General features: G+C 65.6%; 44 protein-coding genes and 3 tRNA genes. 17 read left to right on the top strand and 30 right to left on the bottom strand.

Translation table 11 applies throughout. The features are described from left to right. Positions 1-164: 164 nt before the first annotated feature. A complete protein-coding gene (locus HK108_RS07635; protein WP_181271033.1) occupies positions 165-1,061 on the bottom strand; it encodes a LysR family transcriptional regulator in 897 nt (298 codons plus the stop codon). A 122-nt stretch (positions 1,062-1,183) separates the two neighbouring features. Here HK108_RS07635 and HK108_RS07630 point away from each other — a divergent pair, with 122 nt between their 5' ends. Then, entirely contained in the window at positions 1,184-2,389 is a 1,206-nt protein-coding gene (locus tag HK108_RS07630) for an acyl-CoA dehydrogenase family protein (RefSeq protein ID WP_181271032.1), read from the top strand. Here the strand turns inward: HK108_RS07630 and HK108_RS07625 are convergent. Together HK108_RS07625 and HK108_RS07620 are read right to left on the bottom strand one after the other, a co-directional pair. Beyond that, positions 2,364-3,452 carry an amidohydrolase family protein gene (locus HK108_RS07625; RefSeq protein ID WP_139469174.1) on the bottom strand — a complete coding sequence of 363 codons (1,089 nt, stop codon included), beginning with the start codon at positions 3,450-3,452 and terminating at the stop codon, positions 2,364-2,366. The two genes, HK108_RS07630 and HK108_RS07625, sit on opposite strands and share 26 nt — an antisense overlap. Positions 3,453-3,487: 35 nt before the next feature. Further along, positions 3,488-4,372, bottom strand: coding sequence for an oxidoreductase (locus HK108_RS07620; protein WP_218973656.1), 885 nt, complete (start codon positions 4,370-4,372; stop codon positions 3,488-3,490). An 83-nt stretch (positions 4,373-4,455) separates the two neighbouring features. Here HK108_RS07620 and HK108_RS07615 point away from each other — a divergent pair, with 83 nt between their 5' ends. Beyond that, positions 4,456-6,210, top strand: a complete 1,755-nt coding sequence (locus HK108_RS07615; protein WP_229664265.1) for an ABC transporter transmembrane domain-containing protein — start codon at positions 4,456-4,458, stop codon at positions 6,208-6,210. Next, positions 6,207-7,988: an ABC transporter ATP-binding protein gene (locus HK108_RS07610; protein ID WP_181271031.1), complete on the top strand. Its 1,782-nt coding sequence runs from the start codon at positions 6,207-6,209 to the stop codon at positions 7,986-7,988. Before HK108_RS07615 ends, HK108_RS07610 begins: the two co-directional genes overlap by 4 nt. Before the next feature lie 19 nt (positions 7,989-8,007). Here the strand turns inward: HK108_RS07610 and mgtE are convergent, their stop codons facing one another. After that, positions 8,008-9,375, bottom strand: coding sequence for a magnesium transporter (gene mgtE, locus HK108_RS07605; protein ID WP_139469178.1), 1,368 nt, complete (start codon positions 9,373-9,375; stop codon positions 8,008-8,010). A 136-nt stretch (positions 9,376-9,511) separates the two neighbouring features. On the opposite strand from mgtE, the gene HK108_RS07600 reads away from it, so the two are divergent. Further along, complete coding sequence (locus HK108_RS07600) at positions 9,512-10,222, top strand: ArsR/SmtB family transcription factor (RefSeq protein WP_139469180.1); 711 nt, start codon at positions 9,512-9,514, stop codon at positions 10,220-10,222. A gap of 56 nt (positions 10,223-10,278) precedes the next feature. Continuing rightward, positions 10,279-11,094: an isocitrate lyase/PEP mutase family protein gene (locus tag HK108_RS07595; protein ID WP_180345641.1), complete on the top strand. Its 816-nt coding sequence runs from the start codon at positions 10,279-10,281 to the stop codon at positions 11,092-11,094. Between the two features lie 7 nt (positions 11,095-11,101). Here HK108_RS07595 and HK108_RS07590 read toward each other — a convergent pair whose 3' ends face one another. The 9 genes from HK108_RS07590 to HK108_RS07550 all read right to left on the bottom strand — a co-directional run bounded on the left by HK108_RS07590 (position 11,102) and on the right by HK108_RS07550 (position 18,052). Next, positions 11,102-11,464: a universal stress protein gene (locus tag HK108_RS07590; protein WP_139469183.1), complete on the bottom strand. Its 363-nt coding sequence runs from the start codon at positions 11,462-11,464 to the stop codon at positions 11,102-11,104. A 9-nt stretch (positions 11,465-11,473) separates the two neighbouring features. Then, positions 11,474-12,919 (bottom strand): sugar porter family MFS transporter, encoded by a 1,446-nt coding sequence (locus HK108_RS07585; protein WP_139469184.1) that lies wholly within the window; start codon positions 12,917-12,919, stop codon positions 11,474-11,476. Between the two features lie 64 nt (positions 12,920-12,983). After that, positions 12,984-13,481, bottom strand: a complete 498-nt coding sequence (locus HK108_RS07580) for a hypothetical protein (RefSeq protein ID WP_139469186.1) — start codon at positions 13,479-13,481, stop codon at positions 12,984-12,986. A 77-nt stretch (positions 13,482-13,558) separates the two neighbouring features. Continuing rightward, positions 13,559-14,542: a patatin-like phospholipase family protein gene (locus tag HK108_RS07575; RefSeq protein ID WP_181271030.1), complete on the bottom strand. Its 984-nt coding sequence runs from the start codon at positions 14,540-14,542 to the stop codon at positions 13,559-13,561. Between the two features lie 59 nt (positions 14,543-14,601). Further along, entirely contained in the window at positions 14,602-15,471 is an 870-nt protein-coding gene (locus tag HK108_RS07570; protein WP_139907048.1) for an SDR family oxidoreductase, read from the bottom strand. A gap of 149 nt (positions 15,472-15,620) precedes the next feature. After that, entirely contained in the window at positions 15,621-17,570 is a 1,950-nt protein-coding gene (gene acs, locus HK108_RS07565; protein WP_181271029.1) for an acetate--CoA ligase, read from the bottom strand. A gap of 154 nt (positions 17,571-17,724) precedes the next feature. Further along, positions 17,725-17,797 (bottom strand) — tRNA-Phe (locus HK108_RS07560). 71 nt (positions 17,798-17,868) lie between these two features. After that, a tRNA-Asp gene (locus HK108_RS07555) sits at positions 17,869-17,942 on the bottom strand. 37 nt (positions 17,943-17,979) lie between these two features. After that, positions 17,980-18,052, bottom strand: a tRNA-Glu gene (locus HK108_RS07550). A 168-nt stretch (positions 18,053-18,220) separates the two neighbouring features. Here HK108_RS07550 and HK108_RS07545 point away from each other — a divergent pair. Continuing rightward, entirely contained in the window at positions 18,221-18,568 is a 348-nt protein-coding gene (locus tag HK108_RS07545) for a metallopeptidase family protein (RefSeq protein WP_181271028.1), read from the top strand. A gap of 207 nt (positions 18,569-18,775) precedes the next feature. Further along, a complete protein-coding gene (gene ybaK, locus HK108_RS07540; RefSeq protein WP_101546357.1) occupies positions 18,776-19,276 on the top strand; it encodes a Cys-tRNA(Pro) deacylase in 501 nt (166 codons plus the stop codon). A 35-nt stretch (positions 19,277-19,311) separates the two neighbouring features. Here the strand turns inward: ybaK and HK108_RS07535 are convergent, their stop codons facing one another. Further along, positions 19,312-19,923 (bottom strand): YigZ family protein, encoded by a 612-nt coding sequence (locus HK108_RS07535; RefSeq protein ID WP_139907055.1) that lies wholly within the window; start codon positions 19,921-19,923, stop codon positions 19,312-19,314. Between the two features lie 88 nt (positions 19,924-20,011). Between HK108_RS07535 and HK108_RS07530 the strand changes: the two genes are divergently transcribed. Then, positions 20,012-21,376 carry an aspartate aminotransferase family protein gene (locus tag HK108_RS07530; protein ID WP_181271027.1) on the top strand — a complete coding sequence of 455 codons (1,365 nt, stop codon included), beginning with the start codon at positions 20,012-20,014 and terminating at the stop codon, positions 21,374-21,376. Positions 21,377-21,438: 62 nt separating this feature from the next. On the opposite strand, the gene HK108_RS07525 is transcribed toward HK108_RS07530, so the two are convergent. Together HK108_RS07525 and HK108_RS07520 are read right to left on the bottom strand one after the other, a co-directional pair. Further along, entirely contained in the window at positions 21,439-23,070 is a 1,632-nt protein-coding gene (locus HK108_RS07525) for an amidohydrolase (RefSeq protein ID WP_181271026.1), read from the bottom strand. 64 nt (positions 23,071-23,134) lie between these two features. Then, positions 23,135-24,856: a thiamine pyrophosphate-dependent enzyme gene (locus HK108_RS07520; RefSeq protein ID WP_181271025.1), complete on the bottom strand. Its 1,722-nt coding sequence runs from the start codon at positions 24,854-24,856 to the stop codon at positions 23,135-23,137. Between the two features lie 188 nt (positions 24,857-25,044). Here HK108_RS07520 and HK108_RS07515 point away from each other — a divergent pair, with 188 nt between their 5' ends. Continuing rightward, the gene (locus HK108_RS07515; RefSeq protein WP_181271024.1) at positions 25,045-27,867 is read left to right on the top strand and encodes an aminotransferase class I/II-fold pyridoxal phosphate-dependent enzyme; all 2,823 of its coding nucleotides are present in this window, start codon (positions 25,045-25,047) and stop codon (positions 27,865-27,867) included. A gap of 12 nt (positions 27,868-27,879) precedes the next feature. Beyond that, positions 27,880-28,896: a proline racemase family protein gene (locus tag HK108_RS07510; protein WP_181271023.1), complete on the top strand. Its 1,017-nt coding sequence runs from the start codon at positions 27,880-27,882 to the stop codon at positions 28,894-28,896. A 15-nt stretch (positions 28,897-28,911) separates the two neighbouring features. Here HK108_RS07510 and HK108_RS07505 read toward each other — a convergent pair whose 3' ends face one another. The 11 genes from HK108_RS07505 to HK108_RS07455 form a co-directional block, all read right to left on the bottom strand. Continuing rightward, positions 28,912-29,691, bottom strand: a complete 780-nt coding sequence (locus HK108_RS07505) for an amino acid ABC transporter ATP-binding protein (protein WP_301539230.1) — start codon at positions 29,689-29,691, stop codon at positions 28,912-28,914. After that, entirely contained in the window at positions 29,688-30,482 is a 795-nt protein-coding gene (locus HK108_RS07500; RefSeq protein ID WP_139469379.1) for an amino acid ABC transporter permease, read from the bottom strand. The genes HK108_RS07505 and HK108_RS07500 overlap by 4 nt, the downstream gene beginning before the upstream one ends. A 228-nt stretch (positions 30,483-30,710) precedes the next feature. Next, positions 30,711-31,508 carry a transporter substrate-binding domain-containing protein gene (locus HK108_RS07495; protein WP_180987813.1) on the bottom strand — a complete coding sequence of 266 codons (798 nt, stop codon included), beginning with the start codon at positions 31,506-31,508 and terminating at the stop codon, positions 30,711-30,713. Positions 31,509-31,779: 271 nt separating this feature from the next. Continuing rightward, positions 31,780-33,216, bottom strand: a complete 1,437-nt coding sequence (locus HK108_RS07490) for an MFS transporter (protein ID WP_139469205.1) — start codon at positions 33,214-33,216, stop codon at positions 31,780-31,782. Between the two features lie 200 nt (positions 33,217-33,416). Beyond that, complete coding sequence (locus tag HK108_RS07485) at positions 33,417-34,172, bottom strand: peptidylprolyl isomerase (RefSeq protein ID WP_181271022.1); 756 nt, start codon at positions 34,170-34,172, stop codon at positions 33,417-33,419. A gap of 100 nt (positions 34,173-34,272) precedes the next feature. Beyond that, on the bottom strand, positions 34,273-35,484 hold the full coding sequence (locus tag HK108_RS07480; protein WP_181271021.1) for an MFS transporter: 1,212 nt from the start codon (positions 35,482-35,484) through the stop codon (positions 34,273-34,275). A gap of 108 nt (positions 35,485-35,592) precedes the next feature. Next, positions 35,593-36,897: a bifunctional 3-oxoadipate enol-lactonase/4-carboxymuconolactone decarboxylase PcaDC gene (gene pcaDC / locus HK108_RS19225; RefSeq protein ID WP_181271020.1), complete on the bottom strand. Its 1,305-nt coding sequence runs from the start codon at positions 36,895-36,897 to the stop codon at positions 35,593-35,595. Positions 36,898-36,941: 44 nt separating this feature from the next. Then, the gene (locus tag HK108_RS07470) at positions 36,942-38,312 is read right to left on the bottom strand and encodes a lyase family protein (protein WP_181271019.1); all 1,371 of its coding nucleotides are present in this window, start codon (positions 38,310-38,312) and stop codon (positions 36,942-36,944) included. Positions 38,313-38,318: 6 nt separating this feature from the next. Further along, positions 38,319-38,903 carry a protocatechuate 3,4-dioxygenase subunit alpha gene (gene pcaG, locus HK108_RS07465; RefSeq protein ID WP_139907066.1) on the bottom strand — a complete coding sequence of 195 codons (585 nt, stop codon included), beginning with the start codon at positions 38,901-38,903 and terminating at the stop codon, positions 38,319-38,321. After that, complete coding sequence (gene pcaH, locus HK108_RS07460) at positions 38,896-39,720, bottom strand: protocatechuate 3,4-dioxygenase subunit beta (RefSeq protein ID WP_181271018.1); 825 nt, start codon at positions 39,718-39,720, stop codon at positions 38,896-38,898. The genes pcaG and pcaH overlap by 8 nt, the downstream gene beginning before the upstream one ends. Positions 39,721-39,782: 62 nt before the next feature. Next, on the bottom strand, positions 39,783-40,967 hold the full coding sequence (locus tag HK108_RS07455; RefSeq protein ID WP_181271017.1) for a 4-hydroxybenzoate 3-monooxygenase: 1,185 nt from the start codon (positions 40,965-40,967) through the stop codon (positions 39,783-39,785). Between the two features lie 287 nt (positions 40,968-41,254). Between HK108_RS07455 and HK108_RS07450 the strand changes: the two genes are divergently transcribed. The 3 genes from HK108_RS07450 to HK108_RS07440 are packed head-to-tail and all read left to right on the top strand — an operon-like array spanning position 41,255 to position 43,931. Then, positions 41,255-41,860 carry a SipW-dependent-type signal peptide-containing protein gene (locus HK108_RS07450; protein ID WP_139469219.1) on the top strand — a complete coding sequence of 202 codons (606 nt, stop codon included), beginning with the start codon at positions 41,255-41,257 and terminating at the stop codon, positions 41,858-41,860. Between the two features lie 17 nt (positions 41,861-41,877). Then, positions 41,878-42,576, top strand: a complete 699-nt coding sequence (locus tag HK108_RS07445; protein WP_181271016.1) for a SipW-dependent-type signal peptide-containing protein — start codon at positions 41,878-41,880, stop codon at positions 42,574-42,576. A 32-nt stretch (positions 42,577-42,608) separates the two neighbouring features. Then, a complete protein-coding gene (locus HK108_RS07440; RefSeq protein ID WP_181271015.1) occupies positions 42,609-43,931 on the top strand; it encodes a signal peptidase I in 1,323 nt (440 codons plus the stop codon). A 626-nt stretch (positions 43,932-44,557) separates the two neighbouring features. Here the strand turns inward: HK108_RS07440 and HK108_RS07435 are convergent. Both HK108_RS07435 and HK108_RS07430 read right to left on the bottom strand, forming a co-directional pair. Further along, complete coding sequence (locus tag HK108_RS07435) at positions 44,558-45,394, bottom strand: phosphosulfolactate synthase (RefSeq protein WP_139469225.1); 837 nt, start codon at positions 45,392-45,394, stop codon at positions 44,558-44,560. 69 nt (positions 45,395-45,463) lie between these two features. Continuing rightward, the gene (locus tag HK108_RS07430) at positions 45,464-46,864 is read right to left on the bottom strand and encodes an MmgE/PrpD family protein (protein ID WP_229664015.1); all 1,401 of its coding nucleotides are present in this window, start codon (positions 46,862-46,864) and stop codon (positions 45,464-45,466) included. A 206-nt stretch (positions 46,865-47,070) separates the two neighbouring features. On the opposite strand from HK108_RS07430, the gene HK108_RS07425 reads away from it, so the two are divergent. The 4 genes from HK108_RS07425 to HK108_RS07410 all read left to right on the top strand — a co-directional run bounded on the left by HK108_RS07425 (position 47,071) and on the right by HK108_RS07410 (position 49,330). After that, entirely contained in the window at positions 47,071-48,126 is a 1,056-nt protein-coding gene (locus HK108_RS07425) for a YeeE/YedE family protein (protein WP_139469227.1), read from the top strand. Then, entirely contained in the window at positions 48,123-48,347 is a 225-nt protein-coding gene (locus HK108_RS07420) for a sulfurtransferase TusA family protein (RefSeq protein WP_039207979.1), read from the top strand. The genes HK108_RS07425 and HK108_RS07420 overlap by 4 nt, the downstream gene beginning before the upstream one ends. Positions 48,348-48,438: 91 nt before the next feature. After that, positions 48,439-48,972 carry an O-acetyl-ADP-ribose deacetylase gene (locus HK108_RS07415; protein ID WP_139469229.1) on the top strand — a complete coding sequence of 178 codons (534 nt, stop codon included), beginning with the start codon at positions 48,439-48,441 and terminating at the stop codon, positions 48,970-48,972. A gap of 4 nt (positions 48,973-48,976) precedes the next feature. After that, positions 48,977-49,330, top strand: a complete 354-nt coding sequence (locus tag HK108_RS07410; RefSeq protein ID WP_139469231.1) for a VOC family protein — start codon at positions 48,977-48,979, stop codon at positions 49,328-49,330. A gap of 18 nt (positions 49,331-49,348) precedes the next feature. On the opposite strand, the gene HK108_RS07405 is transcribed toward HK108_RS07410, so the two are convergent. Then, positions 49,349-49,600, bottom strand: coding sequence for a hypothetical protein (locus HK108_RS07405; RefSeq protein ID WP_139469233.1), 252 nt, complete (start codon positions 49,598-49,600; stop codon positions 49,349-49,351). Positions 49,601-49,661: the final 61 nt, after the last annotated feature.

The following is a 49,661-nucleotide window of genomic DNA, read 5'->3' as shown; positions in this document are numbered from 1 at the left end:
AAGGGAAGTCGAAGAAGGACGTTATCCGGTGCATCAAGCGGTATGTGGCCCGAGAGGTGTATCGGATTCTCGAAGCGACGAACGTGAGGTGCGAGGCCGCTTGACAAGCATAGAAGGATCCTGACGGGGGCCCAGCAACCTCGCGCCAGGTTGCTGGGCCGCCGTCAGGTAGTAATAGGGGAGGGGAAGAGGGTGCGGACGATGTCGAGGACCCGGGCCAGTGCTTCGGACGGGTTGTTCCGGCGCCAGCCGAGGGCGAGCGTGAACGAATCCCCGCCCTCGGCGAGGCGGACATAGCGCACTCCGTCGATGCGGATGTGATCCGAGGACTCGACGACGACGGCCATGCCGACCTGCGCGCCGACGAGCGCCAGAAGACTGTAAGGATCCGGTGCTTCTTGGACGACCTGCGGAAGGAAACCGGCGTCGTCGGCCAGCCGCATCATCACCTCTCTGACCTGCGACCCGTGCGACGGGGCATAGGAGATGAACGGCTGATCGGCGAGTTCACCCATGCTCACCGACTCACGCTCGGCCAGCTCATGCCCCGAGGGCATGGCGATCATCACGCTCTCCTGTCGGATGACGTGGACCTCGACACCGGCCGGCACCGGCGGGCTGATGATCGCGAGATCGGTCTCCCCGTCGCGCAGCGCGATCGCGGCCTCCCCGCAGTACATCTGCGGCTGCAGGTCGAGGCTGATGCCCGGGTGCCACTCGCCGACCTCGCGGGCCAATTTGGAGAGGATGGAGTAGCCGCTCGTGCCTCCGAATCCGATGCGCACCCGCCCCGCCAGACCCTGCTGAGCGGCCCGGGCGATGCGCCGGGCACCGTCCACCTGAGTCCCGATCGCCGCAGCTGGTTCGAGCAGCGCCTCACCCGCCGGCGTCAGTCGGACCCGCCGGGTCGTCCGCTCGAACAGATCGACGTCGAGGTCGCGTTCGAGCGCGCGGATCATCTGGCTGAGCGCGGGCTGCGCGATGTGCAGGCGCTCCGCGGCCCGCCCGAAATGCAGCTCCTCGGCGACGGCGAGAAACGCAGTGACCTGCCTGAACTCCATGTCATGTCCCCGCTGCCCAGATTGATAAGAATTTACGCTTAATCACCTTGATATTACCTCTTGGACTCTGAGTAATTCCGATGGCACTGTTGAAGACGAACTCAATGCCCAAGGAGACGCCCATGACTGCCGAAACCCCAGCCACCCCAGCCACCCCAGCCACCCCCGCCGACCCCTCCGACCTGCTCGACCTCGCCGGACTCCTCACCGACGACGAGCTGGCGCTGCGCGAAAAGGTCCGCAGCTTCGTCGACGAGCGGATCCGCCCGAACATCGCCGAATGGTACGAAGGCGCGATCTTTCCGACCGAGATCGTGCGTGAGATGGGCGAGCTCGGCCTCCTCGGCATGCATCTGCAGGGGTACGGCTGCCCGGGGCGTTCCGCCGTCGAATACGGTCTCGCCGCCCTCGAACTCGAAGCCGGCGACTCCGGACTGCGCACCTTCGTCTCCGTCCAGGGATCGCTGGCGATGTCGGCCATCCACAAGTTCGGCTCCGAGGCGCAGAAGAACCGCTACCTTCCTGGAATGGCCGCCGGAGAGATCATCGGCTGCTTCGGACTGACCGAACCCACCGCCGGATCCGACCCCGCCTCGATGGCCACCACCGCCGCTCGCAACGCCGACGGATCTTGGACGCTCAACGGTGCCAAACGCTGGATCGGTCTGGCCTCGATCGCCGATATCGCCGTCATCTGGGCCGCCACCGACGACGGCATCCGCGGCTTCCTCGTGCCCACCGACACCCCCGGATTCACCGCCACCCCGATCACGCAGAAGCTGTCGATGCGGGCCTCTATCCAGTGCGATATCGACCTTGAGGACGTGAAATTGCCCGCCGAGGCGGTCCTGCCCGAGGTCACGGGACTGAAGGGGCCGTTCTCCTGCCTCAATGAGGCCCGGTACGGAATCATGTGGGGCGCCATGGGGGCCGCCCGCGACTCCTTCGAAGTCGCCCTCGAGTACGCACAGAATCGCCTCCAGTTCGACAAGCCGCTCACTGCCTACCAGATCACTCAGGAAAAGCTGGTGAACATGGCCCTCGAGATCCAGAAGGGCACCCTCCTGGCCATCCAGACAGGACGACTCAAAGACGCCGGGACCCTCGACCCCGTGCAGATCTCCGTCGGCAAGCTGAACAACTGCCGCGAAGCCATCGCCATCTGCAGGGAAGCCCGGACTATGCTCGGCGGCAACGGCATCACCCTCGAATACTCACCGCTGCGGCACGCGAACAACCTCGAATCCGTGCGCACCTACGAAGGCACCGACGAGGTCCACACCCTCATCCTCGGTCGCCACATCACCGGCCAGCAGGCCTTCCGCTGATCTGCACCCCGCCGACCCACACCTCGGCGGGCGTGCGCAGATCCTCCAGATCAGCCAGCGGATCGGTCCCGAGGACCAGCAGATCCGCACGACCGCCTTCGACGATCCGCCCCCGGTCACTCAGCCCGAGCGCATCGGCTGCGCCCGAGGTGGCCGACCGGATCGCCTCGGCGGCAGTCATCCCGGCGTCGATCAGGTAGCCGAGCTCACCGTGCAGCGACGCCCCGTGGGGCACGGGCGCGAACGGCGTCTCGTTCGCATCGGTGCCCGCAATGATCCGCACTCCCGCAGCGTGCAGGGCGCGCACATTCGACAGGGCGAGAGCGAACGCGGAATCGGCGTTCTCGCCGAGGCGGGCGTCGGCAATCGCACGCATCATCACCAAGGTGGGGGAGACGATGGTGCCCGTCTCGACGATCCGAGAGATCGTCGCCTCGCTCAGCCGTGCCCCGAAAGGGACATGGGTGAGCACATCGACACCGGCCTCGAGGCCGCGATCGAACGCCCCCGGAGTGACCGCATGGGCGACGGTGAGCAGGCCCCGGCCGCGGGCTCCGTCGACGAGCGCCCGCAGCGTCGGAATATCGAGCGCGGGCACCTCGGTGGCGTCCGGATCCTCGATGATGATCTTGATGAGATCGGCTCCGCCGGCCTCCCGCCAGTCAAGGAAACGGTCAGCATCGTCGGGTCCGGTGACACCGGATCCGACGGGGAATCCCATCACCTCGATCTGTGAGCTCCCCGGCGCCGAGGCGGCCGATCCGGCGCTGACGATCCCCGGGATTCCGCGGTCGGACCGGAAATCGTCGACAAGCGAGTCCGGATGCGTCCCGAGATCGACGAGCGTCGTCAGCCCCGAGCGAAGAGCACCGACGAGCGGCTCCCGCGATTTCAGGTGCACATGGGTGTCGATGAGTCCCGGCAGAACGAATCCGTTCGACTCCGCAGACGGGTCCTCGGCAGGGCGGATTGTCGTGATCGTGTCGGCGAAGTCGATGTCGACGGCATCGCCGATGACAGCGGAGTCGACATTGCTGATGTGCACACTGCGCAGAGTCGTCATGAACCCACCTTAGTCACCACAGGCATCTGCAATCCTCACAGTTCCGGGAATCCGACCCCGGTCAGCTCTTCGGACACCGCCCACAGTCGGCGAGCCACCTCGGTGTCGGTGGACTTCGCCGAACGGGATGCGAACCCCGGCTTTCCGCGGATCTCGAACGGACCGGTCGGCCCGATGTAGCTGCCACCGGGCAGATCGGCGACAGCGGCACAGAGGATCGGCCGTGCCCCGTTCTGCTCGCTCTGAGCGACCACTCGGGTGAACGCACGGCTGACTCGCGCGTCCAATGAGTTGTCGTCGCTGGAGCCGAAGAGATTCGTCGCCGCCATCCCCGGATGGGCGGCCGTCGCAATCACCGAGGATGACCGTTCGGACAGCCGGCGTTGGAGTTCCGAGGTGAAGAGCAGGTTCGCCAGCTTCGACTGACCATAGGCGGCCATCGGACGATACGATCGGCCGGTCCACTCGAGATCGTCGAACTCGATCGTGCCGAACCGGTGGGCGATGGAGGCGACGGTGACTATGCGTTCGCGCACCTGCGGGAGCAGCAGGTTCGTCAGGGCGAAATGGCCGAGGTGGTTCGTCCCGAACTGCGATTCGAATCCGTCGACGGTCCGGTACAGGGGCGGGATCATGATCCCCGCATTGTTGATGAGGAGATCGACCGGATCGGTGAAGTCCGCAGCGAAGTCGCGCACCGAGGACAGATCGGCGAGGTCGAGGTCGCGCACCTCCGTGCTCCCGGACATCGTCTTCGCGGCGGCTTCACCCTTCGCGCGGTTGCGGACGGCCAAGATGACATGGGCACCGCGGCCCGCGAGAACCCGGGCAGTCACCCGGCCGAGTCCGCTGTTCGCGCCGGTGATGAGGGCCGTGCGCCCTGTGAGATCGGGAATGCCGAAGTCCATCGGAGAAGTCATGAAGCCATCCTAGATTTCCGCCCTGGCAGTCAGCTGTCCACCCGAGCCGCCACCGCACCACCGAATTTGTTAGGGTAGCCTTCGTGCCGAAGACCCCTGAAACCGGTGCGCAGATGCTGCGCCGAGCCGCCCGTCGGCGCATCCGTCCCCTGTTCGGTGGAGCAGGGGCCTTGTCGATCTGGCAGGTCTGCGAAGCGCTCGTGCCGGTGGCGATCGGCATCATCGTCGACCGGGCGATCATCCCGCTGTCGATCCCAGCCCTCATCATCTCCATCATGGGCCTCGGCCTCCTCTTCACAGTGCTCAGCCTCGGCTACCGTTTCGGTGCACGTCTGTGCAACTCCGCCCGCGAGCACGAAGCCCACGCCCTGCGTGTCGAGATCACACACGCGGCGCTGACCGCCCCGAGCCTTCCAGCCGACCGCACCTCGGGCGAGGTTCTGTCGATCGCGTCTGCGGATGCCGACACCGCGGCCACCGCATTTCAACAGGCCGGACGCGGCATCGCCTCGGTGCTGGGCATGATCACCGCCGCGGTCTTCCTCCTCATCGCCGACCCCGTGACCGGACTCGTTGTCCTCATCGCCGTACCCGTCGGCCTGATCATCGTCGCCCTGCCCGGCCGGTCCGTCTCCGCGCGCGCGACCGCGCAGCTCGAAGCCGTCGCCTCCGCGGGACGCTCGGCGTCTGACCTCATGCACGGACTGCGCGTGATCAAAGCGATGGGAGGAGAGCCGTGGGCGGTCCGTCGCTACCGCGCCACCTCCGATGCGGCCGCCGAAGCCGGCGTCGCCACAGGTGAGAAAACCGGACGCCTGGCCGGGCTCGGGGCACTCGTCATGTCCGCGGTGCTGGCGATCGTCCTCATCGTCGCGGGCCTGCGCCTCATCGACGGCCAGATGAGCGTCGGCGCGCTCATCGGCATCCTCGGCATGACCGCCTTCCTCACCGAGCCCATGCGCGCACTCGCCGATATCGTCGGCCTCTTCGCCCAATCCCACGGCGCCGCCGAACGGATCGCCCGCCTGCTGACCAGCATCGATGCTGAAGCAGGCACCGGCGATGCGACAGACACCAGCGCCGAGGCGGCCCCCACCACCCGTGATGCCGCCGATATCCGCCCGAGCGTGACCACCACCGAATCCGGAATCACCATCGCCGGATGGCCGACGACCGCCGAGTCCCGGGCACTCACCACCGCCGGGGGAGCGCTGACCTGCATCGTCTCCGACGACGCCGAGGACGCAGCCATGCTGCTGGCTGAGCTGACCTCCCACGCCAGGAGCCTCGGCCCCGCCCGGATGCTCGTCGCACCCCACGACGTCGACCTGTTCGAAGGCACCATCGGATCGAACATCACAATGGTCGTCACCGCCGACAGTTCAGACGCCGACGACCGCACTGACGCTGTCGATCACCCGCCGATCTCGGACGAGGTGCTTACCGCCTCGGGCGTCGACGAGCTGCTCGACCTCGTCAATGGGGGACTCGGCTACCGGATCCAGGAACTCGGCGGAAACCTCTCCGGCGGCCAGCGGCAGCGCGTCGCCCTGGCTCGAGCCCTGAACGCCGACCCGCAGATCCTCGTCCTCGCCGAACCCACCACCGCCGTCGACGCGGTCACCGAAGCGAAGATCGCCCACGGGCTCAGCCGACTGCGCCGCAGGAGAGGAGACCAGGCCACGATCATTCTCACCTCATCCCCGGCCTTCCTCGCCGCCGCCGACACCGTCGTCTATCGCCCCACGTCGGGCCCGCTGCTCATCGGCCGCCATGCCGATCTCCTCGAGACGGACACCGACAGTGCCGAGGCCTACAGAGACACGGTGACCCGATGACGCCGCAGACCACCCTGACGATCGCCTCGCGGCGTCGCTCCTTCGCCCACCTGGCCCCGCTGCTGCGCCGCCGCGCCGGCTGGATCGTCCTCCTCGTCGTCGCGGGACTGGCCAATGCCGGGGCAGGCCTCGTCGGGCCGTGGGCGATCGGCCGTCTCGTCGACGAACTCCCCGCCGGAGCAGACCCCGAACTCGTGTGGGTCTGCGCCATCGCCGTCGCGATCGCCGGCATCGTCATGGCCGCCGGCACATGGATCGGCGCCTGGGCGCTCGCCCGCATCGCGATGCCCGTCGTCGCCGAACTGCGCACGGAAGTCGTCGACTCAGCCCTGACACTCGAGTCCCAGCGGATCGAACGCACCGGCACCGGCGACCTCGTCTCCCGCGTCGCCGACGACTCCCGCAAGATCGGCGAGGCCGCCGGCCAAGTGCTGCCGCTCGTCGTCGAATCCCTCCTCGTCGTCGTGGTCTCTGCCTTCGGTCTGGCCGCCATCGATTGGCGTCTCGGCCTCACCGGGCTCGTCGCCGTGCCGATGTACTGGCTCACTCTGCGCTGGTATCTGCCCAGATCAGAACCCATCTACAAAGAAGAACGCGCCGCTTTCGGCAGGCGCGCCGGCCGCCTGCTCGGCGGCCTCACAGGCAGCGCGACCCTGCGCGCCTATCGCGCAGAGGCCGGGGAGATGCGACGCATCGACTCCGCCTCCGCACATGCTCGCGACCTGTCGATCGACGTCTTCCGATTCGTCACCCGCGCCTTCGGCCGCAACAACCGCGCCGAGGCAGTCGTGCTCTCTCTGCTGCTGGCCGCCGGCTTCGTCCTCGTCTGGTTCGGGGAGTCCACCGCCGGCGCCGTGACCACGGCGGCTCTGGTCTTCCACCGCCTCTTCAACCCCATTGGCGCCCTCGTCGGACTCTTCGACCAGGTCCAATCGGCCGGCGCCTCCCTGACCCGGATGGTCGGAGTCATCGACGAAGCCAGAACCGTGCCGAAGCGCTCGGCCCAGGCCGCACCCGCTGCCCCGTGGCTCGTGCTCGAGGACCTGTGGTTCTCCTACGACACCGACCCGGATACGGACAATCACGTGCTGCGCGGGGTGAACCTGAGCATCGCGCCGGGTGAGCACATCGCGGTCGTCGGCACCACCGGTGCCGGGAAGACGACGCTGGCGAAGATTGCCGCGGGACTGTCCGCACCCGGTCACGGACGGGCACAGCTGACGGATGGCGGGGCCGCCTCGGCGAACGGGGTGGACGTGGGATCGATGGACGAATCCGCGCTGCGCCGGCATATCGCCATGGTCGCGCAGGAGGTGCACACCTTCTCCGGCAGCCTGCGCGACAACATCACCCTGCCGCGTCCGGACGCAAGCGACGACGCTGTTCGCAAGGCCGTGGACACGGTCGGCGCCGGGTGGGCGACGTCCCTGCCGAACGGCCTCGACACGCAGATCGGGGAGGGTGGGGTCCGCCTGTCCGCGGTTCAAGAGCAGATGATCGCGCTCGCCCGCCTCGTCCTCGCCGACCCGGACTTCGCGATCCTCGACGAAGCCACCGCCGAGGCGGGATCGGCCGGAGCTCATGTCCTCGAATCTTCCGCCGAGGCGGTCCTTTCCGGCCGTGGTGCGCTCATCGTCGCCCACCGGCTCAGCCAAGCGGAGAAAGCCGACCGGATCCTCGTCATGGAGCACGGACAGGTCATCGAGGAAGGCACCCACCACGACCTCGTCGCTGCAGGCGGCCGCTACGCCGAGCTGTGGGAGGCGTGGTCGGGCTGAGGCCGTCGGACAGGGGGCATCAGCTCAGGCCGAGCACCGTCGTGGCGATCGTGAAGTAGAGGATGAGGCCCGTGGCATCGCAGAACGTGGAGATGAACGGGTTGGAGAACACCGCTGGATCCGCCCCGACCTTCTTCGCGATGATCGGCATCAGCCCTCCCACCGTCGCGGCCATGATGCACACCGACAGCAGCGTCAGCCCGATGACCAGGCCGATCGCCCAACCGTAGACGAGTCCGGCGACGACGAAGCCCAATGTGCCGAGCACGGAACCGAGTACCGCGCCCACGCGCAGCTCTCTCCAGATGACTCGGCCGAGGTCGCGGACGCGTACCTCGCCGACGGCCAGGGCTCGGGTGACGGTGGTGGCCGCCTGGTTGCCTGTGTTGCCGCCGGTGCCGGTGAGCAGTGGAATGAAAAGCGCGAGGACGACGACCTGATCGAGTCGGTCCTCATAGACTTCGAGGACCTGGACGGTGAGGATCGCCGATACGGCGAGGACGAGCAGCCAGACGATGCGGCTCTTGACCAGACGAATGATCGTCGAGGACAGGTAGGAGCGATCCAGCGGTTCCGTACCGGACCCGCGGGCGAGGTCCTCCGCGTCCTCCTCGTCGACGATATCGAGGACGTCGTCCATGGTGAGGATGCCGACAAGCCGCTCTTCCTGATCGGTCACCGGCATCGCGATGAGCCGGTGGGAGAGGAACTCACGCGAGGCTTCCTCACGGTCCGTCAGCGCATGAGTGCTCAGCGAATCACGAACGATGTCCTCGATGATCGTGTCCTCATCGGCGGCAAGCAGGTTGCGCAGCGACACCACTCCCCGCAGCACCCGGCCGGGACCGACGACGGGCAGCAGGTAGACGGTCTCGGGTCCGTCGATGCGGGCGCGCACGACCTCCATGGCCTGGGCCGCCGTCCAATCCTCGTGGATGCCGAGGACCTCCGGAGACATGTACCGTCCGATCGCGGACTTCGGGTATCCGAGCACCGCGGACGTCATCTCCCGCTCGTCCGGGGTCAGCCCCTTCATCAGGCGGCTGGCCACGCCGGCGGGCAGCTCGCCGAACAGCTCGGCACGGTCATCGGGGTCGAGGCCCTCGACGATATCGGCGACCTCGGGTTCGCGGAGATTGCCGATGAGCTCGGCCTGGTACGCCGGGGGGAGGTCCTCGAAGACGTCGAGAGCCTCCTCCTTCGTCAGCACGCGGAAGAGCATCGCCGACTGCAGCGGGGTCGAGGTGTGGACGAGGCGTCCGATCTCGGCACGCGGGACCTGTTGGGCCAGACCAGCGATCTCATCGAGCGTACCGGGATCGATTCTGCCGGTGAGTGCGGATTCGAGTCGGTCGGCCGCCTCGGTGCCCTCTGTCGTATCGGCCACACATGCCCCTCACCTCGGACGGAAACTTCCGCCCTCAACCTTAGGCCATCCACGAGGCGGCGCCGGGCTCGCCTCGACAGCGCGCAGCCGCGACATTTCGGGCACCACCGAAACAACACAGCCCTACGATGGTGGCATGACGAGGAGATTCCCGGAGTCCGCCCCGAACATTGCCGCCCTGGCGTCGGCCATCGCCGACCCGAGGCGCGTGATGATCTGTGCCAGCCTCCTCGACGGCCGTGCCTGGACGCTCACCGAACTCGCCCGCGGCCTGTCGATTCCGATGTCGTCGATGTCCGAACACGCCGACGTCCTCATCGACCACGGCGTCCTCGTCGAGCGACGAGAAGGCCGGCACCGCTATGTTCAGATCTCCTCGACCGACGTGGCCGACTGGCTGGAGCACACCGGAGCTCTGGCCGGCGGATCGATGACCTCAGCACAGACGCTGGCTGCGAAGACCCGTGACCGTCAGCTCATCGAAGCCCGCACCTGCTACCGGCACATCGCAGGCCGGTTCGGCACTCAGCTCTTCTCCACACTGATGCAGCGAGAATGGATCGATCCGTCACTCACCATCACCGAATCCGGGAGGGCCGGGCTCGCAGAGGCATTCGGACTCGAGGTCGGTCAACCGTCTGCCTCGTCACGCCCCCTTGTGCGCCGGTGCCTCGATTGGACGGAACGTCGTTCCCACCTCGGCGGTCGCCTCGGCGACGACATCTGCAGCACGTTCTTCGACCGCGGGTGGATCCTGCGCCGCCCGCACTCGCGAGCTCTGACGATCACCGCGGACGGGCGCGACCGCCTCGACTGGGTGCTCAGCGCACAGAGAGATCATCTCTGACCCCCAACGCACAATCCGACAGCGCACTATCCGACAGCGAACAAAGGAAACCGACGATGACCTCACCCACCGACACCACGCGAGCCTTCCGCGAACTGCACGTTCCCGGCGACCCATTCATCCTGCCCTGCGCCTGGGACGTGGCCAGTGCCCAGTTCTTCGCCGAGGCGGGGCACCGGGCCGTGGGCACGACGAGTCTGGGCGTCGCGGCCGCCATCGGCGCCGCCGATGAGGACCGTGAGACGCTGACCGCCACCGCGGACCTCGTCGCCGCTCTGCGTCGGGCGCTGCCGGAACAGCCGCTGACCTGCGACTTCGAAGACGGGTACGGTGACAGTCCCGAATCCGTCTTCGCGAGCGTGCGCGAGGCTTTCGCTGCCGACCCCGCCGACCCCGCCGGCCGACTCATCATCGACGGCATCAACATCCAGGACTCGCGGCACGCACTGATGAGCGAACCCGTGGTCTTGGCCGCGAAGATGGCGGCCGTCAAGGAAGCGTGTCCGGATCTGTTCGTCAACGCACGGATCGACACATTCTGGCTCGGCCAGGACAGCCTCGGCGAGGTTCTCGAACGCATCGACGCCTATGCGGACGCGGGAGCCGATGGCATCTTCGTCCCCGGCGACCTCGACCTGTCGACGATCGAGACGATCACCGCCCGCAGTCGGGTTCCGGTGAACGTGCTGGCCAGTCCGCGATACTCGCGGACGACGCTCGCCGAGGCGGGGGTGGCCCGGATCAGCACCGGGTCCCTGCTCTACCGTGCGGCGATGTCGGAAGCGCTGCGCTCCCTCGCCGTCCTTGCCGACGACTCCCCGGCGGAGACTGAGAACGTGCTCTCGTACCGGGCTTTCACCGAACTGGGCTGAGTCAGCGTCAGCGCCCGTCCTGCCGGACGGTGAGCACGGGCACGGGGGAGCGGAGGATGAGCCGCTGCGCGACCGACCCGAGGATCATCTTGCCCACGCGCGATCGGGCACGGACACCGAGGACGAGGCGATCGACCTCCGCGTGATCGCTCAGTTCGTCGATGACGGCGGTGACCGGGTCGCGATCGCCGCGGCCGGACCGATTGATGACGGTGACCTCGAGCCCGGAGGGAATCTCATCCTCGGTGAAGTCATGGAGGGTGAGGTTGATGAGCAGCAGCCCGGTGCCGAGGTTCTGCGCCTCGGCGACGGCCGATTGGAGGGCAAGCCGACCCTCGGGACTGTCGGTGACGGCGACGGCGACTGACATGGAGGCTCCTTATCTGCGTCCGTACTCGGCTTTGAATTCGCGTTCGAACTCCGCGAGGTCCTTGTCCTTCGTCTCCGGCAGCATCAGTGCCAGGAAGACGAAGGCGATCACGGCGAGGCCGGCGAACATGCCGAAGGTCGCCGTCATGCCCAAAGCCTCGATGAGCGGCGGGAAGAACTGGGCGACGATGGCGTTCATGATCCACAGCACGAACACGCAGATGCCCATTGCGAAGCTGCGGATCTTCATCGGGAAGATCTCCGAGAGCATCAGCCAGGTCAGCGGGCCGACCGTTCCCTGCATGGAGAAGACGAAGAGGACGAGGAACGCGAGCACCGTCCACGCCTGTGCCGGTCCGGGAGGAACGATGACCGCGGTCAGGGCGATGAGCGTGTGGAAGACCGCGATGAGGGCGTAGCCGGTGAGGAACATGACCCGGCGCGGCAGCTTATTCAGCAGATACATGCCCAAGGAGATGCCGGCCAGGGAGAACACGCCGTTGGCGATGTTGCCGATGATGGCGACACCGGAATCCAGGCCCGCGCTCGTGAGCAGCTGAGTTCCGTAGTACATGACCGAGTTGATTCCGGTCAGCTGCTGGAAGAAGCCGAGTCCGGCACCGATGATCACCAGTCGCAGCACCCACCGGGTGCCGAGGTCGGAGAGCCCGCCCGTGGCCTCCTTCGCATCCTCGGCTGCGAGGTGGGTGACCTCGTCGATCTCGGCCTCGGCACGTTCGGGGGAGCGGACCTGCTTGAGCACGGCCAGAGCTTCCTCGGTGCGTCCCTGCGAGATCAGCCAGCGCGGGCTCTCGGGTTGGAAGATCATGCCCACGAGGAGGGCGATCGCTGGCACCAGGGCAACGAGCAGCATCCACCGCCAGATCGAGTCGACATGCCCGAAGAAGTTGAAGATCACGGCGTTGATGACGAACGCCGCAAGCTGACCGCCGACGATCATGAGCTCATTGCGGGTGACGTAGCTGCCGCGCTTCTCCGACGGGGCGATCTCACCGAGATAGACGGGCACCGTCGCCGAGGCACCGCCGACTGCGAGTCCGAGGACGAAGCGGGCGCCGATGAGGAACTCCGCCCCGGGCGCGAGCACGCAGCCGAGGGTGCCGATGATGAAGACTCCGGCCAGGAGCAGGATCGTCTTGCGACGGCCCCAGGCATCGGCGACTCGACCGCCGAAGACCGCACCGAAGGCGGCGCCGACCATGAGAGAGGCGACGACGAGGCCTTCGCTCAGCGCGGTCAGGCCGAAGTCCTCGCTTAGGGGTTCGAGGGCTCCGTTGACGACTCCGGTGTCATAGCCGAAGAGCAGCCCGCCGAAGGTGGCGACCGTGGCGATGATGCCGAGGCGGTGGACGGGGCGACCCGTGCCGACGTGGGGGAGTTCGAAGTTCGTGCTGGCGGTGGACGTCGATCGGCGACGCGGGGATCCGGGTGGCATGGGCGGCTCCTTTCCCCTTCAGTCCTAACACATGGGAGCCTGCCGCAAGCGGAGGGGGTGGAGCTCAGTCCTCCTGGTACGAGTCGTCGATGACTTCGGGCATCCCGTCGATGACCGAGACCTCTTCGGTTCCGTCGTCGGCCAGGGCATCGACATCGAGGTCGTCGCCATCCAGCTCGGCGACTTCGAATTCGTCATCATCGTCGGAGACCATCTCGTCGCCGACACGATTGCCCTGTTCCGCGGCAGGTGACTGATCGGTGTTGAACTCGTCGGAGAGACCGGGAGCCTCGTTCTCGTCGTCCCAGCCGGCGTCGTCGATGAGAGCATCGTCGGCCCCTTCGATGCCCGTGCCTTCCGGCCCTTCGGCACCGGGCTCGACGGTCGGCTCGGCGGGCTCATCGTCGATGCCGGAGTCGACGTCGACCTGGTCGGCCTCTGCTTCGGCGGCGGTGAGTTCGGGATCATCCAACTCTTCGGCCGTCGGATCGTCGAGTTCGGGATCGTCGAGGATGGGGTCGTCTTCCAGCCGGTCGGCCGCGTCCGAATCGAACTCGCTCATGATCTCTCCTTCGCTCGCAATCAGGTTCGGGCCCTCATTCTTACACGTCGATCCGTCGCAGGCCATGGGGGACAGAATCATTTCCGGTCAAAGCGGTCCTTCCACTCCTGCCAATCCCAGTGCGCCAGAAACTTCTCTCCGGCCATTCGGCCCGACGAGATGAGATCGAGTTTGTCGGCCGTCGTCAAAGCGAAGTCCGTACTGCTGTGGCCGGTCGTGTCGACGAACACCGTCCTTTCGGTCACCGAAGGGTCGTCGATGTGCCGCCGGTCGTGCGCGTTGATCATCGTTGACAACAGGGACTTCGCGTATTGGAAGGTCGTCGCGTTGGGCCGCCATTCCGCGGCCGCCGTCCGCCGGGCCGAGAGCATGACGCCGAAGGTCGGCCACCGTGCTGGCAGCGCATCCTTGCGGTCGAAGACGTCGACGGGGAAGTTCGAGAGCAGTCCGCCGTCGGCACCGAGCACGGAGTCTCCACCGGCCACATTCGGCCGGGCGGGCAGAGCCCGCGGACGGAAGAAGAACGGGCTGGCCGCCGAGGCGCACACCGCCTCGGCGACGGACTGACTGTCCGCATCGACGCCGAGGGCCTCCTCGTAGTCCCAGGGGAGACGGAGCATGCGGCCGCGGGAGACGTCGGAGACGATGACGACGAGGCGATACGACCGTTTCGGCGGAATTGCGCTATCCGGATCGTTGAGCTTGAGGTCACCCCATGTGCGCACCCCCTGATCGGCCAATGCTGTGGCGAGGAAATCGTGGAGCGCCTGCCCCGCATACATCCCCTTGTGCAGCAGCAGTCCCTGCACCCGCCCCAACCAGGGGACGAGGCGGAAGGCAGCAGAAAGGTCCTCGAACTCGGTGAAATCCTGTTCGAGGACCTTCTGCCGCAGAGTCTGCGGGCCGATGCCCGCCGCGGTGAGCGCACCGACGATGGCCCCGGCCGAGGTGCCGGCGATCCGGTGGAAGTCGAAGCCGCTGTCGGCGAGAGCTTCGACCGCGCCGACCAGGCCCGGCAGCTTTGCACCGCCGCCCTCGAGAACGAGATCGGTCGTCGTCATGGCGGCTCCTTTCCTTCGCACCCCGATTCCATTGTGGACCAGCGCCGAGGATGTGCCGCCTAGTGACGTGCGACGGTGACCGGCACGTCTCCCTCTGGTGACCGGTGCGTCCGGTTCGGACCGGTGCGACCGGTGAAGTGGTCCATCGTCTGGTTGACGCCGAGGAAGTCCATGACCTTGTCGAAAGCGCGGGTCGGCAGGAGGCGGGCACCCGGAACCAGGCGGACGAGTGAGGGCATGACCAGCTGCTCACGACCGGATTCGACGGAGTCGAGGACCCGCGTGGCCACATCGTTCTCTTCGAGGATCGGGAGCAGGCGGGGGAATTTCGTCTGCACTCCCTTGAACATGCCCGTATTGATATAGAAGGGGCACACGGCAAGCGTATTGACCCGGCTGCCGTCGGCGCGCAGCTCTCCGCGCAGTGACTCGGTGAAGCCCACCGCCGCCCATTTGCTCGCCGAGTAGTCGGTCTGTCGAGCGACTCCGGTCAGGCCGGCAGCGCTGGCGATGGTGACCACCGAACCGCGGTCGCGTTCGATCATTCCGGGTAGGAAGGCCTGGGTCGTCCAGTACAGGGCGAAGGTGTTGACGTCGTAGAGGCGACGGATCGCCGCTTCCTCCATGTCGAGAAGCTTCTTGCCGGAGACGATGCCGGCGCAGTTGACGAGGATGTCGATCTGACCGGTCTGCTCGGCCATGGCGGCAACCTGGTCGGCATCACCGACATTGAGGGTGAAGGATCGGGCCCTGGTTCCAGCGGCCTCCACCTCGGCGCGCACCGCGTCCCCGCGTTCGTCCGAGAGGTCCCAGATGATGACCTCGGCTGCGCCGCGGGCCGCCGCGTCCAGAGCCATGAGTCTGCCGATTCCGCTTCCGGCCCCTGTGATGAGGATGCGGTTGCCGGCGATCTTCGTTCCACGCGTCATGTCTGTGCGTCCTTGCAGTTAGGCGTCAGTGCTGTTCCTCGCGAGCAGAAACCGCCCAAGCGGACCTCACGAGATGTTACTCAACAGTACATCAGTGTGCCGTGGGTCACGCAAGGGCGGGTTAGCCAATCGCCCGTCGCCTGGGAAGGTCAGCTCTCCTTCATGCCTTTCTGGATGAGGTCCATCACCGAGGAGTCCGCGAGGGTCGTGACATCGCCGACCTCGCGATTCTCGGCCACGTCCTTGAGCAGCCGTCGCATGATCTTGCCCGACCGGGTCTTCGGCAGATCGGGCACGATCATGATCGAACGGGGAGTCGCGATCGGTCCGATCGAGGACCGCACATGACTTCGCAGCTCACCCACGACATTGTCCCCGCCGTCGTGCGCGCTCTCCCGGAGGATGACGAAGGCCTCGATCGCCTGCCCTGTCATCTCATCAGCGGCCCCGACCACGGCCGCCTCGGCGACTTTCGGATGAGCGACGAGGGCGGACTCGATCTCCGCGGTCGACATCCGGTGACCGGAGACGTTGAGGACGTCGTCGACGCGGCCGAGGACCCAGAAATCACCGTCGCGGTCGATCTTCGCACCGTCCCCGGCGAAGTACACCTCCGGGTACTGCGACCAGTAGGTCTTCTTGAACCGTTCCTCATCGCCCCATAGGGTGCGCAGCATCGACGGCCACGGCTCCTTGATGACGAGGTAGCCGCCGTTTCCGGGTTCGACGGAATTGCCCTCATCGTCGTAGACGTCGGCGACGATGCCGGGCAGCGGACGCATCGCCGAACCCGGCTTCGTCTCGGTCACGCCCGGCAGAGGGCTGATGAGGATGCTGCCGTTCTCCGTCTGCCACCAGGTGTCGACGACAGGGCAGCGGTTCCCGCCGATGTGCTCGCGGTACCACATCCACGCTTCGGGATTGATCGGCTCACCGACGCTGCCGAGCAGACGCAGGCTGGACAGGTCGTACTGCGCGGGGATGTCGCGGCCCCATTTCATGAACGAGCGGATCGCCGTGGGCGCGCAGTAGAGGATGGAGACCTTGTACTTCTGCACGATCTCCCACCACCGGCCCCGGTGCGGTGTGTCCGGGGTGCCCTCATAGAGCACCGAGGTGGCCCCATTGGCCAGCGGACCGTAGACGATGTACGAATGGCCGGTCACCCAGCCGATGTCTGCGGCCGTCCAGTAGACGTCCGTCTCGGGTTTGATGTCGAAGACCGCCCAATGGGTGAAGGAAGCGCCGACGAGGTAGCCGCCGGTGGTGTGCATGATGCCCTTGGGCTTTCCGGTCGTTCCCGAGGAGTACATGATGTAGAGCGGATGTTCGGAATCGAAGGCGTCTGGAGTGTGCGTCTCCGGCTGCCGATCGACGACCTCGTGCCACCACAGATCACGGTCGCCGTTCCAGTCCACGTCCTGGCCGGTACGGCGGACGACGAGGACATTGCGCACCTCGGGGCAGTCCTCCATCGCCTCATCGACGACGGATTTGAGACCCGAGGGCTTGCCCTTGCGATAGCCGCCGTCTGCGGTGATGACGAATTCGACTCCGCAGTCCTTGACGCGGTCGGCGATCGCCGAAGCGGAGAATCCGCCGAAGATGACGGTGTGCGGGGCACCGAGGCGGGCGCAGGCCAGCATGGCGAACACCGTCTCCGGGATCATCGGCATGTAGATGGCGACGCGGTCGCCGGTCTTGACCCCGAGTTCGGCGAGGGCATTCGCGGTCTTTGAGACCTCGCGCAGAAGATCGGAGTACGTGATGGTGCGGGTATCGCCGGATTCGCCTTCGAAGTAGTAGGCCACACGATCGCCGAGGCCGTTCTCGACATGGCGGTCGACGCAGTTGTAGGAGGCGTTGAGCCTGCCGCCGGTGAACCACTTCGCGAAGGGCTTCTCCGACCAGTCGAGGACCGTGTTGAAGGGAGTCTCCCAGCTGATCCGCTGTGCCTGCTCCTCCCAATAGCCGATGCGGTCGGCGGCCGCCTTCTCGTATTCGACAGCCTGGGCATTGGCTGCGGCGGCGAAGTCCGCTGGGGGTGGGAAAGCCCTGTCCTCGTGGCTGAGTTCCTGAATCGTCGGATTGTTCGTCATCGTGCTCTCCTTTCACCCCGCACCACCACGACGTGGGCGGGTCATCGAACTCACCTTCAACCTACTCCAGTTGATTCGGATTTCAAGAGGTGCCCGCAGACGCGAAGAAGCCCCGCTTCCCAGTTTTCACTGGGGAAGCGGGGCTTCCGTGTTGTGGCTCCGACCGGCGTCGATCCGGTGACCTTTCGATTTTCAGTCGAACGCTCTACCAACTGAGCTACAGAGCCGAGCCGCCGACATACTGAAGAAGTATGTCGAGAGAAACAAAGGCTCTTCCGAAGAAGAGCCTTATGCTCCGCGACCCTGACGGGACTCGAACCCGCGACCTCCGCCGTGACAGGGCGGCGCGCTAACCAACTGCGCCACAGGGCCTTGCTGTTGTGATGGAAGACCTTACGATCTTACACCGTACCCCCAACGGGATTCGAACCCGTGTCGCCGCCGTGAAAGGGCGGTGTCCTAGGCCTCTAGACGATGGGGGCCCAGGTTGTCCTCGGATTCCCCGTGGGCAACGACGTTAAGCTTATCCCACCCGATTCGAGGAATGCAAAACGAAAAGGAGTGTCCTCGGTCACACGACGGAAACGGTGTTTGTCGACGTTTCGCAGGGCCGCCTCGGCGAGGGGATCGGAGTCGCTAGAGTGGGAGGCATGGAGGCCCTGAGTGATGAGGAGTTCGACGCGATCCTCGGCGAAGCCCTGGATCTGCTGCCCGCCGGGGTGACCGAACAGCTGGACAATGTCGCCCTGTTCGTCGAGGATCGGCCGGAGAACGGTGATCGACACCTGCTCGGCCTCTATGAGGGCACACCGATCGGGGAGCGGGGAGTCGCCGGGTTCGAGATGCCCGACAATATCTTCATCTATCGTGACAACCTCATCGACTTCGCCGAGGATGTCGATCACCTGCGCGAGGAGATCGTCGTCACCATCGTTCATGAGATCGCCCATTTCTATGGGCTCGATGACGACCGACTCCACGAACTCGGGTGGGGGTGAGCGTCTCCGGCCGAAGGGGTTGACGGGCTTACCGACGAGTCACTTGACGTCACGGGAATTGGCGTCCGCAAGCCTACTTCGCCTATTGTGGGCGGGTACCTATCAGCACCGATACAACATTCCGTCCGTATCGATGCGGGGACACGGAGCCGTGAAAGCTGCGCCTCCTGGCCCCGCTGACCTGCGGGCAGGAGGCACTACCCCCTTATGACAGTTGCATCCAAGACTTCCAGCGCGGCGACCCCGGCCGTGCGAGTACTCAATCTGGCAGGCATCGACTACAGCCTGCGCAGCTTCGACCACGACCCCGCCACCCGCCGTTACGGTTCGGAGGCCGCCGACAAACTCGGCGTCAGCTCCGACCAGGTGTTCAAGACCCTGATGATCCAGGTCGACGGGCAGCCCGTGACCGCGCTCGTCCCCGTCTCTGGTCAGCTCGACCTCAAGGCCCTGGCCTCCGCGCGCGGAGCGAAGAAGGCCCAGCTGTCCGGCGTCGCCGAAACCGAACGTCGTACCGGCTACCCCGTCGGAGGAGTCTCTCCGTTCGGACAGCGCCATGCCGTGCCGGTCGTCGTCGACCGCACAGCTCTCGACCATTCGACAGTGTTCGTCTCGGCGGGCCGTCGCGGTCTCGAGATCGAGATCCGCCCCGAGGATCTCGTCATGCTCACGAACGCCCAGGTCGCGAAGATCGCCGCGCTCGACTGATCAGCTCTCGCTGATCTGAACGCCGATCCCCGGCCTCACACCCATTCGACCTCACCGACCTCGGGCTCTGCCCGACCGGCGGTGAGGTCGGCGTACATCGCCACGGCGTCGGCCACCTCGGCGAGGGGGACCAGGACATCGAGTCCGACCTCACCGCCGTAGTCGGCCCGCGTCGTCCACCCCCGGTTCCCGGCCGCCCGCTCCAGGGCGTTGGCCTGGGCATAGTCGACGTGTGCGGACACAGGGACACGCTCACGACGGGTGACGATCCTCGCCTCATCCACGGCCGCCGAGGTGGCCTGACCGTAAGCGCGCACGAGCCCGCCCGCGCCCAACAGGGTGCCCCCGAAATACCGGGTGACGACGGCGACGACGAAGGTCAGATCATGACCGGTGACGACATCGAGGATCGGAGCGCCCGCAGTGCCGGCCGGTTCCCCGTCATCGCTGAAGCGCTGAGTGCGCGAATCGGTGTCGAGGACGAACGCCGAACAATGGTGGCGGGCCTTCGGATGCTCGGCGCGCGCCTCGGCGATGACGGACCTGGCCTCGGCCTCATCCGCGGCGGGGGAGAGGCGGGCGAGGAAACGGGATCTCTTGATCTCGATCTCGGCCTCGACGGGGCTGACGATGGTCCGGTAAGACATGCTCGTCACTGTAGTCGAATGTGTTCTACGATGAGCCCACGGGCGCGGATTCCGCGCTCATCCCCGGTACTTCAGTGAAAGGGTGACAATGGTGCACCAACCAGGCGAGATCGACCTCGCAGCGCTCAAGGACGAATCCGCCCGAGCCCGTGAACTCGACCGCGCGCACGTCTTCCACTCGTGGTCGGCACAGCGACTCATCGACCCGCCGACCGTCGCCCGCGCCCACGGGTCGACAGTCATCGATGGTGAGGGTCGGGAGTTCCTCGACTTCTCCTCGCAGCTGGTGAACACGAACATCGGCCACCAGCATCCGGCCGTCGTGCAGGCGATCAAGGACCAAGCCGATGTGCTGTGCACCATCAGCCCGGCCACCGTCAACGCCGCCCGCTCCGAAGCAGCTCGCCTCATCACCGACCGCACTCCAGCCGGGCTCGATCACGTGTTCTTCACCAACGGCGGAGCGGACGCGAACGAGCACGCCATCCGCATGGCACGTCTGCACACCGGGCGGCGCAAGGTCCTCTCCCGCTACCGGTCCTACCACGGTGGAACCCAGACTGCCGTCAACGTCACCGGTGACCCGCGCCGGTGGGAGAACGAGACCGGAGAATCGGGCGTCGTCCACTTCTTCGGGCCCTTCCTCTACCGTTCGGAGTTCCACGCCACCACGGAGGCTGAAGAGACCGAACGGGCGCTGCAGCACCTGCGTCGGACCATTGAGCTGGAAGGACCGGCGACGATCGCCGCGATCATCCTCGAATCCATTCCCGGCACAGCCGGCATCATGGTACCCAGTCCGGAGTACATGCAGGGTGTGCGGGCGCTGTGCGACGAGCACGGGATCGTGCTCATCGCCGACGAGGTGATGGCAGGGTTCGGACGGTCGGGCAAGTGGTTCGCCTTCGAGCACTTCGACATCGTCCCCGATCTCATCACCTTCGCCAAGGGCGTGAACTCCGGGTACGTGCCTCTGGGCGGAGTCGTCATCAGCGAGGCGATTTTCGAGACCTTCGCCGAACGCGTCTACCCCGGCGGGCTGACCTACTCCGGGCATCCGCTGGCGTGCGCGGCGGCGGTCGCGACGATCAACGCGATGGCCGAGGAGGGCATGATCGAACACGCCGCTCATATCGGGGAGACGGTCATCGGGCCCCGTCTGCGGCAGATCGCTGAGAATTCGAAGCATGTCGGCGAGGTCCGCGGCACCGGAGCGTTCTGGGCGATCGAACTCGTCCGGGACAAGGAGTCCAAGGAACCGCTGGCCCCTTACGGCGGAGGATCACCTGAGGTCGCCTCGGTGGTGGCGGCGCTGAAGGAGCACGGCGTCATCCCGTTCAACAACTACCACCGGCTGCACGTGGTCCCGCCGATCAATATCAGCGAAGAGGACCTCGAACGCGGCCTCGGAGTCTTCGAGAAGGTCCTCACCGACTTAGACTTCCCCCACTAATTACTACCTGACGGCGGCCCAGCAACCTCGCGCGAGGTTGCTGGGCCGCCGTCAGGTAGTAACTAGGGGGTTTGGTGGGTGTAGTTGCCGCCGAGGATTGTCGCGCGGACCGGGATCTGTGCGATCTCGTCGGGGGCCACGTCCCGCGGGTGGGTTTCCAGGGCGACGAAGTCGGCGAGCTTGCCTCGGCTCAGCGTTCCCTTGTCCGCGCCCTGGCCCGAGGCCTTCGCCGCCTCGACCGTGTAAGCCGCGATCGCCTCATCGACGCTCAAGCATTCGGCCGGCGAACCCATGACGTCCCCGTCGCGGGTCTTCCGGGTGACATAGGCTTCGATCCCGCGCAGCACATTCCCGTCGGCGCACGGCCGGTCCGAGCTGCCGGCCATCGGCACACCCGCATCGACGAACGACTTCGCCCGGTAGATCAGGTGCCGGCGGTCCGGCCCGAGCGAAGCGTTCATCCCGTCCCCGATGCCGTCGGCGAACGCCGCCTGCGGGGTGACGACGATACCGTGTTCGGCCAGCGTCGCCAGGTGCTCGTCATGGACCAATGCGGCATGCTCGATCCGGTTCGGCACCGCCCTGCGGCCATAGCGCGTCTGCGCCTCGACGATGTTGGCGATCGCAGCATCCACGGCGGCATCACCGATGGCATGCACGGCCAGCGACCAGCCGGAGGCATAGGTGTCGAGGATCTGCTGACGAAGCACCTCGGCGTCGTCCTGCAGATAGCCGGGGTGGTCCTTGCCCGCGTAGTTCTCCCGCAGTGCCGCGGTCTCGCCGGACAGGGCCCCGTCCATGAAGAACTTCACAGGCCCGATCGAGATGAGATCATCGCCGAGGCCGGTGCGCAGTCCCGCATCCAGACCGATACCGAACCCGTCGGCGGAGTTCGCCGCGATCGGGTGCAGCCCGTCGGCCTGCGGCATGAGCTGCGCTCGCGCCCGCAGCTTCCCCTCCTCCCGAGCCCGCAGATAGCCGCTGATCTCAATGGGGGAGTGGCCGATCCAGCCGTAGGCGATACCGCATTCGCCGAAGGACGTGATGCCTTCCTTCGCGTAGTACGCCGTCGCCAGATCGAGGGCGTCGACGACGGTGTCGAGCGAATACGGGCGGATGAGATCCTGCACCAGAGTCTGCGCGGTCTCTTCGATCAGCCCCGTCGGATGTCCGGCCGCGTCACGCACGACCTTGCCGCCGACCGGCTCCTCGAAGCCGGGGTCCAGAATCCCCGCCCGACGCATCGCCTCGGTGTTGGCGATCGCGGCATGACCGGACGTCTGCCGCATGAACAGGGGGCGGTCCCCGGTGATCTCGTCAAGACGGTTCAGGTCCGGGTACTGCCCGTCGTAGTCACGGTGGGCATACCCCGTGGCTTCGATCCATTCCCCGGACGGAGTCGTCGCCGCGGCCTTCTCGAGTGCGGCATACACATCGGGCAGACCGCCGGGCAGCGCCGTGACATCGACCGAGGCCAGGGTGAGACCGAACCAGGTCGTGTGGCAGTGGACGTCGTTGAAGCCCGGCAGCACCGTCGCCCCGCCCAGGGACTCGACACGATCGGCATCGATGCCGTCGAGCTCCTCGTCGAAGCCGATGATCCGGTTGCCCCACACCCCGATCCTCTGCGCCCGCGGGCGCGTCGGATCAAGGGTGAATGCGTCGAGGTCGGTGAAGATCGCGTCGATTCTCATACCGCCACCTTAGTCAGGTCCGCACGACTGCCGCCCCACCGTTCACGGCAGGCCGCTGCTGAGTTCACGGCAGGCGCGCCCCGCGAACGGTCGGATCCGTGATGCAGTGGACGAGCGAGAGCCCCTTGTGTGCCAGCGCCCGCTCGAACGCGTCGCGGAAGTCCTCGGTCCGCTTGACGCGGATGCCGAGCCCGCCGAACGCCGTGGCCATGGCTGCGAAGTCCGGATTCTGCAGTGCGGTGGCCGTGGCCCGGCCCGGATATTCGCGGTCCTGATGACCGCGGATCGTGCCGTAGACCGAATTGTCGTTGAGCACGACGGTGATGTCCGCGCCGTACTGGACGGCCGTGGCCATCTCCTGCCCGTTCATGAGGAAGTCCCCGTCACCGGCGATGCAGAACACCGCCCGTTCCGGATGGACGAGCGCGGCGGCGACCGCAGCCGGCAGACCGAATCCCATCGATCCGTTGCGCGGGCCCAGCGCCGAGGGGAACCCGTGCGTGGGCAGGAACCTGGTCGCCCACCCGGAGAAGTTCCCCGCCCCGTAGGTGATGATTGCGTCGTCCGGCAGCAGGTCCTGCACATGGACGAATGCTTCGTCCATGTCGACGAACCCCGCCGAGGCTGCCGACCCCGAACCTGCCACCTGCGGTTTCCGCCACGCCTCGAGTTCGGTCCTGGCCTCGGCGACCCAACCCGGCAGCGGCACGGCGTCCCCCGCCGCTTCGGACAGGGCATCGCCGAGCGGCGGTTCGTCGATCGAGCCGTCGGAGGACACCGAATACGTGCGGGTGCCCTCCTCGGTGAACAGGGATTGGGCGAACCGGCCGACCGAGGTGACGATGTGCTGGTCGAGGCGACCGAAGTGGCCGTGCGCATCGGCGTCGGGGCCGATGACGACGGTGCGCTGGTCGACGCCGTTGCTGAACCCGTCGGTGGCCACATCGGTACGGACACAGCCCAAGAAGATGTGCAGGTCCGCCTCGGCGAGGACCCTCTTCGCGACGGGGGACGCACCGTAGCCCAAGATGCCGAGGAAGTTCGGACTGTCGTGGTCGATGCCGTCATAGGCGCGGAAGGTGCCGAGCACCCCGAGGCCGCGGTCGCGTGACCATTGGGCGATGCGCCGCGAGGTCGACGGCGACCAGTCCTCGCCGCCGATGATGAGCACGGGACGGTCGGCGGCGGTGATGCGGGCACGCAGCTCCGTGACGTCCCCGGCATACGGTGAGGCCGATCCGTGCACGCGTGGGGGCAGCACCGTTCCCGAACTCGGGCGGACGAGGACCTCTTCGGGCAGACCGACGATGACGGGACCGGGCCGCCCGGTCACGGCGGTGTGCATGGCGTCGACGACCACCTCGGCGGCCTTATCGGGATCATCGAGGGTGAGCACCTTCTTCGCGGTCGAAGAGAACCAGCCGTCCAGGTCGAACTCCTGGAAGGATTCGCGGCCGCGATGATCGGTGGGGATGAGGCCGACGAAGACGACGAGCGGGGTCGCATCCTGGTACGCGGTGTGGACGCCGACCTTGACGTTCGCCGCACCGGGACCACGCGTGACCATGGCGATTCCAGGCACTCCGGTCATCCGCCCCTCGGCGACGGCCATGTATGCGGCCCCGCCCTCTTGGCGGCAGACGATCGGGCTGATAGCCGAATCGCGGAGTCCGTCGATGACGTCGAGATACGACTCGCCGGGAACCAGATAAGTGCGAGTGACTCCGTGTGCTTCGAGTTCCTCGACGATGAGATGACCTGCAGAAAGAGACGCGGAGGTGTCCATACCCCATGCTTATCATCATTTCTCCTCCTGTGGTTGTCTCAACTGCCCACCACCCTGCCCATTCGAAACTGTGAGGTCGTATGATCGTGCAACAACGGAATCAGTACGGTCCGCCGACTGAGCCCGTGAGCAGGAATTCCACACCGGACCGGGGTGGGGACTGAGACGGACAGCCAGGAGGCTCTCGCATGACCGGAATCGACTCCGACCAGGCAACGGCGCAGGAGTTTGAGCCCACCGACCTCGGCGGCGGCCGCAGGCACGGTCGCGTCGGGGCCCCCTCGACGCCGCGCCGGGCGCAGCTCGAACGTGATCCGGGAATGCCGGCGAGCACGTGGCGGCTGCGTTCGGATGCGTGGGAGTACCTGAAGTTCGCGATCAAACGCCTGGCTGTCAGCGGCGGGGACTTCTCGATGATCGCCGAAGACGGCGAGGTGTGGCGCTCGCTGCGTTCGCTGAAGACGATCGAGCTCTATTGGGCAGGTTTCGGTCAGCGCTATGTCGAGGAGATCACCGACCTGCTCTCGAACGGCGAATTCGACCGCGCGCACGACATGATCACGCGTGCGGTCAATCGGCTGCGCGGCACCACCGTGCCCGATACCGGTGAAGACGACCTCACCGAGGATGAGCGCGCCGAACTCAAGGACCGCCAGGACACCCGTCCCCGATTCGAGGTCCTCATCGTCGATGAGACCACCGAGGGCGGCCGCGATGAGCTGCACACCGACCTGCTCAAACTCCGCAACGCCTCCGACCAGTTCATCTACGACTACGTGATCGTGCCCACCGCCGACGATGCGGTGGCCGCGGCCCTGACGAACCCGAACCTGCTCGCCTGCGTCATCCGCCCCGGATTCACCGACAACACCCGCGAGGTGCTCAGCCGTGACCTGCGCGACTCCATCGAGTTCGCGCACACCTCGACGAAGGAGTCGCCGACGGCGCCGATGAGCCCGCTCAATTCGGTGCGCCGGGTGCTGCGGCTGGCAGACACCCTGGCGAATCTGCGCCCCGAGCTCGACCTCTACCTCATGGCCGGCGCCCATATCGAAAGCCTCGCAGGTGCTCTGACCCACCGGTTCCGTCGCGTCTTCCGCCGCGAGGACCAGTTCGAACTCCACCTGTCCCTGCTGCGCCGCATCCAGCACCTCTACGACACTCCGTTCTTCGACGCGATCCGTGAGCACGCTCGCCGTCCCGCCGGTGTCTTCCACGCACTGCCCGTCTCCCGCGGCGGCTCCGTCGTCGGGTCGAAGTGGATCGGCGACTTCGTCGACTTCTACGGGCTCAACCTGCTGCTCGCCGAATCCAGCGCCACCTCCGGTGAGCTCGATTCCCTGCTCGCGCCGGTGCACACGCTGAAGAAGGCGCAGTCGCTGGCGGCCCGCGCGTACGGCGCCAAGCGCACGTACTTCGTCACGAACGGCACGTCGACGGCGAACAAGATCGTCCACCAGGCAGTCGTCTCACCCGACGAGGTCGTCATGGTCGACCGCAACTGCCACAAGTCTCACCATCATGCGCTCATGCTCACGGGCGCCCGCACCGCCTACCTCGAGGCGTACCCGCTCAACGACGTCGCCTTCTACGGGGCGGTACCGCTGAACAGGATCAAGCAGCTGCTGCTCGACTACCGGGCCGCCGGCCGCCTCGACGAGGTGCGGATGATCACCCTGACCAACTGCACCTTCGACGGAATCGTCTACGACCCCTACAAGGTCATGTCAGAATGCTTGGCGATCAAGCCCGACCTCGTCTTCCTCTGGGACGAAGCCTGGTTCGCCTTCGCCCGGTTCCACCCGGTCACCCGCAAGCGCACCGCAATGGTCGCCGCGGAGACCCTCGAGGAGAACCTCGCCACCAACGCCCATGCCGCGGCGTACCGGGATCAGCAGAAGCGCCTGTTCGATCCCGAGACCGGTGCCCCCGCCCCCGATTCGGTGTGGCTGGAGGAAGACCTGCTGCCGCCGCCGGACGCCACGATCCGCGTGTACGCGACCCAATCAACGCACAAGACGCTGACCGCGCTGCGCCAGGGGTCGATGATCCACGTCTACGATCAGGAATTCTCCACCGGCGCCGAGGAGGCCTTCCACGAGGCGTATATGACCCACACCTCGACGTCGCCGAACTACCAGATCCTCGCGTCCCTCGACCTCGGTCGCAGGCAGGTGGAGATGGAAGGGTTCGCACTCGTGCAGAAGCAGCTCGACCTGGCGATGAGCCTGTCCTCGGCGATCGCGCGTCACCCGCTGCTGAAGAAGACGTTCAAGGTGCTCACCGCCGCCGATCTCATCCCCGAGGAGTACCGGGTCACCGAACGGACGATGCCGCTGCGCGATGGGCTGTCGACGATGTGGGATGCCTGGGTCCGCGACGAATTCGTCGTCGATCCCAGCCGCATCACCGTCGAGATTTCGGGCACGGGAGTCGACGGGGACACGTTCAAGCACGAACACCTCATGGACCGCTACGGCATCCAGGTGAATAAGACGAGCCGGAATACGGTGCTGTTCATGACGAACATCGGCACCTCACGCTCGGCCGTCGCCTACCTCATCGAGGTGCTGGTCAAACTGGCCGGGAAGTTCAACGACCCGCACGAACTCCAGGAACAGGATGCGCTGACCGAACCCGCCGCGGTGATGCCCCCGCTGCCGGACTTCTCGGCCTTCGCCCCCGACTACGCGGCCGAGGTGCCCGCCGACGACCCGTCGAAGCAGCTGCCCGACGGCGACCTGCGCACCGCCTACTATGCGGGTCTGCGTCGCCAGAACATCGAACACGTGCTGCCGCATGAGCTGCGACGCCGCGTCGAGAACGGGGAACAGCCGGTCTCGGCCGGATTCGTCACTCCGTATCCGCCCGGATTCCCGGTGCTCGTGCCCGGACAGGTCATCACCGCCGAGGTGCTCGACTTCATGTCCGCGCTCGACACCCGTGAGATCCACGGCTATGACACCCGTCAGGGCTACCGCGTCATCCTCAAAGAGGTCCTGGAGAGCTGAGCGAGATCGGCCGTGCAGACCATCCGTCTCATCCAGACCGTCGAAGCCCACACCGAGGGGCTGCCTGTCCGCGTCGTCACCGGGGGAGTGGGACCATTCCCCGGTGAGTCCATGGCCGAACGCCGGGAGTGGTTCATCGAGAACTCCGACGATCTGCGGACCTTTCTCATGTGTGAACCCCGCGGCCACGGGTGGCTCTCGGGAGCGATCCTGCAGCCGCCGACTCGTGCCGACGCGGACTGGGGAGTGCTCTTCATCGAGGTCACCGGCGTGCTCCCGATGTGCGGCGCCGGCACGATCGCAGTGGCGACCATCCTCGTCGAGACGGGCATGGTGCCCGTCGTCGAACCCGTCACGACCGTGCGTCTCGACGCCCCGATCGGGCTCATCACCGCCGAGGCGGTCGTCCGGGAAGGTCGCGCCGAGTCGGTGACCATCGTCAACGTTCCCTCGTATGCGCATGTCCTCGACCAGACCGTCGAGGTGCCCGGGCGAGGGACGATCGCCTGCGACATCGGCTTCGGCGGGAACTTCTACGCCTTCGTCTCCGCCGCCGACGTCGACATCCCGTTCGAGCGCGACCGGGCTGAGGACTTCATCTCCGCTGGTCGCGAGATCATGGCTGCGGTCAACGAACAGCTCGACCCCGTGCATCCGGTGACCGGATTCCGCGGCTGCGAGCACGTCGTGTTCCTGACGCCGCCGACGGGGCCCGGGCCCGACGGCGAAATCCCGGATGCCCGCCATGTGCTCATCAATTATCCCGGCTGGCTCGATCGGTCGCCCGGCGGCACAGGCACGAGCGCGCTCATGGCCGTCCGGCATGCCCGTGGGCAGTTGGGCCTGAACACGGATTTCGTCAATCAGTGCTTCATCGGCACCTCGTTCACCGGACGGCTGATCGAGGAGACGAGAGTCGGCGAACATGTGGCTGTGGTGCCGACGATCACCGGCAGCGCCTGGCTGACCGCGACCTCGCAGTTCATGCTCGACCCCAGCGACCCATTCCCCGCCGGCTTCACGCTCTGAGCCTGCGGCCCGCGCCTAGCCCAGCTGGCCGGGGTGGAGGACGCGGGAGAGGAAGTCCTTCGTCCGCTGCTCCTGCGGATTGCCGATGACGTCCTTGGCCGGTCCAGCCTCCACGACGACTCCGCCGTCCATGAAGACCACGCGGTCAGCGACCTGCCGGGCGAACTCCATCTCGTGGGTGACGACGACCATCGTCATTCCCGCCTCGGCGAGGTTGCGCATGACCTGGAGGACGTCACCGACGGTCTCCGGGTCCAGCGCCGAAGTCGGCTCGTCGAAGAGCATGACGTCGGGGTCCATGCTCAGTGCACGGGCGATCGCCACACGCTGCTGCTGACCGCCGGAGAGCGAACCGGGCTTGGCCTCCATCTTCTCGGACAGCCCGACCTTCGCGAGGTTCGCCTCGGCGACCTTGTTGGCCTCGGCCTTCGATCGCCTGAGGACCTTCGTCTGCGCGATCGTGAGGTTCTCGCGCACGGTGAGGTGGGCGAAGAGGTTGAAGGACTGGAAGACCATGCCGATGCGGGTGCGGGCGGCATCGATGTCGAGATCGAGGTCGGTCATGTCCATGCCGTCGACGACGATCGAGCCGCCGGTTGGAGTCTCGAGCGTGTTGATGCATCGGAGCATCGTCGACTTGCCTGAGCCCGAGGGGCCGATGACGCAGACGACCTCACCTTTGACGACGTCGAGGTTGATGTCGGTGAGGACCTGGTTCGTGCCGAAGCTCTTCTGGAGGTTGCGGATCGCGATGATCGGCGTCTTTGTCGACGCGTGCGAGGTGGTGGTCATCATTTCACTCCTGAATCGGCGGAACCGTATTTGCGCTCGAGCACCCGCGACAGATACGACAGCGGGATCGTGATGATGAGGTAGCACAGCGCGATGACGATGAACGGGGTGAGGTTCGCGGTGTTGACGATCTCGGCGCGGCCGAGTGCCGCGAGCTCACGGCCGTCGACCGAGGAGCCGAGGATGTAGGCCAGGGACGAGTCCTTCGCGAGCAGGATGAGCTCGTTCGTCAGCGGCGGGAGGATGATGCGCATCGCCTGCGGCAGGACGATCGTGAACATCGCACGTGACGAGGACATGCCGAGTGACCGGGCGGCTTCGATCTGACCTTTCGGCACCGCCTGGATGCCGGCGCGGATCGTCTCGGCCATATACGCCGAGGAGACGAGGCCGAGGGCGATCATGATGATGATGAGCTGCGGCAGATTGAAACCGGGAAAGGCCACAGGCATGCCGAATCCCAAAACGAGGAAGACGACGAGGGCCGGCAGTCCGCGGAAGAACTCGATGTAGATCGTCGCCAGCCAGCGATAGACACCAACGGAGGACAGGCGCATGAGCGCGACGAACAACGCGATGACAAGGCCGAGGGCGAAGCCGAGGAACGTGTAGACCACGGTGTTCTTCAAGGCCATCGTGATGACGTCAGGGAACATGCCCGTGGCGATGTCGATGCGGCCGAAGGAATCGATGAGCGTCGGCCAGTCGGCGAAGACCGCGACGAGGACCGCGATGACGACGAGGATGGCGTATTGGATGCCACGGGAGAGCTTCGCCTTCTGGCGTTTGCTCATCTTGGCCTTCGGAGTGGCGGTGGCGGCCGGGACGGCAGGGCCGGTCTGGCGGCCGTCCTCGCTCGCTGTGGGAACTGACATGGTTGTCCTTCGAAAAGCTGTGGCGGGGGTGTCCGCCGGGGTGCGTGCCGTGAGTGTCGGTTGGGACTCAGGCAGGTTGGTAGAACTCAGCCGAACGGGCGGCCCGCTGCAATGACAGATCGCAGCCGGCCGCCCATTCGCAAGTGGTCACTTCGGTGCGTCGCCGAACCACTTCTTGTAGATCTTGTCGTACTCGCCGTTGCCCTTGATCTCTTTGATCGTGTCGTCCACGGCCTTCTTCATCTCGGTGTTGCCCTTCTTCATCGAGATGCCGTAGTGCTCGTCGGTCTTGATGTCGAAGCCGACCGCGAAGCCCTTGTTCTCGGTGTTGTAGTTGTAGAGCACCCCGTTGTCATTGATCACGGCGTCGACCTGACCGGTCTTGAGCGCTTCAAGTGAGAGCGGCAGATCCTCATAGGTGATGACCTCGGAGTCCTTGAAGTGCTCGGTCGCGTAGTCGAGGCCCGTGGTTCCGGCCTGAGCTGCGATCTTGAAGCCCTTGAGCGCCTTTTCGTCCTTCGCGGTCTTGTCGGCCTTTGTCAGGATCGCCTGGTTTGCATCGAAGTACGGTTCGGAGAAGTCCGTGGCCTCTTCGCGTTCAGGAGTGATCGTCGTTGCCGCTGCCGCGACATCGCACTTGCTTTGGTTGAACTCCGCGCCCGAAGTGATCGTCTCGAACGAGGTGTTGATGATCTCCTGCTCGACGCCGAGCTTCTTCGCCACGGCATCGACGATGTCGACGTCGAAGCCGACGACCTCGCCGTCCTTCTCGAACTGGAACGGCTGGTAGGACAGATGGGTGCAGGTGGTCAGTTTGCCTTCCTTGACCAGGGGGACTCCGCCTTCGGCGGTCGCTGCAGGTTCGGAATCGCCTCCGCCGCCGCAGGCGGACAGGGCGAGCATGGCGCCGGCTGCCACAATGGCCAGGCTCGAGCGTCGTTTCATGGTTCCTCCAGGGGATCGGTGACGGTCTCGTCACGCAAACGGATTGCCCGGACATCCGTGTCTGGGCAATGTCTGAGAGGAATCCTACCGTGAACTGGGTCACACCTATGACGCTTTGATGATCGCCGAGGCGGTTGTGACGAAATCGTAGTCTTGCCGCCTTCGCGGTTGGCTGACCTGCGATGCCGGTGAGTTGTGGTCACAGAGCCGAGGCCCGACCGCCGAAAACGGCGATCGGGCCTCGGATGAGTGACCAGGTTCGGACGGAGGCTCAGCTCAGCTGATCCTCCATATCGAGGTCAGAGGTGTCCTTGGCCAGCCACAGGGCGATGATCGTGACGATGGCTGCGGCGATGATGTAGAGACCGCAGTAGAAGATCGACCCTCCTTCGTGCTGCCACAGAGCGACCATGGCGAATGGTGCGGGACCGGCCCCGATGACGCTGGACATGTTGTAGGAGATCGCCGAACCGGTGTAGCGGACATTGGCGGGGAAGAGCTCGGGCAGGTATGCGGCCATCGGACCGAAGGTCAGCCCCATGAGGATGAAGCCGACGATGAGGCCGATGATGACTCCCGGGGTGCCGGCGTTGAACAGGGCGTTGACGACGAGTCCGTAGGCGGCGATGAGCACGGTCACACCCAGCAGCATCTTCCGGCGTCCCAGCTTCTCTGCCAGGGGGCCGGAGACGACGGTGAAGATGCCGAAGAAGACGACTCCGATGATGAGGTAGGTGAGGAATTCGTTCTTCGTGTACCCCAGCCCCGCGACGAAGCCTGCGGGATCGAAGGACTTCCCTGCCGCCTCAGCGGCGGTTTGGGCCTGCTCCGGGGTGGCCGGGGACGTGCCGTAGGTGAGGGTGAACGCGGTCATGAAGTAGAAGATCACGTAGGTCGCGAGCATGATGAACGTGCCCAGGATGAGCGGCTTCCAGCTCGTGGCGAAGACCCGCCCGAGCGGGGCTTTCGAGATCTGCTGCTTCTGGGCGACGAGCTGGAACGCCGGGGTCTCCATGAGCGACATGCGGACATAGAGGCCGACGGCGACGAGCAGGGCCGAGAGCAGGAACGGAATGCGCCAGCCCCAGGCGAGGAACGCCTCGGGGGAGGTCCAGGTGCCGAGGGCGACGAAGAGCAGGTTCGCGATGATGAAGCCGACTGGCGCGCCGAGCTGTGGGAAAGTGCCCCAGATGGCGCGTTTGCCCTTCGGGGCATTCTCGGTGGCCAGCAGTGCCGCGCCCGACCATTCGCCGCCGAGGCCGACGCCCTGGCAGAAGCGCAGAAGAACGAGGAACAGCGGGGCGAGGACGACCCAGCCCGGCGTGCTGGCTGTCGGCAGCAGGCCGATGAGGAAGGTGCCGATGCCCATGATGAGCAGAGAGGCGATGAGCGTCTTCTTCCGGCCGATGCGGTCACCGAAGTGGCCGAAGATGATCGAGCCGAGGGGGCGGGCGACGAAGGCGACGCCGAAGATCGCGAACGAGCTCAGCAGCTGAGTCGTCGACGTCTGGTTGGGGAAGAAGAGGGCCGGGAAGACCAGCGAGGAGGCCGTGGCGTAGGCGTAGAAATCGAAGAATTCGATCGTGGTGCCGACCATCGAGGCGGTCAGGACCTTGCCGCGGGTGTTGTTCTTCCGAGTCGCTGCGATTGCGTCGTCGTCGACTCCGGGTGCCGAAGAGGGATTCTCCGGCTGTGTTTCGGTGGACATGGTGGTGGTGCTCCGCTGTTTCGTGAGTGCAGGCACGGGCGGGTGGTCCGTGCCAATGGAAAAGGCCGTCGGCGCTGTGTCTGGCACAGCGTCGACGGCGACGAATCGAGATTACGCTCGTCTCACAAAACGTGATTTCCGAGTCTCACCGAATGAGATTACTAGGTGGTCGAAGTGTTCTGGACAACTCGGACGGGCGGTCAGTCCGCGGTGGTGACCTCGGTGATCGTCACCTTCTCCTTGGGTGCGCCGTCGCCGGCGCCGGAGTCTGTGCCCTTGGCAGCGAGATCCGCGACGGTCTTCGTGCTCTTCTCATCCAACTGTCCGAACACGGTGTAGTCGGGCGGCAGCGAGCTGTCGTCGTAGACGACGAAGAACTGGGAGCCGTTCGTATCCGGGCCGGAGTTCGCCATGGCCAGAGTGCCGGCCGGGTAGGTCTCGGAGCCGTCGAGCTCATCGGCGAACGAGTAGCCTGGGCCGCCCGACCCGGTGCCCGTGGGATCGCCGCACTGGAGGACGAAGATGCCCTCGGTGGTCAGGCGGTGGCATTCGGTGTCGTCGAAGTACTTCTGCGCGGCCAGCGACAGGAAGCTGTTGACGGTGCACGGGGCGCGGTCGGCATCAAGAGTCACCGCGAGGTCCCCGGCGCTCGTCGCCACGGTGGTGTCGACGCTGCCTTTTGCCTGCGGCTTCTCTTCAGGAGCGTCGACTTCCTTCGCGCCCGGCTGCGAGTCAGCAGGGTAGGAGCAGGTTCCCGCAGCGGCCGAGGAGTCCGAGCTTCCGGAGGACTCGCCGGAGTCCCCTTCGGAATCAGATGATCCGCATCCGCTCAGCAGCAGAAGGGCGAGGACGGCGAAAGCAGCGAGGGTCAGCAGAAGGGCCGATTTCGGGCGACGGTTCGATTCATCAGAGTGGCGGGTCAGGGCATGAGAGCGACTGGGCGCAGGGTGATCCATGCGTTCATCGTATCGGCACTTTCACCGAGAAACGGGCTGAGCGTCGAGACACGGGCGTGCACACCCGTTTCTCGACACGCAGCCCGTTTCTCGGCGGAACTCAGGTCTCGACGGAGGTGCGGGTGCTCGGGTCGGGGGAGCCGCCTCGGCGAAGGAAGATCGCAACGGAGATGACGATGAGCCCGGACACGCACAGGCCCACGCCCACCCACGCCGGTGCACGGTAGCCGAGGCCGGCGGTGATGACGATTCCGCCGAGCCACGCGCCGAGCGCATTGGCGAGGTTGAAGGCGGCATGGTTCATGGCCGCTGACAGGCTCGGGGCGTCATGGGATTCGCGGAACAGACGCATCTGCAGGGCCGTGGTGATCATCGAGCCGGAGATGCCGATGAGGAAGAGGGCGATGATGGCGATGGCCGCAATGTGGGTGAAGGCGCCGAAGGCGGCGAGCACGAGAGCCGAGAGGACCATGCCGCCGGTCGCCGAGCGCTCGATGGACTTGTCGACCAGGGGTCCGGCGATCAGCGATCCGGCGGTCATGCCCAGGCCGTAGACGGCGAGCACCCACGGGATCGCGACGCTGGGGACACCGGCAACGTCGGTCATCGTCGGGGTGATGTAGGTGTAGACAGCGAACATTCCGCCGAAGCCCACGGAACCGGCGACGAGGGTGAGGATGATCTGAACCCGGCCGAGTGCCTTGATCTCACCACGGGCCGAGGGCACCGCGCCGAGCTTCACGCGCGGAACGCCGACGGCGACCATGATGACGGTGAGCACGCCGAGCGCGGCGACGAGGGCGTAGGCGCTGCGCCATCCGAACATATTGCCGAGTGCCGCAGCGAAGGGAACGCCGAAGATGTTCGCGATCGTCAGGCCGAGCATCACTCGTGACATGGCTCGGCCTCGGCGGTTGGCCGGGACGAGGGAGGCGGCGACGACGGCTCCGATGCCCAGGTAGGCTCCGTGCGGCAGACCGGAGACGAAGCGCGCGATGTTGAACAGCCCGGCCGTCGGGGCGAGCATCGAGGCGAGATTGCCCAGAGCGAAGAGACCCATCATGCACAGGAGCAGCAGCTTGCGATCCATATGCGCGGCGATGGTCGTGATCAGTGGTGCGCCGACGACGACGCCGATCGCATAGAACGACACCGCATGCCCGGCCTGGGGGACCGTGATGCCCAGCTCCTCGGCGATCATCGGCAACAGGCCCATAGTCGCGAATTCGGTCACCCCGATGGCGAAGGCGCCGATCGCCAAGGCGAAGACAGCGAACTTGTAGACTCCGCGGGAGACCGGGGCATCACTCATGGGACTCCTTCAAGGAAACGCGGGATCGGGGAGGCAACCGCACCAGCCTATTGCCCGCAGCGGTTCCTCGGAACCCCTCGAGCGCCCAATGTGACGATTCGAACAGCCTCAGTCGGCGTTCGCTTCCTCAGCGTCGTATTCGGCCAGAGCCTGCGAGGCGACGGAGAAGGCGGTGTTGGCGCTCGGCACGGAGCAGTAGATGGCCGACTGGAGGAGGACCTCCTTGATCTCATCGCGGGTGAGCCCGTTGCGCAGCGCAGCCTTGACGTGCATCGCCAGTTCGGCCTCGTGGCCACCTGCGATCATTGCCGTGAGCGTGATCGCCGAGCGCATCCGCCGCTCGAGTCCCGGACGGGTCCAGATCTCTCCCCAAGCGTAGCGGGTGATGAGGTCCTGGAAGTCGCTCGTGAAGTCGTCGACCTTCGCATTTGCGCGGTCGACATGGGCGTCGGAGAGCACCTGCCGCCGCACGGTCATTCCGGCCTCGCGCACGTCGTCGCGGCTGGCCTCCCGCGGCCCCGAGGCTGTCGGCAGCTCGGGACCGGCTTCCGGGGAAGCGGTTCCGCCGGCCCCTGCGCCGGGTCCCTTGCCCTGCAGGAAGTCAGCGAGCAGACTCGCGGTCACGACCGGAGCCTCGGCTGGCACGAGATGAGCGGCGCCGTCGATGACCTCGAGCAGCGCCCCGGGAACTCCGTTTGCGATCTCGGCGAGCTTCGTCGCCGGAGTCGGCTGATCCTGTGAACCCGCGACTGCGAGCAGGGGACGCGTGATTTCGGGCAGTCGCGCGCGGACATCGAAGTCAGCCAGTGCATAGCAGAGGGAAGCATAGGAGAAGCGGTCGGCGTCCTGCAGCGAATGAAGAAGCGCGGCCGAGGCCTCCGGTTCCCGGTCCATGAACCCTTCCCCGAACCAGCGCTGTGCCGAACCGATGACCTGAGTCGGGGTGCCCGAGGTCGCCACCGTCTGGGCGCGTTCCTCCCAGGCCGAGGCCTCACCGATCTTCGCGCCCGTGCAGAACACGGCGATGCGGCCGAAGCGGTCGCCGTGATCGAGCGCCAGCTGCAGGGCCGTTGCTCCGCCGATCGAATCGCCGGCGAGGTCGACGGGAGCGCCGGGGGCGGCCACATCGGGAAGGACCCGATCGAGGGTGCCCAGGACCGCCTCGGCGAGGTCGGACATCGTCACCCGCGGAGTCATGGACGTCCCCGCGGGGACGTCGACCGGTGCCGAACGGCCGTGACCGGGCAGGTCGATGCCGATGACCGTCGTCTCCGGACTGAGTGCGGTCAGTTCGGTGGCGGCCTGCTGCCACAGAGCTGCTACGGAGGTGCCCAGCGAAGGCAGGACGACGAGCACTCGGGCATCGGTGGCGGGGGAGGCGGGTGCGGCAAGGACAGATGCGGTGAGGTCCATGGGTGTCACTTTCTTCGGTCGGCTCTTAAGTCGGAATACGGGTCTCAGTCGAAGGGTGGCAGGTCGATCTCCTGCGGTCCGGAGCTGTCGATGGTCGCCAGGATGGTGCGGCGAATGTCCTCGGCTTCACCGAGGTAGGACTCGGGGGTGAAGAATTCCTCGATTCCATCCTCGTCGCCGATCTCGGCGCGAAGTTCTGCGACAGGGTCGGATCCGGGGGCGATGATGGCTGCGCGGGTGTCTTTGTCGATCCGGTCGCCGAAGACGATGCCGAGCTTCTCCCCATAGATCCCGGGGGAGGCAGCGTCGAGGTTCGCGCGCATGGCTTCGGCGTTGACGCGCAGGCCCGCGATCATCTCGTCGAGGATGATGAGCGAGGAGATCGCCAGGGTCATGAGCTCGGACAGGGCCGGCCATTCGGCATGCCAGGCACCGTCGGAGCGTTCTTCGATGGCTTCGGCGGCGGCCGTGGTCAGGGTGGACAGCGATCCGGGGACGCGCATTCCGTTGCGGTGGAGCAGCACCGCCGAGGTGGGGTTCGACTTGTGCGGCATCGTCGAGGATCCGCCGGTGGAGGCCAGGGACAGCTCACCGATCTCGGGGCGCACGCCGATGAGGACATCGCGGGCGATGGAGGCCCCGACGGTGACGCATTGGGCGAGGTGGGAGCCCCAAGACAGGATGCGAACGCGATCGGTGTGCCAAGGGACGGGGATCTGGGTGAGTGCCGCGTCGGGACCGACCATCTGCACGTGGAATTCGCGGAGCAGGGAATCGGTAGAATCGCCGGCGAACCAGCGGATCGCGGCGCGGGTGCCGGCGGCCCCGCCGACCTGCACATAGTCGACGTAGGGTGCCTGGCCTTGGACTTCATTGACCTCGGCGGCCCAGGCGGCGGCCTTGAGGCCGAAGGTCGTCGGCAGGGCCGGTTGGGTGAGGGTGCGGGCCAGGCACAAGGTCTTCGCGTGGGCGTCGGAGAGTTCGACGAGGGAGGCACCGATGACTTCGAGCCTGGCCTGCATCTGCCGCACGACGCGGGAGACGAGCAGGCCGATCGCCGTGTCGATGACGTCTTGGCTGGTCAGCCCCCGGTGCAGGCATCGTGAGGCTTCGGGGGAGAGCCGGGAGCGGACGCGGGCGAGAAACGGGATGAGCGGGTTGCCGCCGGATTCGGCGGCCTCACCCAGGGATTCGAGTTCGGTGTGATCGTCCGTGAGCGTGCGGATCGTGGCATCGATGGCGGCGGCCACCTCGGCGCGGATCTCCGACGACACCAGCCCCACCCGTCCCTGTGCGACGATCCATGCGGTCTCGACTTGGCCGATCGCGGTGATGAACGCGGCGTCGTCGATGGCTTCGGATCCGCGCAGATCGCCGGGGGCGAAGAGAAACCGGGTGTGGGCGGTGTCGGTCATGTCGCTTCAGTCCTCGTGGCTGGGGAATCGGAGGAAGGGAGTTTCCTCCTCACCCTGCAACCGTATGTCGAAGTGCAGCGATCCGTCAGCCCCTCGAGTGGCGATGAGGCGGGTGCGCTCGTCTTCGTCGAGCGAGGACAGGAGCGGGTCGGCGGCCAGTGCCGCGGTGTCCTCAGGCAGATAGATGCGGGTGAACAGCCGGTTGAGCAGCCCTCGGGCGAAGATGACGACGCTGATGAAGGGTGCCTTGCCCGCCTCGGTGGGGCCGGGATCGACCGTGGAGAAGCTGAACTCGCCTTCCGGGTCGACGGCGGCGCGGCCGAAGCCGGTGAAGGTGAAGCCGTTGCGGCGCAGCGATCCCGTCTCGCGGGGGACAGCGCCGTGCTCATCGGGCTGCCAGATCTCGAGAATGGCATCGGGGACCGGGGCACCGGCCCCGTCGAAGACGGTTCCCGTCAGCTGCACGGCGCGAGCCGAGCCTGGCGGGACGAGCTCATTATCGTGCTCGAAGGGCAGCGCGTAGCCGTAGAACGGGCCGACGGTCTGGCCCGGGGTCGGCGTGAGATCAGGGGTCGTGGGGGTGTCAGTCATCGTCCTCTTCTTCCATCCAGGTCCGGTTGGCGCCGGTGAGCACGATGTCCCAGTTGTAGCCCATGAGGAATTCGTGCTCGGTGATGTTGTGGTCATAGGTCGCCACGAGGCGGTCGCGCGCCTTTTGATCGGTGATCGACTGGTAGATCGGGTCGAGGGCGAAGAGCGGATCCCCGGGGAAGTACATCTGGGTGATCATCCGCTGAGTGAACTCGGACCCGAAGAGCGAGAAGTGGATGTGGGCCGGTCGCCAGGCGTTGTGGTGGTTCTTCCACGGGTACGGACCCGGTTTGATCGTTGTGAACGAGTAGGAGCCGTCGTCGCCGGTCAGGGTGCGGCCGACGCCGGTGAAGTTCGGGTCGATCGGGGCCGGGTGCTGGTCGCGCTTGTGGATATAGCGTCCGGCCGAGTTCGCCTGCCAGATCTCGACCAGCTGGTTGCGCACGGGGCGGCCTTCCCCGTCGATGACCCGACCGGTGACGCGGATGCGCTCGCCGATGGGTTCGCCGTCGGCCTGGATCGTCAGGTCGGATTCGAGGGTGCCGATGTCCCGGTGTCCGAAGGCGGGGGAGAAGAGCTCGATCGTCTCGGGGTCGGTGTGGCGGGGGTCCTTCGTCGGGTGACGCAGGATCGATGACCGGTAGGGCCGGTAATCCAGCCGCGGCTGGGTCTCGGGCTTCTTGCCGCCGGCGACATCTTGCTTGTACTGCGCTTCGATGCCGTCGATCTCGGCGGACAGAGTCGCCTGCGATTCGGCTGCGTCGTCGGGGCCTTTCACGGTTTGATCTTCGTTCTCCGAGGACTGGTGCTGACTCATCGTCGAACCTCTCTTCGTCTCTTCGTCGGTTGACATCGTGGTGGGGTCGGTGGGGGAGCGGCTCAGCCGTGCGGCCAGCCGGTGTAGCACTCGGCCAGGTAGCGGCGACCGTGGTCGGATTCGAGGATGGACCGGAGTTCGCCGAGGCTGCGCTTCGTTTCGAAGGCATCCTGAGTCGGGTCGGTGTGGAGCATCCGTGTCATCTGGTAGGAGAAGTTCTGGGCCTTCCAGACGCGTTTGGTCGCGGTCTGCGAGTAGCCGGCCAGCGCCTCGGCTTCGGAGTCCTTGAGTGCCGAGATGAGGGCGGGGGCGAGCACGGCGACGTCGGCGAAGGCGAGGTTGAGGCCTTTCGCACCGGTCGGTGGGACGGTGTGGGCGCTGTCGCCGGCGAGGAACATCGAGCCGTGCTGCATCGGCTCGGTCACCGCCGAGCGGAAGGGGAGCACGGTCTTGTCGAAGATTGGCCCGGTCTTGAGTTCGAACCCGTCGGGGCCGTCGACGCGGGCCTGGAGTTCGGTCCAGATCCGATCGTCGGACCAGTCGGCGACGTCGGTGTCGGGGGAGGCCTGGAAGTACATGCGCTGGACATTGTCGGAGCGCTGGGAGATGAGTGCGAAGCCGCGTTCGGAGCGGGAGTAGATGAGGACTTCGTGGCTGGGCGGGGCCTCGCAGAGGATGCCGAACCAGGCGAATGGGTACTCGTGGAAGAAGCGCTGCCGGGTGCCGTCGGGGATCATCGAGCGGCATGGTCCGCGAGAGCCGTCGGCGCCGACGACGTAGCGGGCGTCGATGCGCAGTTCGTCGCCGTCCTCAGTGGTGGCGGTGACCCAGGGACGTTCGGTCTCGATATCGCCGAGGCGGGTGTCCGTGACCGAGTAATAGGTGGGGCGGCCGGTCCGTTCGCGGGCGGCGGAGAGGTCGACGAAGATTTCGTTCTGCGGATAGAGCCAAACGGATTCGCTGACGAGTTCGGGGAAATCGAAGTGGTTCGAAGAGCCGTTGACTCGAATATCGATTCCGTCGTGTCGGTGCCCGTCCGTGTGGACGCGCGATTCGACGCCTGCGGCCTCGAGCATGCGCACCGATCCTGCTTCGAGGATGCCGGCGCGGTGGGTGTGGGCGATGTCGTCGCGGCTGCGGTTGTCGATGACGACGGATTCGATGCCTGCATTGTGCAGCAGGTGCGCGAGCATGAGCCCCGCGGGTCCGGCTCCGACGATCGCGACGTCTGTCTGAAGTTGTGCCACCTTGGCCTCCTTGCCTGTCTCTTCTCAACAGTGTGCGCCCAGTCACGGACGCGAGGCGATGATGTTCTCAATGAATGGGAGGAGGGGGTTGGGGTGGGCGGAGGGGCCAACGGGATTATCGGTGTGGCGCTTTTGGGCATTACTTCCCAAAGTCACTTTTCGATAACAGATTACAGAAGTGATGGAAAAAAGTTCTACGAAAGTAATTCATAAGTCATCATGAAGTCATTCCCCACAATATTTCATCGTGACAAGGCGCTGGAGCGCCCGACAATGAGGAGTCCCCAGTGACCACAAAGACCACGCGTTCGCGCAAATTCAAAGCCATCCTCGCCGGCGGCATCGTCCTCGGCGTCGGCGCTGCCGTGACGCTGGCGGCCTGGACCGACGACGAATGGGCCGAAGGCGTCTTCGGCGCAGGTTCATTCAACGTCCAGGGCAGCACCGACGGAACGACATTCGCTGACCATGAGAGCAGTGACGGTGCCGCGGCGCTGACTTTCGACCTCGACGGTGGGGACAATATGTCGCCCGGCGATACCGTGGCGGCGCCTTTCGTGCTGCGCCTCGACGGACCGACGAGCTACGACGCGACTGTCTCTCTCGAGTCGGCGGCAGGAGGCGGGGACAACGCTGCGGCGCTGACCTACGCGATCGTTCAGGTCGCCTCGGCGGGTGACTGCTCGGCCACCGCAGAGGGCACTTCGATTGTGCCCGAGGGGACGGCGCTGGACTCGACTACGGGCGCTGCGGAATTCAATCTCACCGCGGGCGCAGACACTGCGACCGGCGACCCGGTCACGCTGTGCTTCCAGGTCACTGCCGGTGACTCGCTGGAGCAGGGGCAGAACACAACCGCTCAGTGGCAGTTCACCGCCACCTCGGCCGAATGACGACTCTGAGCTGATCGATGAGGTCGCTTCTGCCGACGCTGCATAGATTCTTCTCGTCCCGGCGGGCGCCTGATGACGCCCGCCCGGTCAGTCGACGGCAGCTGCGTCAGCGACAGCAGCTGCGAGGCCGCCGCATCAAGGCGATTCTCGCTGGCGGCCTCGTACTCGGCGTGGGCGCAACGGCCACGGTCGCCGCGTGGACGGACTCGGAAGAGGCCTCCGGCTCTTTCGAAGCCGGACGGTTCAACATCGAGCTCCGGGTCGGCGGCGAATCGAACGGCACGAATGAGATGACCTTCAATGCGGGCAACATGTACCCGGGGCAGAAGGTCTACGCGCCAGTGTCAGTGCGCACCACGTCGAATACGTCGATTGACGGCAAGCTCACGGTCTCAGCACGCGGAATCTCCAATCCGAATAGCTTCGCCTCTGCACTCTCATACCGAGTCGTGGCCCGATCGACGTCGGGTGTCGCCTGTAACGCGGGCAATTTTCCTGGTCCGGGCGCCTTCGTCTTCGGCAGCGCTGCTGCTGCAATCCCGCTGAGCTCCACGACCACAGCCGACTCCACCCAGACCCTCAAAGCCGCCTCAGCGTCGGTCCAGGACTATTGCTTCGAGGTGACACTGGCAAGCAACGCTCCGAGCTCTGCTCAGGGTCTGCAGGCGGGCCACACCTGGACGTTCACAGCCGAGTCCACCGCGCCGGGGAATTGACCATGCCAGGCTCTATGACACGCAAGAGGAACGTGGGTGCATGGCTCGGAGGAGCCGTGCTCAACATCCTCGCCGTCCTCGGCGTAGTCTGCATCGTGCTTGTCGTCCTCAGCTTCGTGTTCAACGTGTCGATCATCATGTTCAAAACCGGGTCGATGAGTCCGACGATCCCGGCCGGATCGGCCTCGCTCGTCCGTGAGATCCCCGCAAAGGACATGAAGATCGGCGACATCGTCACCGTCGATCGCGGGGATAAGGTCCTACCGGTGACCCACCGCATCACCGAGATCCAGCACATTGATGAGTCCACCGGTGCCGTGACTTTCGAGATGAAGGGTGACGCGAACGCCGAGAAAGACCCTGACCCCTACACCGCCGAGACGGTCCGAACGGTGATGTTCTCCGTTCCCGGGGTTGCTCCGATCCTCCAGCAGTGGCGCAACCCGTTCCTGCTCGGCGGCATCACGATCGTGGCGAGCCTCCTCGTCGTGTGGGCATTCTGGCCACGGCGAGATGAGGATGACGAAGACAATCTCGCTGAGGTGGCTCGCCCCCGGGCACGGTCACCGCGGCATGCGATTGCACTGCCAATGGTGTTGGCCATGGCCGTTGGAGGGCAGGTTATTCCTGGGCCATGGTTCGCCGAGGATGCTCTGTCCGTAGACGCGGATCATTCCCTGTCCGCGTCGTCAGGAGCGGCAGATGACATCCTGCGTATGCGCGACTTCGGTGATGCCGAGAAGATGCGCAACCTCAGTCCCGGAAGCTCGGCCACATGGTCGGTTGACGTCTGGGCCGACGCGCCCGAACCTGGAGACATAACGGTCTCAATCGCGTCGGGGGCAGGGGCGGAGGCGCTGGCGGATTCGCTGTCGATCGATGTGCGGGAATGCGCGATGACTGAAGCGGAGGCCCCGTGTCCAAGTGGTTCGAAAATGTTGATTCGCGGAATGCTGCTCAGCGAATTGGAGCCAGCTGTTGACGACGGTCTCAACCTGCTGGAAATGGACAGTTATGACTCTCGCCGAATCGAGATAACGGCGACTCTCGCTGGCGACGCTGATGTTCGCGCGGTAGCTGGTGCCACCGCGGGTGTGCGCGTGCTGGTGGAAGGACTCGGCGACAAGGTTTCGACAGGTCCAGGAGATCCTGGGGACCCAGGTGATCCTGGCGCGCCGGGCGATTCTGGCACTGACTCTGACGGCACTGTCGAGGGCGCGGCCGATGGCGGCAGTTCCGGCGAGCTGCCGTGGACCGGAATCGACGGCTGGCAGTGGATTCTGCTCGCAGCATTCTTGCTCGTTGTCACCGGCTCAGCGATCGTGTCGCGAACCAGGAAGGCGAGGACGTCATGACGGGCAGGAACTCGCCGCGACAATCTTGGAGACGAGCTCGTCTGCTGCTCGCGGTCGTCGCCTTGCTCGCCCTCGTCGCGGGTCCAGCTGCAGTGAATGGCACGCTGGCCGGGTGGACTGATTCGAAGATGAGCCAGGGAGCGTTCACTGCGGGCAAGGTCCCGGCACCTGTCTTGACAGCTCAGTGTCAATATCGATATCCACTCCTGGGTTATGGGCGAGTGGAGATCTTCTGGCGGCTTCCGGCAGGCTATCAACTCGGTGACGTAGTCGTAGAAACGTCCACAAATGGCCTAGGCTCCGTTCTCGCTCCGCTAACTGGATTCAATCTGGCGTCGAACACAATCCCCAACGGAGATGGGACTTACACCACGGAAGTGCGCACCAACCTCCTTGGTGGGCTATTGGGGCTGGGAACTAAAGTGGAGATCGGACTCTATGTCGAGCAGGTCAGCGGTTGGCGATCTACCTCAGCATTAGTCGAGAGTAGCGCTGGTCTACTGGCCGGAGTTGGCGGAAGCTGCCGCAATCTGACGTGATTTCGGGAACCGACACTCCTTCTTGCAGGCGGATGCGCGGGTGTCCGAAAGGACGGACACCCTCGCACATTTCGACGCGACTTCAGATCACGGCGCCGGGTTGATCACCCGACCCCAGGTTGACTTATTGCCCCAGATGTTCTGGCGCAGCCCCTCGAGCTGGAGGATCTGCGAGTGGTCGACGAATAGGTTGCATTCGTTGCCGTAGTTCTTGATGTACCACTCGAAGACCGGCCCGTCGGCGGCTTCGAACATGACGTTCTCGAGGCCCAGACCGTTGATGATCGAGGCGGCCGCGGCGGTGTTCCACTCGTCGACGTTCTCCGTGATGCCCTCGGACTCGATCATGATGATCGCGGCTCCGGCGTCGAGCGCCCGCTTGCCGCGGTCGACGAGATCGCCGATGTCCTTTGCAGACTCCGCCGCCAGTTCGGCCTCACCGGAGTCTCCGCCGGAGCCGATCTGGATGCCCAGCTCCGGCTTAGCTTTGAGACCGGCCTTGACGACCTTCTCGACGAGACGCTCAAGGCCTGAGGTCGGGAGCATGATGAATCCGGTCGAGATCTCGATGACGTCGAAGCCGACCTCCTTGGCCTCCTTGAGATACTGATCGACTGCGTCATCTCCGTAGCGCAGGACCGTCTCGATCCATCCGCCCGAGGACACATACGCCCCGTTCTCATGGGCGATATCGCTGAAGGCCTTCACCTGCTCGGCCGGGACGAGGGAGAACGATCCGCCCGCCCACTTGATCCCGTCGACCCACTGACCGGCGACATCGAAGACGTCCTGCAGGTGTCGTGTGCCGAAGGTTGAGTAGTACGGGGCGCGGATCTCGGTCATCCCGATGGTGCGGGGTTTGGCCGAGCGGTGGGCGCGGGGGACGAAGTTCATGGACACATCGAAATCGATGGCGTTCGACATGGTCTTTCCTTTCTTCGGGTGTCGGCGGTCGCCGACTGGGTGCCGGGATCTCCGGCGGGTGACTCAGCTTCAGCTGCGAGCCTGGGGGACGTGCGCGAGGACCGCGGTCAGCTCTCGGATCTGATGGTTCTCGAGGTCTTGGACAAGGTCGGCGATCTCGTCACGCAGCTCCGCCTCGGCGAAGGGGGACGTCAGTGCATCGAACTTCTTCCGGGCTCCCGTCCAGTCGAGAGGATGCGTGGTGAAACCCTCATAGTCGTCGGTGTTCGCCCGGAACTGGGTCCCATCGCCGAGGGTGACGACGAGGTCGGCGCACATCTGCTCGGGGAAGCGATCGCTGAACTCCGTGGAGGGAGTGATCGTGACCTTGTGCATGAGGTCTTGGACATCGTCGGCGACGATCCGTTCAGTCTCGTACTGCGCCGGATTGAGCTCACCGTCGAGGAGGACGACCGCGAGCATCCACGGCAGCGAATGATCGGCCTCCTCCTTCGTGCGGATGGAGCGCTTGTCGCCTTCTTCGCCGCCGCCGATGATCGAGTATGCGACATCGAAGGTCGTCAGCTCGACGCTGGCGATGGCATCGGCACGGAATCCCTCCTGGGAGCGGACGTCCTGTGCGGCGTCGAGGGCCGACTGCGAATGGATCTCCGCATTGTGCTTCTTGATGATCGTGTCCGTGACCTTCTCGAGATCCTCTGCAGACCAGTCGAGCTCGAAGTCTCCGGCCAGGGCCTTGAAGCCCTTGTTGCCTTCGAAGACCTCGGCCGGGCCTGTGATTCCGCGTGAGGCAAGGAGTGCGTCGAAGACACCCTCCTTCGACACGTGGGGATAGGCCAGGCCCTTCCAGTGGCTGAGGTCTCCGGTCCGGGTGACCCGCAGTGCGACGTTCGCGGTGCCGGCCATGGCGGCAGCATTCGCGATCTGTTCGACACCCAGACCCAACGCCTTCGCCGAGGCGGCCGCCGCAGCGAAAGCGCCCTGTGTCGTGTGGTCGAAGCCGAGGTCTCTCACCGGTGCGACATCCGAGAGCCGGGTGTGGATCTGATAAGCCACGGCGAAGGCCGTGAGAAAGTCCGCGCCCGAGGCGTCGGCCAGTTCCGCGGCCGCGAGGACCGCGCCCATATTGTCCGACGGGTGGTTGGTTTCGCCCTTGGCCAGGTAGGCATCCATGAAGTCGAGATATCGGCTCAGGGCGGAATTGAAGAACGCGGCGTGATCGGGGCTGGCCTGGCCACCGCCGATGAGCGTGGCTCCGCGTCCGTCCCCGAGGCCGTCGATGAGGGTTCTGATTTCCTGCAGTGGGGCAGCGTCCAGGGCGCCGATGGCGACGCCGATGGTGTCGAGGACGCGGATCTTGAGCTGTTCGAGGGCGGTATCGCTGAGCGTGTCCAGCGAGGCATCGGCGACGAACTGAGCGAGTGATTGCACCTCTGTCGGTGCGTGGTGCTGGTCCATTGTGACCTTCATTGTGACCCCTCCTTATTAGGTAAGGCGTACCTAAATAATGACTCCATAAGTATCTTGACGTCAAGATACTTTTGGTGAGACCTGAGTCACATCGGGCTGAGTGGGAGGCGCTGTGCCCGGCCGTGGTTGACTGATCATTGATTGTTGAGCAAAATGGACGGTTGTTGTGTTCGTCCGCGAACCTGCCGTGAACAGAAAGCAGCTCAATGATCATCACCGGACTCATCGTCGGCCTCGTCCTCGGATTCGTCTTCCAGCGAGGACGTTTCTGCGTGACCGGCGCCTTCCGTGACCTCACGCTGACGGGGAACACGCGCTGGTTCTCCGCCCTCATCGTGCTCATCGCCGTGCATTCCATCGGCCTGTTCCTGCTCAACAGCTTCGGAGTCATCACCCTCGAGGCGACGCCGTTCCCATGGCTGGCCTCGATCGTCGGCGGACTGATCTTCGGTTGGGCCATGGTCTACGCCGGAGGCTGCGCGACTGGCACCTACTACCGGGCCGGTGAAGGACTCGTCGGCAGCTGGTTCGCCCTCATCTTCTACGCCCTCTTCTCCGCGGTGATGAAGCTCGGCCCGCTCGCCGGCTTCACCGAGGGCATCCGCGCGATCACCCTGGACAACGGCAGCCTGCAGGCGAGCACCGGCATGAGCCCCTGGGTCTTCGTCGCCATCATCTCTGCAGTGGCGATCTGGCTGACCGTCCACCATGCCCGCAAACTCAAGACTCCGATGGCCACCCTGCCTCCGCGCAAGACAGGCCTGGCGCACCTGCTCACCGAGAAGCGCTGGAACCCCTTCGCCACAGCCGTGGTCATCGGCATCATCGCCACGATCGCCTGGCCGCTCTCCGCCGCCACGGGCCGCAACTCGGGTCTGGGCATCACCACCCCCTCGGCGAACCTCGTCGGATACCTCACCACGGGTGACACGCAGCTCATCGACTGGGGCGTCATGCTCGTCATCGGCATCCTTGTCGGCTCCTTCATCGCAGCAAAGGCCTCCGGCGAGTTCCGGGTCCGCGTGCCGGACAAGAGCGTGATCATCAAGTCGATCATCGGCGGTATCGGCATGGGCGTCGGCGCAGCCATCGCCGGCGGCTGCACCGTCGGCAACGCGATGGTCTCGACCGCACAGTTCGAATACCAGGGCTGGGTGTCGATGGTCTTCATGATCGTCGGCTCCGGAATCGCAGCGAAGGTCTCCATCAAACCGAAGAAGTCGCAGGCCGCAGCGCCCGCGGCGGAAAGCAGGACAGTATGAAGCAAGTACTCGAAACCGACGGCCAGGTCTGCCCCTTCCCCCTCGTGGAAGCCAAGGACGCGATGACCGGTCTGGAAGCCGGTGACGAACTCGTCATCAACTTCGACTGCACCCAGGCCACCGAGGCGATCCCGCAGTGGGCCGCCGAGAACGGCTACCCCGTCACCCACTTCGACCGAGTCACCGACGCGAGCTGGACCATCACCGTCCAGAAGGCCTGAATCGCAGGAGATGCCAACCACATCGGCCGGCGCAGCTGCAAAGCTGCGCCGGCCGATGTGCAATGTCAGTGTCGATGCATAGACTCAAGACATGAAGATCACGGTTCTCGAAGGCGATATCACCGAGGTGGCCGTCGACGCGATCGTCAACGCCGCGAATTCTTCGCTGCTCGGTGGCGGCGGAGTCGACGGAGCCATCCACCGCGCGGCCGGTCCCGCGCTCCTCGAAGCCTGCCGCGAGGTCAGGCAGACCACCCATGTGCGCGGTCTGCCGCCGGGTCAGGCCGTGGCCACCTCGGCGGGGGATCTGCCCGTCCGCTGGGTCATCCACACGGTCGGACCGAATCGGAACGCGGGCGAGGCTGATCCTGAGATCCTCGAGTCCTGTTTCGAATCAAGCCTCAACCTCGCCGAGGAACTCGGAGCCTCTTCGATCGCGTTCCCGGCCATCGGCGGCGGAGTCTACGGCTGGTCGCCCAGGGACGTCGCCGAGGCGGCTCACTCCGTCATCGTCGACGGACGATCGCGCGGCCGCTGGGAATCGATCGACGACGTCCAGTTCGTTCTCTTCAGCGATCAGATGACCAGCGTGTTCTGCCAGGTCTTCGACCACGATCAGTGGTGATGTCATGAAGGTCAACAGAGTCATTCCTGACATCGCGGTCGACGACCTCGACGCGGCGCGGGAGTTCTATGCGGGCTTCCTCGGGCTGAGCAGCGAGGAATTCAATCTCGGCTGGGTCGCACGCTTCACCTCACCGGGCACCGGCGCCAGCGTGCAGGTGCTCACCGACGATGAGACCGGGCAGACGAATCCCGTGGCTTCGGTGCTCGTCGAGGACGTCGACATTGCCTTTGCCGAAGCCCAGCAACAGGGCATCGAGATCGTCCACCCGCTCACCCACGAGGAATGGGGAGTACGGCGGTTCTTCGTCCGCGCACCCGACGGCAACGTGTTCAATATCGTCGCGCATCCGGAGTGAACCCACGCGGGGCAGTTTTCACGCTGCCCTGTGCCGCACTCTGTGTACGACCGCCAGCGCCAGTGCGCTGACGGCACACCCGGCGGCGATGAGCAGCGGAATTCCGGAGACGGCGGCCTCGACGACATATTCGGGGCCGGTCTGCAGAACCGGACCGACGATCTTGACGAGGAGGAAACCGAGGACGCCGATGAAGAGGAACAGCGCCGCCCTCTTGCCGAGAACCACCGCCAGGGGCTTCGGATACTGATAGGTCTGTGTCGTGCTCATGGTCGATCACCTGATGTTTTCGTCCACGGTCCAAACCATTTGGGCTGTGCCTGCCACGCTA

This window comes from Brevibacterium sediminis (assembly GCF_013623905.1).
GTDB lineage: Bacteria > Actinomycetota > Actinomycetes > Actinomycetales > Brevibacteriaceae > Brevibacterium > Brevibacterium sediminis.
The sequence above is the reverse complement of the archived record's forward strand: the minus strand, read 5'-3'. Positions and strand labels throughout refer to the sequence as shown.

Coding starts and splice junctions, on each gene's coding strand:
- HK108_RS07525 (WP_181271026.1), bottom strand. CDS start 23,070: ATGAGAATCGACGCGATCTTCACCGACCTCGACGCATTCACCCTTGAT.
- HK108_RS07610 (WP_181271031.1), top strand. CDS start 6,207: ATGACGCCGCAGACCACCCTGACGATCGCCTCGCGGCGTCGCTCCTTC.
- acs (WP_181271029.1), bottom strand. CDS start 17,570: ATGACGAACAATCCGACGATTCAGGAACTCAGCCACGAGGACAGGGCT.
- pcaH (WP_181271018.1), bottom strand. CDS start 39,720: ATGAGTCAGCACCAGTCCTCGGAGAACGAAGATCAAACCGTGAAAGGC.
- HK108_RS07500 (WP_139469379.1), bottom strand. CDS start 30,482: ATGAGCAAACGCCAGAAGGCGAAGCTCTCCCGTGGCATCCAATACGCC.
- HK108_RS07515 (WP_181271024.1), top strand. CDS start 25,045: ATGACCGGAATCGACTCCGACCAGGCAACGGCGCAGGAGTTTGAGCCC.
- HK108_RS07580 (WP_139469186.1), bottom strand. CDS start 13,481: ATGAGCGAGTTCGATTCGGACGCGGCCGACCGGCTGGAAGACGACCCC.
- HK108_RS07585 (WP_139469184.1), bottom strand. CDS start 12,919: ATGCCACCCGGATCCCCGCGTCGCCGATCGACGTCCACCGCCAGCACG.
- HK108_RS07595 (WP_180345641.1), top strand. CDS start 10,279: ATGACCTCACCCACCGACACCACGCGAGCCTTCCGCGAACTGCACGTT.
- HK108_RS07415 (WP_139469229.1), top strand. CDS start 48,439: ATGAAGATCACGGTTCTCGAAGGCGATATCACCGAGGTGGCCGTCGAC.
- HK108_RS07545 (WP_181271028.1), top strand. CDS start 18,221: ATGGAGGCCCTGAGTGATGAGGAGTTCGACGCGATCCTCGGCGAAGCC.
- pcaDC (WP_181271020.1), bottom strand. CDS start 36,897: ATGGACCTCACCGCATCTGTCCTTGCCGCACCCGCCTCCCCCGCCACC.
- HK108_RS07535 (WP_139907055.1), bottom strand. CDS start 19,923: ATGTCTTACCGGACCATCGTCAGCCCCGTCGAGGCCGAGATCGAGATC.
- HK108_RS07435 (WP_139469225.1), bottom strand. CDS start 45,394: ATGTCGAACGCCATCGATTTCGATGTGTCCATGAACTTCGTCCCCCGC.
- HK108_RS07520 (WP_181271025.1), bottom strand. CDS start 24,856: ATGGACACCTCCGCGTCTCTTTCTGCAGGTCATCTCATCGTCGAGGAA.
- HK108_RS07495 (WP_180987813.1), bottom strand. CDS start 31,508: ATGAAACGACGCTCGAGCCTGGCCATTGTGGCAGCCGGCGCCATGCTC.
- HK108_RS07485 (WP_181271022.1), bottom strand. CDS start 34,172: ATGGATCACCCTGCGCCCAGTCGCTCTCATGCCCTGACCCGCCACTCT.
- HK108_RS07410 (WP_139469231.1), top strand. CDS start 48,977: ATGAAGGTCAACAGAGTCATTCCTGACATCGCGGTCGACGACCTCGAC.
- HK108_RS07620 (WP_218973656.1), bottom strand. CDS start 4,372: ATGACTTCTCCGATGGACTTCGGCATTCCCGATCTCACAGGGCGCACG.
- HK108_RS07590 (WP_139469183.1), bottom strand. CDS start 11,464: ATGTCAGTCGCCGTCGCCGTCACCGACAGTCCCGAGGGTCGGCTTGCC.
- HK108_RS07575 (WP_181271030.1), bottom strand. CDS start 14,542: ATGACGACGACCGATCTCGTTCTCGAGGGCGGCGGTGCAAAGCTGCCG.
- HK108_RS07405 (WP_139469233.1), bottom strand. CDS start 49,600: ATGAGCACGACACAGACCTATCAGTATCCGAAGCCCCTGGCGGTGGTT.
- HK108_RS07425 (WP_139469227.1), top strand. CDS start 47,071: ATGATCATCACCGGACTCATCGTCGGCCTCGTCCTCGGATTCGTCTTC.
- HK108_RS07630 (WP_181271032.1), top strand. CDS start 1,184: ATGACTGCCGAAACCCCAGCCACCCCAGCCACCCCAGCCACCCCCGCC.
- HK108_RS07635 (WP_181271033.1), bottom strand. CDS start 1,061: ATGGAGTTCAGGCAGGTCACTGCGTTTCTCGCCGTCGCCGAGGAGCTG.
- ybaK (WP_101546357.1), top strand. CDS start 18,776: ATGACAGTTGCATCCAAGACTTCCAGCGCGGCGACCCCGGCCGTGCGA.
- HK108_RS07600 (WP_139469180.1), top strand. CDS start 9,512: ATGACGAGGAGATTCCCGGAGTCCGCCCCGAACATTGCCGCCCTGGCG.
- HK108_RS07445 (WP_181271016.1), top strand. CDS start 41,878: ATGAGGTCGCTTCTGCCGACGCTGCATAGATTCTTCTCGTCCCGGCGG.
- HK108_RS07625 (WP_139469174.1), bottom strand. CDS start 3,452: ATGACGACTCTGCGCAGTGTGCACATCAGCAATGTCGACTCCGCTGTC.
- HK108_RS07480 (WP_181271021.1), bottom strand. CDS start 35,484: ATGAGTGATGCCCCGGTCTCCCGCGGAGTCTACAAGTTCGCTGTCTTC.
- HK108_RS07430 (WP_229664015.1), bottom strand. CDS start 46,864: ATGAAGGTCACAATGGACCAGCACCACGCACCGACAGAGGTGCAATCA.
- HK108_RS07505 (WP_301539230.1), bottom strand. CDS start 29,691: ATGATGACCACCACCTCGCACGCGTCGACAAAGACGCCGATCATCGCG.
- HK108_RS07490 (WP_139469205.1), bottom strand. CDS start 33,216: ATGTCCACCGAAACACAGCCGGAGAATCCCTCTTCGGCACCCGGAGTC.
- pcaG (WP_139907066.1), bottom strand. CDS start 38,903: ATGACTGACACCCCCACGACCCCTGATCTCACGCCGACCCCGGGCCAG.
- HK108_RS07470 (WP_181271019.1), bottom strand. CDS start 38,312: ATGACCGACACCGCCCACACCCGGTTTCTCTTCGCCCCCGGCGATCTG.
- HK108_RS07570 (WP_139907048.1), bottom strand. CDS start 15,471: ATGACGCGTGGAACGAAGATCGCCGGCAACCGCATCCTCATCACAGGG.
- HK108_RS07420 (WP_039207979.1), top strand. CDS start 48,123: ATGAAGCAAGTACTCGAAACCGACGGCCAGGTCTGCCCCTTCCCCCTC.
- HK108_RS07530 (WP_181271027.1), top strand. CDS start 20,012: ATGGTGCACCAACCAGGCGAGATCGACCTCGCAGCGCTCAAGGACGAA.